Here is a 43,258-nt window from a genome sequence, read left to right as displayed (position 1 = left end):
AGCTTCACCTCGAACACATTATCGCCAACCCCATGCCACCGGGATAGGAAACGAAGAACGCCCGGGCTGAGCCGCTCCACGGCCTACCGGTCACCGCACCGCTCAGGCCTTGGCGGCCCTCCCGCGCTGTCGTTTCCTCCCGGGCGTGAACGCCCAGGGTTCCACGCCAGATCACGCTGAAGATCGCGGATCGCCGCCCTTTGTCGGTGGGCTCCGCTACATTTCCGGTTCGTTGATCAAGAGGCCTGGAGGTCAGAAGATCGTGAACGCGGATCCAACCGCGTGGGAGCGGCGCAGCGTCACCCTCGTGGTGCCGCCCGTCCAGCCGCGCAAGCTCGCGAAGGTGCCCTTCGTCGAGCTGGCCGACGGGCGGCTGCAGGGCGTCGTGTCGAGCGGGTCGGACATCGGGCGGGTGTACGTGTCCTTCATCGCCGCCGGAACCCACGGCTTCAGTTGCAGCACCAACAACAACCGGCCGTGCGGCGGCCTGCACAGCTCGCCCTGCAAGCACCTGCAGGCGCTGGCCGCCGAGGCCATCGTGCAGTACGGCGCCGGGCGGGTCGCCCGCTACCTGCGGGTCGACGGCGCCGACAGCGTCGAATCCGGTCACGACCTGATCGGCCGCCTGAACGGCGGGCCCGAGCAGGGGGCGGCGGCCGTGGTGTTCAGCCGGTTCCTTCGCCACCTGAGCTACCTGGAGCTGCCGGCCACCTCGGCGCCCCTCGCCGAGCTGCACTGGTTCCCCTCGACGGGGGCGGTGCGCTGATGCTCGACGTGCAACTGGGCGCACTGAACGCCGGCCCGCCGCCGGGCGTCGAGGAGGCCCTCGACCTGGTCGCGGCCTTCGACGACGCGCTCGCGGGCGGCCTGGGACGGCTCGGTGAGCAGGGCGCGCGGGCGGTCACCGGCCTGGCGGCCGCCGTGGCGGCGAGCCCGCTCGGCGACCGGGCCGTCGAGGCGGCGGAGAAGGTCGCCACCGGGTCCGTCGCGGGCGAGCACCTGACGATCCTGGCCGGGGCGCGCGCCGCGCTGCTCGGCGCGGTCGCCGACGCCCTGCTGGCCAGCCTCGACGACGCCCTCGGACGTTCCCGGACCCCGTGGCCGGAACCCACCGCCGGTGGAGCCGCCGCCGTGCCGGAGAACCTGCTCGCCGGGCCCCGGTCATGGCTGCACGAGCTGGCCATCACCGGCTGGCGCGGCGTCGGCCACGACCTCGTCGCCGCCTCCGACCAGGCCGTCGAGGCCATGCTCGCCGAGCCCGCGCTGCGCAGGCCCGCCGTGCTGCTCGACGGGCTGGCCGCCGAGCTGCGCGCCTCCAGCCCGGTGGCCACGATGGAGAAGCTGCCGGCCCGTCGCTGGGCCGACCTGTGGACCCGCGCCCTGATGCTCACCCAGCCGGGCCGGCTCGGCGCCGGCGACCCGGGCGTCCCGGTGTCCGGACGGCTGCTCATCCTCGGCGCCGACGTGCACGAGCACGCCACCGCCGTCCAGGTCCAGGTGCACGGCCTGCTGGAGCCGAAGGAGGGCGGCGAGCCCCGGCTGGTGCGCACCGCGATCTCCGCCGCCAAGGTCGACACCATCGTCGGCGCGGCCGTGTGGGGGGTGCTGGGCGACTACCCGGTGCTGCTCGGCGCGCTGGCCAGGCACCTTTCGCTCGACCTCACCGACATGCCGCTGCTGGCCGGTGGCGACCTGCTGTGGGACGAGGGCAAGGCGGTGGCCGGCGAGCTCGCCTCGCCGTTCGCGACCGCCCGCGTCCAGCTCGCCGGCGCCCTCGCGACCGCCGGGCCGCCGCTCGACCGGCACCCGGTGGCCATCGCCGAGCCCGTGCTCGTCGAGGGCTACAAGGTGGCCAAGGTCGACGGCGGCATCGAGTTGCGGCTCGACGGCCAGACCATCACGGTCGCCGCCGACCGGCTGCCCGGCTGCGGCCCGCTCACGCCCCAGCTGCTGGCCACCTCCACGGCCTGCCTCGGCCTGCTGCGCTGGGACGGCCGCTGGCTGCTGCAGCCGCTCGCCGTCCAGTCGACGGTCAAGCGTCAGCCGGTCGCCGCGCACAACGGCGACTGGGCGCTCGGCCCCACCGACCCCAAGGTGGTCAAGTCCCTGGCCAGGTCGGGCGACGCGGTGGCCGTACTCCGCGAACGAGCAGGACGGCTGCTGCGCAAATGACCGACACCCGCGCCGAGGAGAACCGGCGCCAAGTGCTGCTCTGGCGGTTGCTGGCCCGCGTGTTCGACACCGAGGAGCAGCCGGGGCTCGAAGCCGCCAGCGTGGCCGTCGTCGACGCGCTCGGGCTGCCACCCGCGCTGCTCGACCCGTCGGTGTCCGTCGACACCCTGGTGCAGCGCTTTCCCGAGCTGGCGGAGGAGTTCCGCGACCTGATGGCGCCCGGCGACGACGAGCGGCCGCGCGATCGGGCCCGCACCGCCGCCCTGGCCTCCAAGCTGCTGCTCAACCTGTTCGCCACCGCCACCGGCACCGGCGACGTCACCGCCACCCGGCTGGCCGCCTGGCAGCAGGACGCCGGCTGGTTCGAGCAGGCACTCGGCTGCGAGCCGGGCGGGCTGCGCGCCCAGCCAGGCCAGAACGGCCTCGGCGGCCTGCTCGCCGGGCTCGAAGGCGACCTGGTCAAGCGCATGCGGCTGCGCGAGGTGCTCGCCGACCCCGCGCTGTCGCGGCAGCTCACGCCCAGCATGTCGCTCATCGAGCAGTTGCTGCGCGACAAGGACAACCTGTCGGGCGTCGCGCTGGCCAACGCCAAGGCGCTGATCCGCCGCTACGTCGACGAGGTCGCCGAGGTGCTGCGCACCCAGGTGCAGCAGACCAGCGCCGGCACCGTCGACCGGTCGGTGCCGCCCAAGCGGGTCTTCCGCAACCTCGACATCGAACGCACGATCTGGAAGAACCTCACCAACTGGAGCCCCGAGGACGAGCGGCTCTACGTGGACCGGCTCTTCTACCGGCACACCGCCAAACGCACCGTCCCGGCCCGCATGATCGTGGTCGTCGACCAGTCGGGCTCGATGGTGGACGCGATGGTCAACTGCACCATCCTGGCCTCCATCTTCGCCGGACTGCCCAAGGTCGACGTGCACCTGATCGCCTACGACACCCGGGCGCTCGACCTGACGCCGTGGGTGCACGACCCGTTCGAGGTGCTGCTGCGCACCAAGCTCGGCGGCGGCACCAACGGCATGGTCGCGATGGGCCTGGCCCGCCCCAAGATCATGGACCCGCGCAACACCGCGCTGGTGTGGATCTCCGACTTCTACGACAACCAGGCGGTGCAGACCGAGTTCGAGTCGCTGCACCGCTCGGGCGTGAAGCTGATCCCCGTCGGGTCCGTCAACAGCTCAGGTCACCAGAGCGTGGACCCCTGGTTCAAGCAGAAGCTGAAGGACCTGGGCACGCCGGTGATCTCCGGCCACATCCGCAAGCTCGTGTCCGAGCTCAAGAACTTCCTCACCTAGGAGAATCCCCGCAATGACCGAGATGCTGCGTGCCCCCGCCGAGGTCAAGTACGCCGAAGAGCTCGACTGGCTGGAGTCGGTCGACGACGGCCCCAAGCCGTTCTCCTGGCGGCTCAGCCCCCGCATGGTCCGCCTGTTCGTGCTCGGCTCCGAGCGCTCCGACGGCCTGGACCGGGAGATCCCGCAGAAGTGGTTCGGCGACCGGAGCTTCGTCGAGCGCGCCATCGTCACGCTCGCCTCGGACCGGGGCCTGCTGCTGATCGGCGACCCCGGCACCGGCAAGAGCTGGCTCGCCGAGCTGCTCGCCGCCGCCATCTCCCGCAACTCCACCCTGGTCGTCCAGGGCACCGCGGGCACCACCGAGGACCACATCAAGTACTCGTGGAACGTCTCCATGGTGATCGCCAAGGGGCAGTCGCGCGACTCGATGATCCCCTCGCCCATCATGACGGCGATGGAACACGGCGTGATCGGCCGCTTCGAGGAGCTGACCCGCTCCACCAGCGACGTGCAGGACGCGCTCATCTCCATCCTGTCGGAGAAGTACGTGTCCATCCCCGAGCTCGACGACGACAACATCGTCTTCGCCCAGCCCGGGTTCTCCATCATCGCCACCGCCAACAGCCGCGACCGGGGCGTCAACGACCTGTCGTCGGCGCTCAAGCGGCGCTTCAACTTCGTCCGCATCCCCGTCGTGACGAACAAGAAGAGCGAGGCGGAGATCGTCCGATTCCGCACCGTCGAGCTGCTCCGCCGGCACAACATCGACCTGGAGCTGCCGCCCACGCTGCTCGACATCCTGCTGCGGAGCTTCGCCGACCTGCGCGCCGCCGCCGCGTCGGCCCAGAGCGACGACGGCCGGCTGGAGTCCGCGCTGTCCACGGCCGAGCAGATCGGCGTGCTGGAGGACGCGATCCTGCACAGCAACTTCTTCGGCGACCGCACCCTCAAGGCCGAGACGCTGGCCGGTTCGCTGGTCGGCTCGCTGGCCCGGCGCACCCCCGAGGATCTGGCCATCCTCAACAAGTACTGGCACGGGGTCGTCGAGCCGCGCAGCAAGAAGGAGGGCGGCGAGTGGCAGGGCTTCCTCGAAGGCGGTCGCCAGGCGATCGCCACGCTGTCATGAGCACCTTCGGCGCTCTCCGCCGGCAGTTGGACGACGCCGCCGAGACCTTCGCCGGCTCGCCCGGCGCCCTGTCCGAGATCCTCACGGGCATGGTCGACGACGTCGACCGGGCGCTGGGCGAGCGGCTGGAGATCTTCCCGGTTTGCCACCACTCGCCGGCCTCGGCCCTGGCCATGGCCAGGCGGCTGCGCGACAAGCAGCCGCAGGTCATCTACCTGGAGCTGTGCGAGGACCTGCGGCCGCTCCTCGACGAGCTGCGCACCTGCAGGCTGCCGGTGGCGCTGCAGGCGTTCGCCACCGAGCTCGACGGCTTTCCCGAGAGCTGGGGCCCGCTCAGCGTCGTCGCGCCCATCACCGAGGCGTCCGCCGAATACCAGGCCATCGCCTACGCGCTCGACACCCCCGGCGTCGAACTCGTGCTGGTGGACCGCTCCTCCGACCACGTCTTCCAGTGGCACCCGCGGGAGGAGCCCGGCCGGCCCGCCGAGGAGGCCGCCCTGCACGGTGACGCGGTCGGCGTCGAGATCGGCGACCTGCGGCCCCGCTTCGCCGAGCTCGAAGAGCATCTGCTGCACCACGGCAAGGTCCGCCACTGGTCCGAGTGGTGGGACCAGTACGTCGAACAGCCGCTCGCCGGAGCCGACTACGACACCTACCGCCAGGTCATGGTGCTGATCGGCGGCCTGTTCCGGCGGCTGCGCCCGCACGACGCCGCCAAGCTGGACCGCGACGAGGACCGCGAGCGCCACATGTGGACCCGCATGCGCGAGCACCTGGCCGCGACCGGCGCCGACCCCGAGCGCTGCCTGTACGTGTGCGGCGCCTTCCACGCGGCCAGCCGGGTCGAGGAGTTCGGCCTGGACGCGGCGCGCACGGACTTCGAGATCTCCCCGCGCACCGCCACCAACTGGTTGTACGGCCTCATCCCGTCCAGCCACTCGGCCATCGAGGCGCAGTTCGGGCTGGCCCCCGGGTCGGTGTCGATCGCCGCCGCCACGTACGACAAGGCCGTCAGCCGAGGCGGCGTCAAGCCGTACACACTCAAGGGGCAGCAGAAGGGCAGGCGGCCCGGCACGAAGCCGCCCGCCGCGCCGGTGGCGGTGGCCGACCAGCTGTCTGAGTTCCTGTCCAAACCGGCGCAGCGCGACCCGCTCGACGAGGCCGAGCTGCTCGGCTGGTGTGTCGACATCGTCCGGCTGGCCAGGCGCAACGGCTACCTGTCCAGCACCGCCGACGCCATCGCCGTGTACGAGACGTCCATCCTGCTCGCCGGGATGCGCGGCCGGGCCAGGCCGACGCTGTACGACTTCCAGGACGCGGCCGTCACCTGCATCGAGAAGGACACCGTGCCCGGCCGGCGGGACGTGCGGCGGCTGTGCGAGATCATGCTCGGCGGCGACCGGATCGGCGAGGTCGGCTACCAGTCGATGCCGCCGCTGGCCCAGGACGTGTTCGAGCGGCTCGCGCCACTCGGCTACGACATGACGAAACGGGCCGTGCACCGGGTGCTGCTCGACCTGAACGCCGACCCGGAGCTGGAGCCGTGCTCGCACCTGCTGTGGGTGCTGCGGCGGCTGATGCCCGAGCACGCCGTACGGCCCATCATGGGCAGCCGGCGGCTGGGCGAGCGGTCCGTCCAGGAGAGCTGGGACGTCGCGCTCGGCCACCACCAGCGGGCGCTCATCGAGCTCGGCTACGAGGGCGTCACCGTCGAGCAGGTGCTGGAGCAGCGGCTGCGGCGCAGCGTGTGGGAGCCGAAGGCGACCGCCGCCGACGCGCTCCAGGCGGTCGAGGAGGCCATCCTGTTCCTGGGCGGCCGGCGCTTCACCGACGAACTCGGGGCTCGGGCCGTTGAGCTGCTGGCCGCCGAGCGGAGCGTGGACGACGCGCCGGACGTGCTGCGGCGCGTCCGGCGGCTGCTGGCCCACTACCGGGCCACCGAGCCGGCGCTGCCCGAGTGGTGCGAACGCTTCGTCACCACCGGTTACGCACAGTACTGCACGCTGCTGCCCACCGCGTTCGTGGCCGAGGACGTCGGGGTGCGGCAGGTGGCGGCCATGCTCGGGTTCCTGGCGTCCATGGAGAGCCTGGCGCTGTCGCTCGGCTGCGACCGGGCGCAGCTCGAACTGGCCGTGCGGCAGTCGCATCCGGAGACACCGGGCAAGATCGCGCTGCTGTGGGCGGCGCGGTTCCAGCTCGGCGTGCTGACGATCGGCGAGCTGCGGGAGCGGTGCGCCGAGCTGCTGGCCAACCCGCTGGTGGTGCCGTCGTTCCCGCAGTATCTGAGCGGGTTCGTGCAGGCGCTGGAGGCGGCTCCGGTCCTGACGCCGTTCGTGGTGGAGGTGATCTCCGGGGCGTTCGCGCGGTTGCCGGACGAGGTGCTGCTGCCATGGCTGCCGACGCTCATCCAGACGCTGCGCGAGGAGGCGCCGGAGCTGGTCCCCGTGCTGATCAGGGAGGCCGGCCGCACCTTCCCGGCCACCCTGACGGCGGTGGACGCCTGGGTGCCGCCGTGGACGGCCCCGTCCGGGCCGGGCGGGGCCGAGGTCGCGACCGCCACGGGGGCCGGTGCCGCCGGTGGGCCGGTCACGGGGCTCCTCGCCGCCCACCCCGCCGCCGCGGACGCCCTGGCGGCGCTCCTCGGCTGCGAGGGCGGCTGGAAAACTCTCACCCCGGCCGGCAGCGCTCCCGGCCACGACGCGTCCGGCGGCTCGCCGGAGGTGGCCGCCCTGGTGGCGCGGCATCCCGCCACGGTGGACGCCGTGGCCGCGTTGCTGTGCGGAGGCGCCGCCGTCTGACCGCACGCCCGCTCCTGGGACGGCCCGCCCGGGAGCGGGCACCCCGCCGTGGTGTCCAGGCGTGGCCTGGCCGGCGGGTGTCCGGGTTGGAAGCGCCCCCGGAAGCCGCTGAATGATTTCAGGCTCGAGGACGGGTTGTGGGGAGAGAATGGTTGGAGATATTGTCGACAATCTCGTAGATAATCGCTGGCGATCTTAGGTCACCGCTGGGGCCGAGTCGTTCCATGGGACGATCCGGCGGTGTCGTCGCCCCCACCGGAAAAGGATCGGGTATGCCGACCAAGGGACCCCTGCTGGTCATCACCGCTCATCCAGGAGACTTCGTGTGGCGCGCCGGAGGGGCCATCGCGCTGGCGACCCAGAGCGGGCAGCGCGCGGTGATCGCGTGTCTCAGTTTCGGCGAGCGAGGTGAGTCCGCCGGCCTGTGGCGCAAGGGCCACACCTTGGACGAGGTCAAGGCCGTGCGGCGCGAGGAGGGCGAGAAGGCGGCCGCCGCGCTGGGCGCCGAGGTGGTCTTCTTCGACGCCGGTGACTACCCGTTGGTCGAGACGCCGGAGCTGACCCGGTCGCTGGTCGACTTGTACCGGAGCCTGCAGCCGACCGTCGTGCTGACGCACGCGCCGAGTGACCCGTACAACATCGACCATCCCGTCGCCGGTGAGATCGCCCGCAGGACGCGCATCCTCGCCCAGGCGGCGGGCGTGCCGGGAGACGGCGAGGTGATCGGCGCACCTCCGGTCTTCTGCTTCGAGCCGCACCAGCCGGAGGTGTGCGACTTCAAGCCGGACGTGCTGCTGGACATCACGCCGGTGTGGGAACGGAAGCTCGCGGCGATGCGCAGTCTCGGCGCGCAGGGCCACCTGGTGGAGTACTACACCGACCTGGGCCGCCGTCGCGGGGTGCAGGCCAAGCGCAACAGCGGGCCGAACCTGGGGCTGCCCGTGGACACGTTCGCCGAGGCCTACCAGCGGGTCTACCCGCAGGTCACCTCCGAGCTGGCCTAGGAGGGGCTTCGCATGGCAGGACATCATGTCGTACGGAACGTGAAGCGGCCCGCTCCCGAGGTGGTCCAGGGACTGCGCGACGCCGGGGTGGCCACGGTGCACGAGGCGGCGGGGCGTACGGGGCTGGTGGCCCCGGCTGTCAGGCCACGGCAGGACGGCGCGGTGATCGCGGGGCCCGCGATCACGGTGTCGAGCCATCCCGGCGACAACCTGATGATCCACGCGGCCGTGGAGATGTGCCAGGAGGGCGACGTGCTCGTGGTGACGACGACGTCTCCCTCCACCGACGGCATGTTCGGCGACCTGCTCGCCGCGTCGCTGCTCGCCAGGGGAGTGGTGGGACTCGTGACCGACGCCGGGGTGCGCGACATCGCCGCCCTGCGCGCGATGGGGTTCCCCGTCTGGGCGCGCGCCGTCTCGGCGCAGGGCACCGTCAAGGCCAGCCCCGGCTCCGTCAACGTGCCGGTGGTCTGCGGCGGCCGGCTGGTACGCCCTGGCGACGTCGTGGTCGCCGACGACGACGGGGTCATGTGCGTGCCCGCCCGATCGGCCGAGGACGTGCTGGAACGGTCACGGGCCCGGATCGCCGCCGAGGAGGACAAGCGGGCGGCGCTGAGCTCCGGAGTGCTCGGCCTCGACATGTACGGCCTGCGCGAGGTGCTCACCCGGCTGGGCGTCACCTACGTGGACGACCTGCCCGAGGAAGGCTCGTGAAGCCGCGCGTCGCCCCGCTCCGGCTCGATGAGGCCGGCTCCCCGGCGTCCCGGCGGCTTGGCGCCCGCGCGCGCGTCACCGGCTTCGACCTCGCGTGGACCAGGCGTCCGGCGTGAACACCGTCGAAGAGATCGAGGACGCGGGGATCCGGTGCGCGCTGATGCGCGGCGGCACCTCGAAGGGGGCCTACTTCCTGGCCGAGGACCTGCCCGCCGAGCCGGACCGGCGCGACGACCTGTTGCTGCGGCTGATGGGCTCGCCCGACGCCCGGCAGATCGACGGCATCGGCGGCGGCCACCCGCTGACGAGCAAGGTCGCGGTGGTGTCGCGCTCGGCGGACCCGGAGGCCGACGTCGACTACCTGTTCCTGCAGGTGCAGGTCACCGAGGCCGGTGTCTCGGCGCGGCAGACCTGCGGCAACATCCTGGCCGGCGTCGCGCCGTTCGCCATCGAGCGCGGACTGGTGCCGCCGGCCGGCGACACCACCCGGGTGCGCATCCGCATCGTCAACGGCGGCGGTGTGGCGACCGCCACCGTGGACACCCACGGCGGCCGGGTGAGGTACGCGGGCGGCACGCGCATCTCGGGGGTGCCGTTCCCGGCCGCGCCGGTGACCCTGGACTTCACCGGCACGGAGGGCGCCACCTGCGGCAGCCTGCTGCCCACCGGCTCGGTTCGCGACGAGATCGCCGGCGTGGAGACGACCTGCGTCGACAACGGCATGCCCGTGGTGCTGATCGCCGCCCGGGCGCTCGGCGTGACGGGGTACGAGTCTCCCGCCGAGTTGGAGGGCGACGAGACGCTCAAGGCGAAGGTCGAGGAGATCCGGCTGCGGGCCGGTGCGCTCATGGGGCTGGGCGACGTGCGCGCGACCACCGTGCCCAAGATGACCCTGGTGGCCGCGCCCCGCGACGGGGGCACGCTCTCGACCCGGACCTTCATCCCGCACCGGGTGCACACCTCCATCGGCGTCCTGGGCGCGATCTCCGTCGCCACCGCCGTCCTCATCGAGGGCTCGGTCGCCTCCGAGGTCGCCTCCGAGGTCGCCTCCGAGGTCGCCTCCGAGGTCGCCTCCGAGGTCGCCTCCGAGGGGGCCGCAGAGGTGACTCGCGAGGCGGCCGGCGGTGCCGGGAGCGAGGGCGGTGCGGCCGTGACCACGGCACCGGGAGGCACCCTGCGGATCGAGCATCCGACCGGTTTCTTCGACACCGCGATCGAGGTGTCGGGCAGCGGGGCGGACCTGCGCGTCCGCCGTTCGGGAGTGGTGCGGACCGCGCGCAAGCTCTTCGACGGCCGGGTCTGGCCGCGCGAGCGCTGAATCCCGGCCGTTCATCCGAAATGCGGTCCTGTAGTGCCGTCCTGGAGTGCCGTCCCAATGCCGTTCATCCGAAGTGCCGTTCACCTGAAGTTCTGAGAACCCAGGCGCCGCGAGCCATCTCGTCAGAGCGCCACCAGCAGACCAGCAGACCAGCAGACCAAGAGGAGATCCGATGCGGCCGGCAGCGTTCCGTGACATCGCCCATGTGGGCTCGGTCGAGCTTTTCACCTCGGTGCCGGAGGAGACGCGTGACTTCTTCGTCGACCTGATGGCGATGAAGGAGGTCCACCGGGAGGGCGACTCGATCTACGTGCACGCGTGGGACGACTACGAGCGCCACACCGTGAAGATCACCGGCCGGGACCGGGCCGGAGTGGGCCGGACGTTCCTGCGGGCGGCGAGTCCGGAGGCGCTGCGGCGCCGGGTCGCGGCCATCGAGGAGGCCGGGCTCGGCACGGGATGGAGTGAGGCGGAGTTCGGCCTCGGGCCCGCCTACCTCTTCGCCGACCCCGACGGCCACGAGATGGGCCTGTACTACGAGACGGAGAGGTACGTCGCGACCGAGGAGCATCGGCCGTCGCTGAAGAACCAGGCCTCGGCCTTCCCCGGCAGAGGGGCCAACGTCCGGCGCCTCGACCATGTGAACTTCCTCGCCTCGGACGTGCCGGCCGCCTCCGCCTTCATGTCCGGCACGCTGGGCGCCCGGGCCACCGAGCAGATCGTCACCGACGAGGGCGAGACGGCCGCCATCTGGTATTCGGTCTCCGACAAGTCCTACGACCTCGTCTACACCTCCGACTGGCTCGGCGCGCGGGGACGGCTGCACCATGTGGCGTTGGCGACCGACACCCGCGAGGACATCCTGCGGGCCGCCGACGTGTTCCTGGAGGCGGGCGTCCACATCGAGACCGGCCCCCACAAGCACGCCATCCAGCAGACGTTCTTCCTCTACGTCTGGGAGCCCGGCGGCAACCGCATCGAACTGTGCAACGCCGGCGCCCGGCTGATCCTGGCCCCCGACTGGGAGGTCATCACCTGGACGCAGGCGGAGCGCGCCAAGGGCCAGGCCTGGGGGCTGAAGACCATCGAGTCGTTCCACACGCACGGAACCCCGGTGATCGACTGACGCCCACGCGCCGCCCGCCCGCCCGCACCCCCGGCGGCACGCGGGCGGGGGGTGCGGGCGTGGAGATCATGGTGTCATTCTCGGCACCTATACTGTTGACACCTTCAGTCGCCGCCCAGCGGCGACCGACACGGGAGGGAAGGTCATGGGAGCGGGCGATCCCCAGGATCTGGTCGTGGTGAAGATTCGCCGCGCGGTGCTGGACGGGCACTTCGCCCCGGGGCAACGTCTCGTCGAATCCGAGCTGTGCGATCTCTACCAGGTCAGCCGGTCCACCGTGCGGCAGGCGCTGCGTGAGCTCGTCGCCGACGGCCTCATCGAGGTGCAGCGCAACAAGGGCGCGCGGGTCCGCACGATCTCGACCGCCGAAGCGGTGGAGATCACCGAGGTGCGGATGGTGCTTGAGGGCCTGCTGGCGGCGAAGGCGGCGGAGCGGGTCACGCCCGCGCAGGCCGAGAGGCTGCTCGGCATCAAGGACGCGATGCGCGAGCGGGTGGCGGCGCACGACCCGCTGGCCTACTCCGATCTCAACGCCTCGCTGCACGCCCTCATCCAGGAGATCGCCGGGCAGGTGACCGCCCGCACCATCCTGGTCCGGCTCCAGGCCCAGCTCGTCCGCCACCAGTTCCGGCTGTCGCTGCAGCCGGGGCGGTCCACCGTCTCCCTCGGCCAGCACGAGAAGATCGTCGACGCCATCGTCGCCCGCGACCCGGCCGGCGCGGAGGCCGCGATGCGTGCGCACCTGCGCGACGTGATCACCCAGATCTCGCAGTCCACGACGCCCCTCGCCGGGGCGGCGGTGCCGGTCACGTCCTGATCGATCGGGCCATCCCCGACGCGTCATCCCAGTCAGTGGCAGGCCACGGCGTTCGCGCCGTCGGCCGGCTCTGACGTGCCCGGATGCCCTCCCGAGTGTGGCGACAAGTTTGGCGCCTCTCTTGGTTCATAAATCGTTGACAATCGCGTACATAATCAATAGCGTCACCGACGAGCGGTGTCATCAGGTGAGGACAGCCATCGGCCGGCTGCCGTCTCGCGACTGCTCCGCGCGGACACCGAAAGGGCGCCGCCGTGCACATCCCGACGTCCGGCCTGCTCTCCGCTGAGGACCGGCAGCGCGACCGGCGTCCGTCCCGCGCCGCTAGGAGGGCGGAGGACGGCACGCCGACCCCCCGCCGGGCCTCGTCCGATCGAGCCCCGACGTCATCTCACCCCCCAGACCGAAGCCCTGGAGAAGCACCGTGACCACAATTCGCGCGGCTCTGGCCGCCGCCGCCGTTCTCCTGCTCGCCGCGTGCGGGAGCGGGCAGAGTCCTTCCTCCGACGCCGGTGACCCGGCCTCGGCCGGTGTCACCCCGGTGAAGGTCAGCGTCATCCCCATCATCGACGTCGCGCCGATCTACCTCGGCGACCAGCAGGGATTCTTCGCCGAGGAGGGGCTGAAGCTGGAGCTGGTGTCCGCCCAGGGCGGCGCCGCGATCGTCCCCGCGGTCGTCAGCGGTCAGGTGGACTTCGGGTTCAGCAACTTCACGTCGCTGATCATCGCCAGGTCCAAGGGCCTGCCCCTCAAGGTCGTCGCGCCCGGAGCCGCCTCGACGGGCGTCCAGGACAAGGACTTCGGCGGGGTGGTCGTCAAGGCCGGCAGCCCGCTGAAGTCGGCCAAGGACCTCGCCGGCAAGCGCGTCGCGGTCAACACGCTGAACAACATCAACGACACCACGGTCCGGGCCGCCATCCGGGCCGCCGGCGGCGACCCGAAGAACGTCAACTTCACCGAGCTGGCCTTCCCGGACATGCTCGCCGCCCTGGACAAGGGCAACGTCGACGCGGTCCAGGTCGTCGAGCCCTTCCTCGCGACCGCCAAGAAGAACGGTGACCGCGTCATCGCGTCCAACTACGTGGACACCGCCCCCGGCCTGACCATCGCCGGCTACTTCACCTCCGAGCAGACCGCCACCTCCAAGCCCGACCTGGTGAAGCGCTTCTCCGCCGCGATGCTGAAGTCGCTGAAGTACGCCACGGACAATCCGGACGCGGTGCGCAAGGTCCTGCTGACCTACACGAAGATCGACCCGGCGCTGACCGACTCGCTCACGCTCCCGACGTACCCGTCGGAGATCAACACCAAGTCGCTGGAGACCCTGTCGTCGCTCGCGGTGCAGGACGGTCTGATCGAGAGCGCTCCCGACCTCAGCGGGCTCCTTCCGTGACGGCGGCGGTGACGGCGGGCGCACCGCGACGGGGCCAGGGCGGACGCCGTCACCGCGCTCTGCCCGCCTGGCTCCTCGGTCTGATCGGCCTGGCCGGGCTGGTGGCCGTGGTGGAGCTGGCGCCGAGGGCCGGGCTGGTGGACGCGCGCTACCTGCCGCCGTTCAGCCAGATGGTCTCGGCGCTGGCGGAGCAGGCCGCGACGGCCGAGTTCTGGCAGGCGCTGCTGGAGACGCTGCGCGGCTGGGCGATCGGCCTGTCGATCGCCATGGTCGCGGGCGTGGCGCTGGGCATCCTGATCGGCGGCATCCCGCTGGTGCGGGCCGCGCTGAACTCCACGATCGAGTTCCTGCGCCCGATCCCGTCGGTGGCGCTGATCCCGCTGGCCGTGCTGCTGTTCGGCACGGACATGCGCTCGACGCTGCTGCTGGTGGTGTACGCCTCCTTCTGGCAGGTGCTGGTCCAGGTGCTGTACGGCGTGCGGGACGTGGATCCGGTCGCCCGGGAGACCGCGCGCTCCTATCGGTTCCGTCCGCTGACCCAGGTGCGCACCGTGATCTGGCCGACCGCGCTGCCGTACGTGATGACCGGGTTCCGGCTGGGCGCGGCGGTGGCGTTGATCCTGGAGATCACCGGCGAGCTGATCATCGGGTCGCCCGGGCTCGGCAAGCAGATCGCGGTGGCGCAGACCTCGGGCGCGGTGGCCTCGATGTACGCGCTGGTCATCGTGGTCGGTCTGATAGGTGTGGTCGTCAACGTGATCGCGCGCGCCACCGAGCGCCGGGCACTGCGTTGGCACCCTTCGATCCGTAGGGAAGTGTCCTCGTGAGCGCGATGGATGCGGGCCGGAAGATCCTGCTGCTGCTGGCCGTGCCGGTGCTGCTGATCGCGGCCTGGTGGGCGGCGACGGCGGGCAGCACGAACTTCTTCTGGCCGCCGCTGGCCCAGATCGCCGGCACGTTCGGCGAGACCTGGTTCACCGGGCGGTTCACCGCCGACGTGCTGCCCAGCCTGGCCCGGCTGCTGGTGGGTTACCTGGCGGCCGTGGTGCTGGGCGTGGGCCTGGGCACCGCGATCGGTTCGTCGCGCACGCTGCGCGGCCTGCTGGAGCCGGTGCTGGAGTTCTTCCGGGCGATCCCGTCGCCGGTGCTGGTGCCGATCCTCATGCTGTTCGCCGGCATCGGGAACGAGATGAAGGTGCTGGTGATCGTCTCCGGGTGCGTCTGGCCGGTGCTGCTGAACACGGTCGAGGGCGTGCGCGCGCTCGACGAGGTGCTGCGCGACACCGCCCGCTGTTACCGGCTGCGCCGCCGCTCGCGGCTCATCCACCTGGTGCTGCGTGGCGCCAGCCCGCAGATCGCGGCCGGCGCCCGGCAGGCGCTGTCCATCGGGATCATTCTGATGGTGATCAGCGAGATGTTCGCCGCGAGCAACGGCGTGGGCTTCACCATCATCCAGTTCCAGCGCAGCTTCGCGATCCCGCAGATGTGGACCGGGATCATCATGCTCGGCCTGATCGGCATCGTGCTGTCGCTGATCTTCCGGGTGGTGGAGGCCCGGCTGCTGAGCTGGTACACCGGACTGCGCATGTCACAGCGAGAGGGCTGAGATGACCACCACCCCCATCGGCGCCGCCGCGCGCCCGGAGACCGCCACCGCGATGCTGGACGTCCGCGGCCTGAAGAAGGTCTACGAGGGCCGGGGCCGCACCGTCGAGGCGGTCCGCGACCTGACGTTCACCGTCGGCTCCGGCGAGCTCGTCTGCATCGTCGGCCCCTCCGGCGCCGGCAAGACCACCCTGCTGCGGTGCATCGCCGGGCTGCTCGACTGCACCTCCGGCGAGGTGGTCCTGGAAGGCGAGAAGGTGACCGGCCCGCCCCCGGGCATGGCCGTGGTCTTCCAGGAGTACGGCCGCAGCCTGTTCCCCTGGATGACCGTGCGGCAGAACGTCGAGCTGCCGCTGAAGGAGAAGAAGGTTCCCAAGGCCGAACGCCGGCGGCTGGTCCAGGAGGCGCTGGAGGCCGTCGGGCTGTCCGAGGCCCAGGACGCGCACCCCTTCCAGCTGTCCGGAGGCATGCAGCAGCGGGTGGCCATCGCCCGCGCCGTCGCCTACGAGCCGCACCTGCTGCTCATGGACGAGCCGTTCGCCGCCGTCGACGCCCAGACCCGGGCCGATCTCGAGGACCTGGTCAGGTCCCTGTGGAAGCGCCTCGGCGTCACCGTGCTGTTCGTCACCCACGACATCGACGAGGCCGTCTACCTCGGCCGGCGCGTCATCGTCCTGTCCAGCTCGCCGACGGTCGTGCTCGAAGAGGTCACCGTCGACCTGCCGGACGAGCGTGACCAGCTCACCACCCGCTCGCTGCCACGCTTCGCCGAGCTGCGCGGGCACGTCTACGAGCTGGTCCAGCAGGCCAAGAGCGGCCACCGCCCGGCCTCCTGAGCGCGCCGCCCGCCGGGCGCCCGCCGCACCCGCGGGCGCGCGCCAGGGCTCATCGGCCGAAAGTACGCCTGGTCGGGTGGACGATCGGCCGGTTCGGATCGGGCCGTTCTCCTGATGAGCCGCGTCGCCTCGATCGCCATGATCGGGGCATGAGCGACGAGAGCATGACAGGACATCTCCCGTTCCCCCGGCCGCCGCGAAGCGACCGCCCGGCAGACGACCGGAACCGAGCGAGGGTCTCCCCGGCCGGTTCCTCCACGCGGGCGGGGTGGCTCGTGCCCGCCGCGCTGATCCTGCTCAGCGCCGTTCCCATGGTCGCGGGCGCCGTACGCCTCAACGAACTGGCCGGTGGTGCGGCGATCACGCCGGAGAACGCACGGTTCTTCGCGGCCCCCCTGCCCGTGGTGGCGCACATTCTGTGCGTCAGCCTCTACTGCGTTCTGGGGGCCTTCCAGTTCGCCGCGGGTTTCCGCCGGCGCAGGCCCGGCTGGCACCGTGCCGCCGGGCGGCTCCTGATCCCGAGCGGACTGGGCGCGGCGCTCACGGGGCTCTGGATGACCCTGTTCTATCTCAGCCCTCCCGGCGACGGTGATCTCCTCGCCGGCCTCCGGCTCGTGTTCGGCACGGCCATGGTCGTGGTCATCCTCCTCGGTCTCGCCGCGATCCGGCGGCGGGACATCGCCCGGCACCGCGCATGGATGATCCGCGGGTACGCGATCGGGCAGGGGGCGGGCACACAGGCGCTGACTCTTGCGCTGTGGTTCCTGATCGCCGGCCCCCCCGGAGAGCTTTCCAGGGCGCTGCTCGTGGGCGCCGGGTGGGTGATCAACCTCGTGGTGGCCGAGTGGGTCATCCGTAGGCGGCCACGCACATCGACTCATCCGAGGCTCCGTTCCACTCGGGACACCAGGTGGGGTCAGCCCATCGGCGAGGATCGCACCTTCTGATCGGCTCATGCTTCTCCTCCCTCTCCAGATCAGGCGTTCGTGATCCGATACCCCACGCCGGGCGTGGTGGTGATGGCCGGCGGCTCACCGAGTTTGCGGCGCAGCCGACCGATGGTGACCGTGACGGTGTTGGTCAGAGGGTTCGCGTACTCGTCCCACACCTGTTCGAGCAGGTCCTCGGCGCTGAGGAAGGCGGGGGCGGCGCGCATGAGCGCTTCGAGCAGGGCGAACTCCTTGACCGACAGGTCCAGGTGACGGCCGTCACGGGTGGCGGTGCGGCATGCGGCAGCGGCTCGGCATCGCGGCCGCGCTGCTCGGGGACCCGCCGGTGCTCATGCTGGACGAGCCGGTCAACGGCCTGGACCCCGAGGGCATCGTGTGGATGCGCGGTCTCCTGCGGTCGCTGGCCGGGGAGGGGCGGGCCCTGCTGGTGTCCAGCCATCTGATGAGCGAAGTGGAGGACACCGCCGACCATCTCGTGGTGGTGGGCAGGGGCCGCGTCATCGCCGACACCAGCGTGGCCGACCTCATCGCGGCCGCCTCCCGTGGCCGGGTCACCCTGCGCACGCCGGCGCGCTCCGCGGCGATGTCGGCGCTGGGTCAGGCCGGCGCCACGCCGGCCGTCACCGATCGCGACACTCTCGTCGTCTCCGGGCTGCCGGCCGAGCGGATCGTGGCCGTCCTCAACGCGAACGCGGTGCCGTTCTCCGAAGTGGCGGCGCATCGGGTGACGCTGGAGCAGGCCTACCTGGACCTCACCGGCGACGCGGTCGAATACCGGGGAGCGGCCCGATGAGCGCCATCGCACAGCGCTCCGAGCCGCGGACCGGGCGCGGGGACTTCGGGCGGCTGCTGCGCGCCGAGTGGACCAAGTTCAGGACGGTACGCGGCTGGGTGGTCACCATCACGGCGGCGGCGCTGGTCACCGTGTCGCTCGGGCTGCTGTCCGCGTCCGGTGAGCACTCCTCGTGCGGCGCCGGGCCGGTCGAGACCGCCTGCGCGCCGCCTCCTGTCGGGCCGGGCGGCGAAGCGGTGGACGACTCCTTCTTCTTCGTGCACCGGTCATTGGCCGGCGACGGCGGCATCACCGCCCGCCTCACCTCCCTGACCGGCGTGATCCGCAAGCCCGACGTCATCCCGGGGCAACGGAACACGGTCGCCGGGGTCGTGCCGTGGGCGAAGGCCGGAATCATGATCAAGGAAAGCACCAGGCGGGGCTCACCGTACGCGGCGGTCATGATGACCGGCGAGCACGGGGTGCGGATGCAGCACGACTTCACCCACGACGTGGCCGGCCGGCCGGGCGGCGTCTCCAGGCAGTCGGCGCGCTGGCTGCGGCTGACCCGCTCCGGTGACACCCTCACGGGATACGAGTCCGCCGACGGCGCGAACTGGACCCGCATCGGCACCTCATCCCTGGCCGGGCTCCCCGCGACCGTCCAGGTCGGGCTGTTCGCGGCCTCCCCGGGCGACCTGACGGTCACGCAAGGGGATCTCGGCGGGTCCACCGCGGCGGTCCGCTTCACCGAGGCCACCGGCGAGTTCGACCAGGTCAAGCTGGACGGCGAGGTGTCCGGTGCCTGGCGCGAGGACGACATCCGCGGCGGCCCTCTCAAACCTGACGGGTCGGTGCACCACCCGGGCCGTGCCGCCCGGTCCGGCGACACCTTCTCCGTCACCGGCGTCGGCGACATCGCGCCGGTCATCGAGGGCCCGTTCGCCGAACGCCCCCTCGGCGGCGCGCCGGCCGGGCTGATCCTGGTGATCGTGGTGGCGGTCCTGTTCATCACGGCCGAGTACCGGCACGGCCTGATCCGGGTCACCCTGCTGGCGGGCCCGTGCCGCGGCCGGACGCTGGCGGCCAAGGCCCTGGCGCTCGGCCTGGTCACCTTCGCCGCCGCCCTGCCCGCCGTCGCGATCACGTTCCTGGTCGGCGGGCGGATCCTGCGAGCCAACGGCAACGTCATCCTCCCGGTGCCGGTGCTCACCCAGGTGCGCGTCGTGGCCGGCATGGCGGCGGTCTTCGCACTGGTCGCCGTGCTCGCCCTCGCCCTCGGCGCGCTGCTGCGGCGCGGCGTCGCGGCGGTCATCACCGCCGTCGCGGTGATCGTGGTGCCGCTCGTCCTCGCGACCACCTCGATCCTGCCTGACAGCGCCGCGCGATGGCTGCTGCGCGTCACACCGGCGGCCGGCTTCGCCGTCCAGCAGAGCATCCCCGAGTACGCGCACGTGCTCAGCCACTACGCGCCCACCGCCGGCTTCTACCCACTGCCGCCGTGGGGCGGCCTCGCCGTGCTGGCCGGATATGCCGCGCTCGCCCTCGGCCTGGCCGTTTTCCGGCTCCGCCGGAGGGACGCATGAGCCGCCCGCACGTCCGCTGGAGTCGCGGGAGGGACGCATGAGACATCACCACCTGTACGACTGCCGGCGTCGCTGGAGGAGCGTATGAGAAAGCACCTGCATGCGGAGTGGACGAAACTCCGCACCCTGAGGGACACCGGCCGGCTGCTGCTCACGATCGTGGTGCTGACCGTCGCCGTGAGCGTCGCGGCCTCCGCCGTCGTGTCCTGTGCCCCGGACGGCTGCGGCTACGACCCCGCCAGGATCAGCCTCTTCGGGGTCCAGGTGAGCCAGGCGGCCGTCGCCGTCCTCGCCGTCCTGGCGATCAGCGGTGAATACGGCACCGGCATGATCCGCGTCACCCTGACGGCCATGCCGCACCGGATCGGTGTGCTGGCCGCCAAGGCGATCCTCGTGGCCGGGCTGACCCTGACCGCCGGGAGCGTCGCCGTGCTCGTCTCTCTGCCGGTCGCGCGGCGCGTCCTGCTCGACAACGGCTTCGCCGCCGAGACGCTCAATCTGACCAGCGGCCCCATGCTGCGCGCCGCCGTCGGCTCGGTGCTCTACCTGGTGCTGATCGCCCTGTTCAGCCTGGGGGTCGCCACCGCCGTACGGGACTCCGCGACCGCCATCGGGGTCGTGCTCGGTCTGCTCTACCTCTTTCCCGCCCTCCTCTTGGTGATCACCGACGAGGACTGGCAGCGGATCGTGTGGCAGATCTCCCCGACGAACGCCGGGCTCGCCGTCCAGGCCACCACCGACCTCGCCGGCCTGCCCCTCAGCCCCTGGGCGGGCCTGGGCGTGCCGGCGGCCTGGGCCGTCGCGGCGCTGCTGGGCGGCGGGCTGCTGCTACGGGTGCGCGACGCCTAGCACCGGGGTCCGGGCGGCAGCCCGGCTGGCGCCAGGGGATATCGCCTTCTTGACCAGGTCGTGGGGATCGCCTGACCCGGCTCGGACCTAGCCTTGGAGTGGAAGGGATAGGCCGATGATCATCAATATCGTGCTCGGGCTGATCGCCCTCCTCCTCATCTGGACGGCGCTCAGCGGCATCCGAATCGTCAACCAGGTCGAGCGCGGCGTGGTCTTCCGCCTCGGGCAGGCCCAGCGGAAGATCCGCCAGCCAGGTCTCAACCTGATCATTCCGGGTGTGGACCGGATGAAGAAGGTGAACGTACAGATCGTCACGATGCCGGTGCCCGTGCAGGAGGGCATCACCCGTGACAACGTCTCGGTCCAGGTCGACGCCGTCGCCTACTTCCGCGTGCAGGATCCGCTGCGCGCGGCCGTCCAGGTGCAGAACTACCTGTTCGCCGTGGAGCAGGTGGCGCAGACGTCGCTCCGGTCCATCATCGGCAAGAGCGAGCTGGACGACCTGCTGTCCAACCGCGAGGAGCTGAACAGGGGACTGGCGCTGATGATCGACAGCCCGGCGCTCGGCTGGGGCATCCACATCGACCGGGTGGAGATCAAGGACGTTCATCTGCCGGAGTCCATGAAGCGCTCGGTGGCCAGGCAGGCCGAGGCGGAGCGGGAACGGCGGGCCCGCGTGATCACCGCCGAGGGTGAGTTCCAGGCGTCCCGGAAGCTGGCCGACGCCTCGGCGATCATGTCCGAGACGCCGGGCGCGCTCCAGCTGCGGCTGCTGCAGACCGTGGTGGAGGTCGCGGCGGAGAAGTCGTCCACGCTGGTCATGCCGCTGCCGGTGGAGCTGCTGCGCTTCTTCGACCGCAGCGCGCGCACCGGCGAGCAGGGCGAAACCGCCGAACCCGCCGAACCCGCCGCCGCGCGGTCACCGGCGGGGGAGGCGCGAGAGCTCCCGGATCCGGCCACGCCCGAGCTGACACCCGCCGACGAGATCGTGCGCAGGACCTTCGCCTACCACGCGGGCGAGGAGACCGACCGGCGGTAGCCCGGCTCGCGGCGTGCCGCCCGTTGACACCGGCGGCCGGTGGATCGGCGCTCGTATGCCTGCCGGAGGTGTCAGCGGCCGGTGGACCGGCGCGTGCCTGCCGGTCGGTGGCGTCAGCGGCGCCGGTCGCCGCTGCGGCCGCGACCCTGGTCGCTGGTCAGCGTCTCCAGCAGCGGGCCGAGGCGATACTGCACCGGGGTCGTCAGGGCGATCTCGGTGGTCGAGCGGACGACGCCGCGGATGGTCAGGACCTCCTGGATCAGCGACTGGAGCTCGGCGTGGCTGCGGCAGGCGACCCGGGCCATCACGTCGCTGGTGCCGGTGGTGGTGCAGACCTCCAGCACGTGGCTGAGGCGGCCGAGCCCGTCGGTGACCTCCTGCAGCGCGCCCTGCGCGAGCTGCAGGTGCAGGAACGCGGTCACCGGCAGGCCGAGGCGTTCGAGATCGACGCGGGCGCTGAAGCCCGCCAGGATGCCCGACTCGGCGAGCCGCTGGTAGCGGGCCTGGACGGTGTTGCGGGCGACCCCCAGTTTGGCCGCCAGTTCGCTGGTGCCGGCGCGGGGGTCGTGGGACAGCGCGATCAGGAGCTCCGCGTCGAGCCGGTCGATGCTGGTCACCGTGATCACCTGTCGTCGGTTGCCGGGGCTATGGGCTGAGCAAGAAGCTCAAGATTATCGCAGAGTGTTGACAATCTGACCATCTGGGTCCGGATCAGCGGACATCGGCGTCAGCTCCGATGAACCCTCAAGCCGCCCCCGTCCCGCGACGGGGCGATGACGGACGTCGCCGACGACCACGCGGGCGGCCGGGCGGACGGGCCGGACCATCCCGGGATCGGGCCATAGACGGTGCCGCTATTCATGCCTATGATGCGCAAGAGATGCACCAAGGGATCGGCCTTGTTGTGAGGTCGCGCGTGCTCTCATCCGAACGGAGACCCCCATGCCAGATCGTGGAGCGATCGAGAACGTCCTCAACCGGTACTCCCTGGCGTACGACGAGAACGACATGGACGACATGGCCGACTGCTTCGCCGAGGACGCGGTCCTCACCATGAGCATCCAGGGCGGCTCCCTGATCGGCCCCTTCGAGGGACGCGCGGCCATCGTGAAGCTGATGGCGGACTCGCTCGCCTCGCAGAACGACCAGCGCCGTCACCTGGGCACCAACCTGATCGTGCGCGGCGGCGATGAGGACTCGGCCCAGGCCGTCTCGTACCTCACCCTCATCGCGATCCAGGACGACACCCTCAAGGTGCTCTCCACGGGGCGTTACGAGGACGAACTGGTCCGCCAGGACGGTACATGGCGCCTGAGCAAGCGGCACATCGCCCTCGACCTTCCGTACTGACAGAGCAGGACAGGTAGCGACATGAATCAGGGACTCATCCCCGCGAAGTGGGCCGCGCTGACCCCCGGCAGGCAGGCGGTCTACGACGCGCCCAACGACCGCCGGCTCTCCTGGCGCGAATTCGACGCCTTGGTGCGCAGGCTGGCCAACGGGCTCCGCGGCCTCGGCCTGCGGCCGGGGGACCGGGTCGCGATGTTGTCACGCAACTGCGCCGAATATCAGGCGCTCTACTACGCCGCCGGCCGTGCCGGGCTGGTGACCCAGCCGCTCAACTGGCGGTTGGCCGCCTCCGAGCTCGCGGCCATCGTGCGGGACGCGACCCCCCAGGTCGTGATCAGCGCTTCGGAGTGGTCGGACGTGATCGGTGAGCTGCAGCGGCAGGTCGACGTGCCACACTGGCTGGAGTTCGGCGACGACGGCGACGGCAGCCTCGACCGGCTGATCGGCTCGGCGTCGGACGACGAGCCGGAGTGGGCCTCCAAGATCGCCGACGACGACCCGTTCTTCATCCTCTACACGGGTGGGACGACGGGCAAGTCCAAGGGAGCGCTGCACACGCATCGCAGCGCCGCGGCCGGCATGCTCAACCAGACCGTCGCCGAGCGGATCGTTCCCTCGGACGTCTACATGCTGACCGGGCAGATGTACCACATCCCCATCGTCCTGGCGATGAACTACATGAAGCACGGCTGCCCGCTGGTCCTGGTGAACTTCGAGGCCAAGCAGGCCCTGGAGATCATCGAGGCGGAGCGCGTCTCGGCCTTCCTCGGCATCACCACGATGCTCAACTGGATGATGGCGGTCCCGGGCTTCAGCGGCTACGACATCTCCAGCCTGCGCAACATCCAGTACGGCGGCGGCCCCATGCCGTCCAGCATCGTGCGCCAGGCGCTGAACTCGTTCCCGTGCACCCTCATCCAGGGCTACGGCCAGACCGAGGGCACGACGATGTGCTTCCTGTCGCAGGAGGACCACGCCGCCGCCGTCGCGGGCGTCCACGAGGAGCGGCTGCGGTCCTGCGGACGCGAGGGCTTCGTGACCACCGTGCGCGTGGTGGACCCGCTCGGCAACGAGGTGCCCCGTGACGGCAGGACGCCGGGCCAGATCATCGTCCGGTCCGAGGCGAACATGGTCGGTTACTGGAACCAGCCCCAGCTGACCGCCCAGACGCTGCGGGACGGCTGGATGTGGACGGGCGACATCGCCACCTGGGACGAGGACCGCTACGTCTTCATCGTCGACCGGGCCAAGGACATGATCATCTCCGGTGGTGAGAACATCTTCAGTGTGCAGGTGGAAGAGGCCATCGCCCGTCACCCGGCCGTGCTCGAATGCGCCGTCATCGGGGTGCCGGACGAGGAGTGGGGCGAGTCGGTGAAGGCGGTGGTGGTGCTCAAGCCCGGCCAGCAGGCGACCGAGCACGACATCATCGAGGAGGCGCGCACGCACCTGGCCGGATACCAGAAGCCGCGTTCGGTGGACTTCGTCTCCGAGCTCCCCAAGGCGCCCACGGGCAAGATCCTCAAGCGCGATCTGCGTGCTCCGTACTGGGCGGACCAGGAAAGAAATGTCTGACAGCAGCCTCGGGACCCCGTCGCCGGAGCAGGTGAAGGCGCAGATCGGGCGGCGGTTCCCCGGCGGGACGTTCACCGTGGAGCCGTGGCGCGCCTGGCTGGTCGCGGACGTGGTCCTCGACGAGCCGGGCGACGAGGTGGCACACCCCCTCTTCGTCTGGCTCGCCGCGACCGGCGCCACCGGCCTGACCTGGGACGACCTGTTCGGCTGGTTCGGCGCCCGGGCGAGCGACGGGCCGATGTTCGGCGAGCACGAGACCACGGTGCACCGCCCGCTGAAAGTGGGCGGCGTCTACCAGGTCAGCGGCGAGATCACCTCGGCGGAGCGCAAGGTAGGACGCTCCGCCGGGCCGTTCGACGTGGTCGGCTACCAGCTGGAGCTGTACGACGAGGCCGACGGCGCGCACGTCGCCACCTGCTGGAACTCGATCGTCTTTCCCCGGAGGAGCTGATGGACGTCGTGGTGGGCGCCGAACTACCCGAGTGGCACGTGGCCTCGGTCAGCGCCGAGAAGATGAAGACGACGGCGGCGCTGCTGGCCGACCCCAACCCGATCCACTTCGACGCGGAGGCGGTCCGCGCGCTGGGCATGGGTGACCGGCCCGTCAACCAGGGGCCGCTCAACATGGGCTACGTCATGAACATGCTGGCGGCCTGGAGCGGCGGGCACGACCGGCTGCGCCGGCTCCGCGTCCGTTTCCTCGGCAACGTGTTCGCGGGTGACCAGCTGCGCGCCGGCGGCGTCGTGACCGCGGTCCGGGAGGAGAACGGCGACCGGCTGGCCGACTGCGAGGTCTTCCTCGCCGTCGTCGGCGGCGAACCGGTCCTGAAGGGGACGGCGACCGTCGCTCTGGCACCCGCTACCGAGGAGACACGTTGACACAACGGCCCGACCGGCTCACCTTCCAGCTCGCCTACGGCGACTGCGACGTCGTGGGCATCGCCTACTTCGGCATCTACTACCGCTGGATGGAGCGCGCCTACACCACGTGGCTGTACTCACAGGGCATCAGGAGCGGCGAGATGCAGGAGCAGCTGGGGATCCTCACCGTGGGCATCAGCTCCGGAGCCACCTACATCCAGGCGGTCAAGGTGTTCGACGAGCTGACCTGCCAGGTCGTCCTCGACCGGATCGGCGCCAGCTCGTACGTGGTCGGCTACGAGTTCACCCGGGACGACGAGCTGGTGACCCGGGGGCAGATGACGTACGCCTGCCGCGACCTCGACTGGAAGAAGGCCCCGGTCCCCGAGAAGCTGCGGGCCGTCCTGGAGTCGCTGCCCGCTCCCCGCTTCGACGTGCCGAAGGGCGGCTGACCGTGGCGGGCCGAAGACCACGCGTGACCGTGAACCTCTCCCGCCTGATCGACGCCCGGACGAGAGTCCGTCATCCCCCGGAAGCCGGCCTGGACGCGTGGCAGGCCGAGCTGCGCGACCTGCGGGACCGGGAGGCGATCCGGGACCTGGCGCTGCTCTACACCCGCGCGGTGGACGATCACGACATCGACGCGGTGGTCGGCATGTACACCGAGGACGGCGTCTTCGAACGTCGCGGCGTGAGCGCGGCCGGGCACGCGGCGGTCCGGGCGGCCTACGCGGAGGCGATGGGCCTCTACCGGCTGACCCTGCACACGCTCGACGCCCACGTCGTCGAGCTCACTCCCGGCCGGACGGCCGTGGGCTGGGCCGCCGGGCACGCGGAACTCGTGACCAGGAAGACCGCCGTCATGGCGGCCTACCGCTACGACGACGCCTACCGGTGCGCCGGCGACCGCTGGTTGTTCGCGCACCGGTCGATCACCTTCATGTACGCCGTGCCGATGGAGGAGATGAGCAGGGGCCTGACCGCGCCCGACCGGATGCGCTGGCCCGGAGCGCCGCCCGGACGAGCCGACTACCCCGAGTCACTGCCCACCTGGACGACCTACCGCGACTGAACCGGCGCCGGCCGCGGATCAAGCTGAGAGGACCGGTCGTGAGAGAGCTGCGCGGATCTGCGGCGCTGACCAGATGACACCGAGCCAGCGCGTGGAGAAGTACAAGCTGCGTGCCGAAGGTGTCACCGCGGACACCTGGGACCGGGAGGGCACCGAACATGTCACGTGAGATGCTGCGCTTCACCCTGACCGAGCCCGCCGCCGGGGTCCTTCTGATCACCATGGCCCGGCCGGAGAAGCTGAACGCCATGGACCAGACATGGTTCCACGAGCTGCGCGAGCTCATGGAGGGGCTGGGCCACGGCGACGGGGTGCGCGCGGCGGTGCTCACCGGCGCCGGACGGGCGTTCTCCGCCGGCGGGGACATCGACATGTTCCATGACCTCGACGGCCAGGTGAGCAAGGTGCGGCCGCACCTGCGGCTGGTCTACGACGCCTTCCACTCGGTCGAGCGGTGCGCCGTGCCCGTCGTCGCCGCGGTCAACGGGCTCGCCTTCGGCGGGGGCACGGAGTTGGCCCTGGCGTGTGACATCGTGCTGGCCGGATCTTCCGCGCGGTTCGCGTTCAAGGAACCCACCGTGGGGCTGACACCCGGCTACGGCGTCGTCCGCGGCCCCCAGGTGATGGGCAGGCACTGGACCCGCTATCTGGCGCTGACCGGCCGCGCCATCGACGCCGACCGGGCCCGGAGCGCTGGGCTGGTGCAGGAGGTGCACCCCGACGAGTCGTTGCTCGACCAGGCCGTCGCGCTGGCCGCGGAGATCGCCGGCAATCCGCCGCTCGCCGTTCAGGTCGGCAAGGCGTTCATCAACCGCGACACGGGAGCCGGGTTCAACGAGTCCGTGGAGGCCACGGCCCTGTTGTTCGGGACCGGCGAACACCACGACGCGGTGGCCGCGTTCCGGGCGGAACGCGGCCGCTGACCGGTCAGGGCTGCCCGCCGTCGACCGGCAGGATCGCCCCCGTCGTGTAGCTCGACGCGTCGCTGGCGAGGTAGAGGGCGGCGCCGACGATCTCGTTCGGCTCCCCGCCGCGCCTGAGGGCGAACCGCTGCGCGCGGGCGTCGAACGTCTCGCGGTCCCACGACTTGCTGACGTCGGTGAAGAACGTGCCGGCCATGATGGCGTTGCATCGCACGCGGGGCCCGAAGGTGTGCGCGAAGCCCGCGGTGAGCGCGTTGAGGCCGGCCTTGGCCGCCGCGTAGGGCAGCAGTTCGGGGCGCGGCCGGGTGGAGGCTGCGCTGCTGATGTTGATGATCGAGCCGCCGGAGCCGCTCGCCATCCGCGAGCCGACGAGCGCCGTCAGCCGGAACGCCCCCTTGAGGTTGACTCCGATGACCTTGTCGAACAGGTTCTCGGTGACCTCGGTGACGTCGTCGTACCGGGGCGACATGCCGGCGTTGTTGACCAGGACGTCGACGTGGCCGAACTCCTCGTACGCCGCCTCGACGAGGCCGTCCAGCTCGTCCCAGTGCCCGACGTGCACGGCGTAGGGCAGGGCGCGGCGGCCGGTGCTCTCGGATATCTCCCGCGCGTACGCGGCGCAGCTCGCGCCGTCGCGGCTGGCGATCACGACGTCCGCTCCCGCGGCGGCGAACCCGGCCACCATGGCGCGGCCCAGCCCTCTGCTGCCTCCGGTGACCAGGGCGACCTTGCCGGAGAGGTCGAACGAGGGGGTCTCGGGTCCCATGGGCGTGGCTCCTTCTGCGGGGGGCTGGGGGGTGCCCGACGTGGGCGTACGGGCTTTCAGCCTAGTCTATTTATCGCTATGGTTAGCATAAATAGCCCCTGCTGATCGAGTGAGTGATCCGATGAACGCTGCAGACCACGGCCTGTTCGAGCTTCCGGCGCGGTACCGATCCTTGCGCGACGAGGCGAGACGGCTGGCCGACTCGGTGGCCGATCGGGCCGCGGTCGCCGACGAGGCCGACCACGTCGACCCCGTGATGCGGAAGGCGCTGGCCGCCAGCGGCCTGGTGGAGACCGTGGTGGCGCGGGAGTTCGGCGGCCGTTTCGACCAGGTCGACTCCCTGGCGGTGACCGTGGTGCGCGAGGCCCTCGCCGGCGTGAGCGGGCACCTGGACTCGCTCTACGCGATGCAGGGCATCGGCGGCTACGCGCTGTGGGCGGCCGGAGACGACCAGCTGCGCGCGCGGTGGCTGCCCAGGATGGCGAAGTGTGAGGCGATCGGCGCCCTGGCGCTGACCGAACCCCGGGCGGGCTCCGACCTCAAGTCGATCAGCACGACGATCGTCCGCGACGGCGGCGAGCTCGTGGTCAACGGGCACAAGTCGTTCATCACCAACGCCGGCGACGCCGACTTCTACTGCGTGTTCGGCCGGGAGGGCGACGGCTACTCCATGGTGCTCGTCCCCGCCGACGCCCCGGGTGTCGTCGTCGACCATCCGCACCAGATCATCGCTCCGCACGTGCTCGGCGACGTGGTGCTCGACGACGTGCGGGTGCCGGCCGATCATCGGATCGGCGAGCCGGGCAAGGCGTTCACGATCGCGCTGGCCACGCTCGCCACGTTCCGGGTCTCCGTGGCCGGCGCGGCGGTCGGCCTCGCCCAGGCCGCGCTGGACGAGGCGGTGCGGCACACGACCGGCCGGGAGCAGTTCGGCGTGCCCCTGGCCAGGCTCGGCCCGGTCCCCAATGCGCTGGCCCTGTCCTGGGTGGAGATCGAGATGGCGCGCTCACTGACCTACCGCGCGGCGGCGGCCTCCGCCCGCGACCCGCTGGCCAACCTGCACCTGTCCTCCATGGCGAAGGTCGGTGCGACGGAGATCGCCGGCCGGGTGGCCGACCGCTGCGTCCAGGTCATGGGCAGGTTCGGGCTGGTCCGCGGCAGCGTGATCGAGCGGCTTTACCGCGAGGCCAGGCCGATGCGGGTCTACGAGGGGGCCACCGAGGTCGTGCTCGACTCCCTGGCCAAGCAGCTGGTCAAGCCGTACCTGCGAAAGGACGCCTGATGATCATCGATGCGCACTGCCACGTGTGGCCCGACCACATCGCGGCGAAGGTGCTGGCCGACCGCCCCGCCGGTCTCGACGCGGTGCACGACGGCACCCTCGACGGCCTGCGCCGGACGATGGACAACGCCGGGATCGACCTGGCCATGTGCCTGGGCGTGGCGACCGTGGCCCGAACCGTCGAACGCACCAACGAGTTCATCGGGTCCATCGACCGCTCCAGGTTCATCCCGTTCGGCACGGTGCACCCCGACCTGAGCGTCGAGGAGAACCTGGCGTCGCTGAGCCGCCACGGCATCGGCGGAGTGAAGCTGCACCCGCTCTTCCAGGAGGTGTCGCTCGCCGATCCGCGCGTGGTCGAACTGCTGGCGGGCCTGGCCGAGGCGGGGATCGTCGTCATCACGCACGCGGGCGCGGGCAGCGACGAGGCGTCCAACGAGCGGGGGGCGCCCCGCCACCTGCGTGCCCTGCTGGACGCCGTGCCCGGCCTGACGCTCATCGCCTGCCACTACGGCGGATACCACCGGCTGGACGAGGCCGAGGAACTGATCATCGGTTCGCGTGCCGTCCTGGAGACCTCCTGGCCGCCCCGCCTCGCCGACCTGGACCCCGACCGGCTCAGGGGCATCATCGCCGCCCACGGCGCCGGACGCATGGTGTACGGCTCCGACTGGCCCATGGCCGACCCCGCCGCGGAGATCGCGGCCATCCGGGCACTCGGTCTCGACCCCGAGGACGAGGCCGCGATCCTCGGCGGCACCCTCGCCGGCCTGCTCGGCATCGCGAAGGCCGGCTGAGCGTGGACGTGGTCGTCGTCGGCGCGTCCCTCGCGGGGGTCCGCACCGTCCAGGCGCTGCGCCGCAAAGGACTCGAAGGACGCGTCACCCTGGTGGGAAGCGAGCCTCACCTGCCCTACGACCGGCCTCCCCTGTCGAAGGCCTTCCTGCTCGGCGAGATCGACGACTCCTCCGTCGCCCTGCTCACCGCCGAGCAGGCCAAGGAACTGGAGGTCGAGCTGCGCCTGGGCGCGCCCGCGACGCGAGTCGACCGCGCCGGCCGGGCCGTCCAGCTGGAGGACGGCGGACGCCTGCCGTTCGACGTCCTGATCGCCGCCACGGGCGCCACGCCGCGGACCGTGCCGGACCGGCACCCGCCTCCCGGGGTGCACACGTTGCGCACCCTCGACGACGCCGTCGCCGTCCGGGACGCGCTCGCGGGCGGGCCCCGGGTGGCGGTCGTCGGCGGCGGCTTCATCGGAGCGGAGGTAGCCTGCGCCGCCAGGACTCTCGGGCTGGACGTGACCGTCGTCGACCCGGCGCCCACCCTGATGACCCGGGGGCTGGGACCGGTGCTCGGTGACGTGATGGCGGCGAGACACCGCTCCATGGGCGTCTCGCTGCGGACGGGCCGGAGCGTCTCGCGATGGCGCGGGAGCTCGCGGGTGGAGGCACTCCTCCTGGACGACGGGTCCGTCGTGGCGGCGGACCTGGTCGTGGTGGGCGTCGGCGCGAGCCCCGCCGTCGGCTGGCTCCACGGAAGCGGTCTGGACATCTCGGACGGCGTCGGTTGCGACGCCACGCTGCGCGCCACGGGAACGGACGACGTCTACGCGGTCGGCGACGTCGCCCGCTGGCACTCCACGAGATACGGGGGAGCCCTGCGGCTGGAGCACTGGACGAGCGCCGGAGAACAGGCCATGGCGGTGGCCGCCACGGTGACCGGGACGCCCACGGTGTTCGACTCGCTCCCTTACGTCTGGTCCGACCAGACGGGTGGCCGCCTTCAGATCTTCGGCCGCGTCCTGCCCGGCGACGAGGTCGTCTTCGTCTCGGGCGGCCCCGGCGAGGAGCGCTTCGCGGCGATCACGGGAGGTCAGGGCGCGCTGCACGCCGTGGTGGCGTTCAACGCCCTGCCCGACGCCATGCGCTACCGGAAGCTGCTCCTGCAGGGGGCCGAATGGGTCGCCGGTCGTGGAGTCGTCCAGTCGTAGTCCGTCAGCCCTGGACAAGCCGTCCCGGCTCCCTCTAGCGTGAGCCATGGTAATCATAGGCATGATTACCATGCATATTTCCAGGAGGATCGGATGCGTGGAATTCTGCTCGCCTCGTTAGGGCGAGGCATCCCCGTCACGCTGGCCATGGCCGGCCTGCTCGCCGTCACCGCCTGTGGCTCCGGCGGTGAAGCGGCAGTGAGCGCCGAAGGCGGACTGCCCGCGGAGATCAAGATCATGACGATCAAGGATCGGACGGGACCGGTGGCGTTCACCGGCCTGTCCACGATCAAGGGCATCGAGCTGGCGGTCGAACAGATCAACGCCGAGAAGTTCCTGGGGGAAACCAAGATCGTCCTTGAGTCCAAGGATCCGGCGGGCAAGGCGCAGACGGCGGCGAGCCAGATGACGGCCGCGATCCAGGACAAGAGCTATGCCGCCGTCTTCGGTCCGGTGGCGAGCGACCAGGCGGCGGCGACCTCGCCCCTGGCCGAGCGCGGGAAGATGCCCATCATCTACAGTCAGGCGGGCAGCGAGGGCGTGGTCATCGGCAAGTACACCTTCCGGGCCACCCCGCCGATGACGAGCTACTACCGCGTCATCGGGGACCACATCAAGTCCAAGAACGTCAAGACCCTCGGCGTCGTCTACAACACGACCCTGCCCACCCTCAAGGAGGTCGCCGAGAAGGTGCTGCCCGAGATGGGCGCCGAGCTCGGGTTCTCGGTCGTGTCGAGCGCCGCCGTGCAGATGACCACGCAGGACTTCGCCGCGCCGATCTCCAAGGTGGTCAAGGAGAAGCCGGACGCCATCGCGCTGCTGCTGGTCGGAGGGCAGAATCCCACGGCCATGCGGCAACTGCGGCAGGCCGGATTCGATGGGCTCGTGCTCGGCAACACCGCCGCCGGTGCCGGCAACCTCAAGCCCGCCGGTCAGGACGGCGCCGGAATGACGTGGCCGTCCGACTTCCACCCCGACCAGCCGGGTGAGTCGACCAAGAAGTTCGTCGACCTCTACCAGGCCAAGTTCAACGAGCGGCCGCTGAACTACGCGGCCGAGGGCTACGACTCGGCCTGGTGGCTGGCCCGGGCCGTCAAGCAGGCCGGAGGCGCCTCGCGTGACGACATCCAGCGCGGCCTGGACGTCGTAGCGGCCGAAGGGTTCGAGGGGGCGATGGGCAAGCTCGCCTTCGAGAACCGGGACATGCGGCTGACCGGTGTGATCGTCCAGTGGAACGGCACGGAAGAGGTGCTGGTCGGGAGCGACTCCTGAGCCCGGCGTCACCGGTGGACGGCGTCCGCCGGTGACGCGCCCAGCGCGGTGACGGCCCTCGGCGCCGACGGGGCTCACCCAGGAGCTGACCCGCTCCCCGAGGTCGTCACCGGCTCTGGACAAGGCGCCTGACGCCCTTTACTGTTCTGGAACCAACTATGAGAATGATGCTCATATATTGCCTCCCAGGGGGTCCGATGGGCCGACAACGCACCCCGAAACGGAGTGAGTCCCGATGCTCCAGGATCTGATCAACGCGCTCTCGCTCGGATCGATCTATCTGCTCTTCGCCCTCGGCATGAGCCTGGTTTGGGGCACCGTCGGCATCCTGAACTTCGCCCATGGCGCGATCTTCATGTTCGCGGCCTTCGTGTCCTCCGTCATCACCGACCAGGTGCGGCTGCCGCTGCCCGCGCTGATCGTGATCGGCGCGGCGGTGGGGGCGCTGCTCTCCGTGGCCGTCCAGCTGCTGGCGTTCCAGCCCATCATGCGAAGGGCCAAGGACCATCGCAGCGGTGAGATGCAGATCCTCATCGGCGGCATCGGCGTGGCGGCCATCCCGCTGGCCATCGCCGAGGAGGTGACCGGCAGCAACCCGTTCGGCTTCGCCGGCTCCAGCTACGTGACGTCCACCTTCTCGCTGCTGGGCGTCCGCGTCACCAGCACCCAGCTCATGGTCGTCGCCGCGGCACTGGTCATCGGCATCGGGGTCATCGTCTGGCTGCGCTTCTCGCGCTCCGGCCTCGCGCTGCGCTCGATCGGCGTCGACCCCGAGACGGCTTCCCTGATGGGCGTCAACCGGCGCGTGCTCAGCCTGAGCACCATGGCCGTCGCCGGCGGCCTCGCCGGACTGGCCGGCGTGCTGCTCACCTACAACCTCGGCGCGATCACGCCCGAAAGCGGAGACGTCCTGCTGATCAAGGCGTTCGCCGCCGTCATCCTCGGTGGCGTCGGAAGCATGGCCGGCGTGATCGTCGGCGCCTACGTGCTGGCCGTGGCCGAGACGATCGTGCTGACCCAAACCTCCGGCCTGTGGGTGGACGCGGTCTCCTTCGGCTTCATCTTCGCCGTACTCCTGTTCAAGAGCGAGGGACTCTTCGGCCGTAGAGAGGTGCGCCGGACATGATCGCCTGGTACGACACCAACATCATCCTGATCCAGTCCACCTTCGTCGGACTGCTCATGGCGCTGAGCCTGCAGGTGCCCATCCGCTTCGGCGTGTTCTCCTTCGCGGGGATCGGCTGTTACGGCATCGGCGCCTACGTCGCCGCCATCATGACCATCCGGTACGAGTGGCCGGCGGCGGCCGCCATCGGCGCGGGCATGCTGATCGCCGGAGTAGTGGGCTACCTGCTCGCTCTGACGGTTCGCCGGCTGGGCGGCCTCTACCTGGGCATGGCCACGATCGCGTTCGACCTCATCGTCGGCGTGCTCGCCGTCAACGGCGGCGACCTGACCGGGGGTCCGAGCGGGCTGTTCGGCGCGCTGGCCGACGTCACCACTCTCCACCTGGTGCTGATCTCGGCGGTGGTGATCGGGCTGCTCGCCTACAGCGAGCGGGGAGCCATCGGCCGCCGGGTGGAGGCGGTCAGGGAGGATCCCGAACTCGCCGCCTCGATGGGCATCGACGTGCGGCGGCATCGGCAGGCGGCGTTCGTGATCAGCGCGCTGCTCGGTGCCTGCGCCGGCGGGCTCAACGTGCTGCTGCGCACCACGATCGCCCCCACCGACATCGGCTTCTCCCTGGTGGTGCTGGCCCTGACGATGATCATCGTCGGCGGCTCGCGATCCTGGGCGGGCGCCCTGATCGGCGCGATGATCTTCACCTGGCTGCCGGGCTTCCTGGAGTTCTCCGGTCAATGGCAGAAGGTGATCTACGGCGTCATCGTCGCGCTCGCGGCGATCTGGGTGCCGGGAGGCCTGCTCGGGATGATGACCGACGCCTACCGATCCTGGCAACGCTCCCGGCGCGACGCCGGATCCGGAGACGGTGACCGGACCCCACTCGGGTCGCGAGCAGAGGGGACACCCGCTTGAGTGGCATTCAGGACCAGAGCACCCCGCTCCTTCAGGTGAAGGACGCCGCAGTGCACTTCGGCGGAGTCAAGGCGGTGGACGGCCTGTCGATCGACCTCACCGAGGGAAGCATCTTCGGCGTCCTCGGTCCCAACGGCTCCGGCAAGAGCACACTGCTGGCCGCGCTCACCCGGTTCGTCGACCTGACCGCGGGCTCGCTCCACCTGGACGGCGAGGAGTACCACCGGATACCCGCCGCGACGTTCGCCCGGCGTGGCGTGGCGCGCACCTTCCAGACCGTACGGCTGCTGCCCGGCCTGACCGTGGAGGAGAACGTCAGGCTGGGCGCCGACCGGATCCGGGGGAGGGGTATCCGAGAGCGGGGCAAAGGTGACGACGACGTGGCCGAGGCGATCGGGCGGACCGGTCTGCGCGGCCTGGAACGGCATCGGCCGGGCGAGCTCTCCTACGGGGCGCAGCGGCGGGTGGAGATCGCCCGCGCGATCGTCGCGAAGCCCAGGCTGCTGCTCCTCGACGAGCCCACGGCCGGCATGAACCAGTCGGAGCGGCAGGAGATCTCGGCCCTACTCCGCGAACTGCGAGAAGAGGGGCTGACCCAGGTGCTCGTGGAACACGACGTCCAGATGATGGTCGACACGTGCGACCACCTCTTCGCGATGAACTTCGGCAAGCTCATCGCGGACGGCGTCCCGGCCTCCGTCGTACGCGAGCCGGCGGTGCGTGAGGCGTACCTGGGGAAGCGGTGGAGCGAGCATGTTTGAGATCAGGGATCTGCACGTCAGCTACGGCAAGGTCACCGCGGTGCGGGGCGTGACCCTGACGGCCCGGCCGGGCACGGTCACCCTGGTCCTCGGCGCCAACGGCGCGGGCAAGACGACCACGCTCAGATCGGCCGCCGGGCTGCACAAGCCCGACTCGGGCGAAGTCGTGCTCGACGGCACGGCCATCACCGGCCGGCCCGCGCACTGGATCGTCAAGCGGGGGCTGGTGCTCGTCCCGGAGGGACGCCGCGTCTTCGCTCCGCTGACGGTGCTGGAGAACCTGCGGATGGGCGGCTACACCACCGCCCGCGGCGAGCTGGCGGGCATCCTCGACCGCGTCTTCGAGATGTTCCCGGTGCTCAGGGAGCGGCAGGACGGCCCGGCGGGGCTGCTGTCCGGCGGCGAGCAGCAGATGCTGGCCTTCGGGCGGGCGCTGATGGCCCAGCCGAAGATCATGATGCTGGACGAGCCGTCCATGGGGCTGGCGCCGACGATGGTCGAGACCGTCCTGGGCAGCATCCGCGCCATGGCCGACTCCGGGATCGGGGTCCTGATGGTGGAGCAGAACGCCGAGGCGGGGCTGGAGGTCGCGGACGACGTGGCCGTCGTGTCCCGGGGTGAGGTCGTCTTCAGCGGGACGGCCAAGGAGGCCGCTTCCCACTCGTTGGTGCTGCGGGCCTTCCTCGGTGATGCCGCCCTGGTCACCGAGAACTGACACCGGCCGCGTGGGACCGGGAGGCGCGGTGACGTCGCCGGGCGTCGCCCCGCGAGCCCGGCGAGCTCGGCGAGTAAAGGAGGAGAACCCCATGGGCAGGACGGGAATCGACGACCTTGAGGATCTGCGCCCCCTGCGGCTCGACGCCGATGCCCGGCGCGAGCTGCTGGCCGTTCAGACCGAGTGCACCTTCACCTTCACCACCCCCGACGGCTGGGCGGCCGGAGTGATCATGAGCTTCCTCTACGAGGAGGACCGCTTCTGGCTGACCGCCGTGCGCGACCGCGCGCACGCGAAGGCCGTCGGGATCGACCCCCGGGTGACCATTGTCGTCTCGAACGCGGGAACCTCCCTGCCCGGCCGCCGCATGCTGGCGGTCCGTGGGGTGGCTCTGACGAGTCACGACGAGGACACCAGGAGGTGGTTTCTGCCGCGGCTCGCGGCCAAGCTCGCGCCCGGGGATCCCGGCGAGATGGTGCGGCTGCTCGACAGCCCCGGGCGGGTGGTCCTGGAGGTGCGCCCGGTGCGGATCGCGGTCAGCCACGACTCCCGCAAGCTGCCCGGCGACGGCCGCGGCGGCTCGCCGCACGCGGCCCGTGACACGACGGGCAGGTAGCGGGCCCCGCCCATCGGGCTCGGGCGACGGACGCGGGGTCGGTCACCCGCGGGGCCGACCGGACGGACGCTATCGGGGGTCGGCGAACCGCGGCCTGCGCTTCTCGAGGAAGGCGGTGGCTCCCTCGATCATGTCCTCGCTGCCGATCGCCTGGACCAGCATGCCGATGCCCGAACTGAAGGAGTCACGCGCCGCGTTCCACCAGATGTTCGAGCTGATCTTGGCGATCTCCAGGTAGCGGGGGCTGAGGGCGGCGAGTTCGTCGCACCACGCCCGTACGGTGGCCTCGACCTGGTCGTCGTCCACCACCTCGTTGACCAGCCCCATGGCGAGGGCCTGCTCCGCGGAGTACCTGCGGCACAGGAACGACAGCTCCTTGGCGCGCTTCTCGCCGATCTGGACGCCCATGACGTTCGTCGCCCCGGTCACCGGCGCGCTGCCCACCCGCGGACCCGTCTGCCCGAACGTGGCCGAGCGTCCGGCGATCGCCAGGTCGCACGCCACGACCAGCTCGTTGCCGCCTCCGGCCGCCGGGCCGTTCACGGCCGCGATGACGGGTCTCGGACAGTTCCTGATCGCGTCGAACAGCCGTAGCGACGCGCTGTACAGCCGCCGCATGTCACCGCTCGTCGGCTGCCGGAGGCTTCCCAGAGCCCCGCCGGCGCAAAAGCCGCCGCCGTTTCCGGTCAGCACCACGGTCCGGTAGGAAGCGGTATCCTCAAGGATCTCGCTTATCTGTTGTGCCATCGCCTCGTCGTACGCATTCCTGCGTTCCGGCCTGTTCAAGCGAATCCAGAGCGTGGAGTCAACCACCTCTGTCAGGACACTCGTCACTGAAACAACCTTCCAGGAATGGCGGGGTCGTCGTGATGACAGTCGCTTCACCAGCGACGACATCGTGGGGAGGGCAGCTGTCATGACGCCCGCGCCCTGAGGCTCCGGCTCGCACCGCCTGTAAATCCATGCTAATGTTGCTCATAATCACAGGCCGAGTCAATGTTGCGTGCGTCACATATGCGGGCACCACAGTGGTTCTGTGGGGTGGCAAGATCTAAGTGGCAAACTCGACGTCGAAGGGCACAGCCATGGTGAACAACTCGCCGCGTCCGCAGAAAGCGGCGATGCTCATTGCCCAGCGCATCATCAATGACGCCATCAAGCAGGGGCTCGGCCCAGGAGACCTGCTATCCGCCGAGAAGTCGATGCTGGAGACCTACGGCACCGGCAGGGGCACCCTTCGTGAGGCGCTGCGACTGCTGGAGGTCCAGGGGGTCATTTCCCTGAAGCCGGGGCCCAAGGGAGGGCCCGTCCTGCAAACGCCGGACGCGTCGCATCTGTCCAGCACGGTCATCCTGCTGATGCAGCTGAAAGAAGCGCCATTCCGGAGCATTGTCGAAGTGCGCTCCGCCATGGAGCCCATGATCAGCCGCCTGGCCGCCGAACGCATATCCAACGAGTCACTGGACGAGCTGGGCGCCACGATTCAGCTCATGAGCGACGACCTGGACGACCAGGATACGTTCCTGGAAGCCAATAAGCGCTTTCACGACATCATCGCCTGGTCGTCGGGCAATCCATTGTTCGGATATCTGGTCGAGTCGTTGCTGGGCATCATGGACGGCACCGTCATAGGCATCGACTATCCGCCCATCCGGCGCAAGGCCATACTCAAGGCCCATGGGGAGATCTTCAAGGCGCTGACCTCGCGTGACCCCAAGCAGTCGGAGGAGCGCATGCGCGAGCACATCCAGGAGTACGTGACGTACGCGGAACGAAAGTTCCCCAATGTGCTGGGCCAGGTCATCCGCTGGGGTTCCATCAAGTAAAACCTTTTCTTTGGTGAGCGGCCGGCTCCTCGAGGTCGCTCCGTGTCCTTCCTTTGGTGTGACCTTTCTGACGTGACCGTTTCGGGGCCGGTGTTCGGTCGCCGCTGCGGTCACTCCACGGTGATGGCCCGTTCGGGGCAGCTCTGCTGCGCGAGGACGGCCGCGTCCTCGTGCTCGCGAGGAAGCTCGCCGCTGATGACGACGTGCGCCTGGCCGTCTTCCTCCCGTGGCTCGAAGATCTCCGGTGTCGTCATGTAGCAGACACCGTGACCTTGGCAAACGTTGAGATCAACGGACACCCGCATGCTTTCCTCCTTGACGCCCCGGCCGTGGTCGCCTGGGGCTCGATGTTGACACCGCTCGAATCTAGTATAACCATGAATATAGTATCGTCGAGGTCTCCTGAGAGGAAGGTGCATCGATGTCGTCCCCGGACCGGTGCCCTGTTGTTCACTTCGATCACCACTCCCCGGAGCATGCCGCGGATCCGGTCGGCGCCTATCGGAAACTGAGGGCGGAGCATCCCGTGGCCTGGACCGAAGCCCATGGGGGTTACTGGGTCCTGTCGGACTACGAGAGCGTCTTCGAGGCCGCGCGGGACGACTACACGTTCTCGTCCGCTCGCACGTCCTATGGCGGCGAGGGACTTTCGGTGACCATCCCCAAGACCCCGATGCACCTGCACATCCCCATCGAGATCGACCCGCCCGACTTCAGGAAATATCGGAAGCTGGTCAACCTGATCACGGCTCCGGCCGCCGTCGAGCGGATGCTGGACATGATCTCCCATTACACGACCTGGTTCATCGACCGGGTGATCGAGGCCGGCGAGGCCGACTTCGCGGAGATCATCGGGGTGCCCTCGATCGTGACGATCGACTGGCTCGGGCTCCCGGTCGAGGAGTGGTCACGTTACTCTTCGGCGCACCGGGCCACCCTGTCGGCCGTGGCGGACAGCCCGGAGTTCCGGCAGGCGGTCGAGGTGGACCTGCCCTACCTGTCCAAGCAGATGTGGGAGGTCATCGCCGAACGGCGCCTCAACCCGGCCGACGACGTGATCAGCTTCCTGGTCCAGCAGCAGGTCGACGACAGGCCGCTGACCGATGAGGAGGTCTTCGCCATTGTCGACCTGCTGATCTCCGGCGGCGTCGGCACGACCGCCTCGCTCGTCGGGCAGACTCTCGTGTGGCTCTACCAGAACCCGGACGTGCGCCTGCGCATCAAGGACGACCCCGGCCTTCTCGACCGGGCGATCGAGGAGTTCCTGCGCTACTTCTCGCCCACCCAGGCGCTGGCCCGCACCGTCACCAAGGACGTCGAGTTCCGGGGCTGCCCGATGCGGACCGGCGACCGCGTCCTGCTGGCCTGGGGGTCGGCCAACCGTGACGAGGCCGGGGGCTTCGAGAACCCCGACGCGCTGGACATCGACCGCTGGCCCAACCGGCACACCGCTTTCGGCGTCGGCCTGCACCGCTGCGCCGGTTCGCACCTCGGACGGGCCATGGCGCGCAGCCTGATCGGCCAGATCCTCGAGCGGATGCCCGACTACGAGATCGACCTCGACGGTCTCGTCCCCTACGCCCGGCAGGGTGTCAACATCGGGTTCCACAAGATCCCGGCCCGCTTCACCCCCGGACCGCGCCGGTTGCCGCGCGACGACCGGTCCGGGTGACGACAGGCCGTCGCGCGGACCGGTCAGGCCCGCTGGAGGAAGTCCGCGAACTCCACCGACTCCAGGTCGCGCAGCGGCGCCACGATCTCCCGGCCCACCTCGTCCAGGTAGGCCGTGGCGTCGGCCGCCGACATCCCCGGCCAGTGCGGCCGGACCAGCAGCTGTCCCATCGGCAGGCGGCGTGCCAGCTCGCGCACCTGCCGGCGGCACTCCTCGGCGTCGCCGAGGATCACATGGTCAGCGACGGTCGAGGCGAACCGCTCACGGACCTGCTCCTGGGTCAGCGCCTCCATGCCCCGGTCGGCGTACGCCTCGTACTTGCCCCGGGCGACCGCCTCGAAGCGCCGGAGCGCGTCGTCGCGATCGCCGCCGATCATGAGTTCGCGGCGTACCGGGAGCCGGCCGAGCGGCAGCCCGAGGGAGGCTCGCTCGGCGGCGAACACCCGTGCCAGCGCGTCGACCTCGTCCACGGTCTGCTGCGGTGTCACGGTCCACGCGTCCGTCAGCCGCGCGGCGCGGCGCACGCCGAGCTGCTTCTGCGCGCCCATCCAGATCGGCGGGCTCGGCTGCTGTAGCGGCCTGAGGTGCGTGGGCACGTCGTCGAGCTGCCAGAACTTCCCGGAGAACGACACCCGGTCCCGCGACCACAGCAGACGCATGATCGTGAGCAGCTCCTCCAGTCGCTGGTAGCGCTCCTTGAAGGGCACGCCCAGCCGTTCGTACTCGTGGGGCAGGTAGCCGGTGCCGACCGCCACCACGAGCTTGCCGCCGGTCAGGATGTCGAGGGTGGCGAGCTCCTCGGCCAGCATGACCGGGTGGTACAGCGGGCCGATGACGATGCTCGTGCCGAGCTTCACCCCGTCGTCGAGCTCCGCCGCCAGCCGCGACAGCAGCGGGATGGGCTGCATCCACCGGTAGCCGTCGTACAGGAAGTGCTGCCCGATCGTCAGGTAGGTGAAGCCGTTGCGCTGGGCGGCCTCCGCCGTACGGAGGAGGAGGTCGAGGTGCTCGCGTGCGGGCACCTCGACCCGCTCGTCACCCATCAGGATTCCGAATTCCATCTGTCAGCCGGCCTTTCCTCGCGCATCCGGTGGCGTGCTCGGTGGTGTGCTCATCGGCCACGCCACCGAGGTGCCCGCTTCTCCGTGAACGCCAGGGCTCCCTCGCGGGCGTCCTCGGAGGAACGCACCGGCTCGGACAGCTTGCGCTGCTCGTCGAACTCCGTGGCCGAGTCCCAATCGCGCGCGTTCGTGATGATCTGCTTCGTGGCGCGGACCGCCAGGGGGCCGTTGGCCGCGATCCGTTCCGCCAGTTCGAGCGCGGCGGCCAGCGCCTGGCCGGGCGGGACCAGCCGGTTGACGAGCCCGGCCGCGTCGGCGCGCCTGGCGTCGACCAGCTCGCCGGTCAGCGCCCACTCCATCGCGTGGTGGTAGGGGATCCGCCGGGACAGGCGCATCAGGCCGCCGCCCCCGGCCACCAGGCTCCGCCTGACCTCGGGCAGTCCGAACCTGGCGTCCTCCGCGGCCACCAGCAGGTCGCACGCCAGGGCGATCTCGAAGCCGCCCGCCAGCGCGTAGCCCTCGACGGCGGCGATGATCGGTTTGCGCGGAGGCGCCTCGACGATTCCGGCGAACCCGCGCACCGGCACCGAGGGGCGTTCCCCGGCGAGGAACGCCTTCAGATCCATCCCCGCGCAGAACGTGCCTCCGGCGCCGGTGATGACGCCGGCGAAGAGCGAGTCGTCCTCGTCCAGCAGCCGCATCGCGTCGGCGATCGCCTCGGCGGTCACGGTGTTGATCGCGTTGCGCGCCTCGGGGCGGTTGATCGTGACGACCAGAACGTTGCCGTGCCGTTCGGTCAGCACCTGCTGGTCGCTCATCGGGCCTGCATCCTGATCGCGCCGTCCAGCCGGATGGTCTCACCGTTCAGCATGGGGTTCTCCAGGATGTGCATGGCGAGTGCCGCGTACTCGTCCGGCGCTCCGAGGCGGGAGGGGTGCGGCACCGCCGCCGCGAGCTTGTCCAGCACCTCCCGCGGATGCCTGCTCAGGATGGGGGTGTCGAAGACGCCCGGGGCGATGGTGTTCACCCGGACGAGCTTCCGGGCGAGATCGCGGGCGGCGACCAGGGTCATCCCGACCACGCCGGCCTTGGCCGAGGCGTAGGGGATCTGGCCGATCTGCCCTTCCCAGGCGGCGACGGAGGCGGTCAGCACGCAGACGCCACGCTCCCCGCCGACCGGCTCGTTCGTCACCATCCGGGCCGCGGCCAGCCGGAGCGCGTTGAACGTGCCGACGAGATTGATCCTGACGATGGCCTCGTAGTCGTCCAGCGATCCAGGGCTGCCGTCGCGTTCCACCACCCGCACGGTGCCTCCGCGTCCGGCGCAGTGCACCAGGGTGCGCAGCGGATGCCGCTCCGCCGCCTGGTCGAAGGCCGCGGACAGAGCGCCGGGATCGGTCACGTCGGCCGGGGCGAAGACGGCCTGTCCGCCGAACTCCTTGGCGACCTCGGCGCCGCTGGAGGCCGGCAGGTCAACGATGACCACGAACACCCCGGCACGGGTGAGCCGGCGGACGGTCGCCAGGCCGAGACCGGAGGCGCCTCCGGTCACAACGGCCGAACTGTCGGTCAGGTCCATGACATCACCATCATTCCTTTCTGCGAAGTCAGCTTCCGCGGGGCCGCTGGGGGACGGCCGCCGCGAGGTCAGCCGGCGAGGATCTCGACGACGGTGGCGTTCGCCATGCCGCCTGCCTCACACATGGTCTGGAGACCGAGACGTCCCCCGGTCTGCTCGAGATGGTTGATCATCGTGGTCATCAGCCGGCAGCCGGAGGCGCCCAGCGGATGGCCCAGGGCGATGGCCCCGCCACGCGGATTGAGCCGGTTCTCGGCGATCGGGTGCTCGGCCCGCCAGGCCAGCGGCACGCTGGCGAACGCCTCGTTCACCTCGGCCGCGTCGATGTCGCCGATCGACAGCCCGGCCCGCGCGAGCACCTTGCCGGTCGCGGCGATCGGGCCGGTCAGCATGAGCAGGGGATCGTCGCCGCAGACGGCCGAGGCGAGCAGCCGGGCGCGGGGCCGCAGTCCGAGCTCCCTGGCGCGTTCCTCGCTCATGATCAGCAGAGCGCT

Annotated in this window: 45 protein-coding genes and 1 pseudogene; 37 read left to right on the top strand and 9 right to left on the bottom strand. The window is 70.7% G+C overall.

Annotated features, from left to right (window positions below):
- Positions 1-262: 262 nt before the first annotated feature.
- The 15 genes from IEY82_RS32660 (at position 263) to IEY82_RS32590 (ending at position 17,157) form a co-directional block, all read left to right on the top strand.
- The gene (locus IEY82_RS32660; protein WP_225263970.1) at positions 263-766 is read left to right on the top strand and encodes a hypothetical protein; all 504 of its coding nucleotides are present in this window, start codon (positions 263-265) and stop codon (positions 764-766) included.
- Entirely contained in the window at positions 766-2,172 is a 1,407-nt protein-coding gene (locus tag IEY82_RS32655; protein WP_189128118.1) for a hypothetical protein, read from the top strand. The genes IEY82_RS32660 and IEY82_RS32655 overlap by 1 nt, the downstream gene beginning before the upstream one ends.
- Positions 2,169-3,473, top strand: a complete 1,305-nt coding sequence (locus IEY82_RS32650) for a vWA domain-containing protein (protein WP_189128117.1) — start codon at positions 2,169-2,171, stop codon at positions 3,471-3,473. Before IEY82_RS32655 ends, IEY82_RS32650 begins: the two co-directional genes overlap by 4 nt.
- A 13-nt stretch (positions 3,474-3,486) precedes the next feature.
- A complete protein-coding gene (locus tag IEY82_RS32645; RefSeq protein ID WP_189128116.1) occupies positions 3,487-4,599 on the top strand; it encodes an ATP-binding protein in 1,113 nt (370 codons plus the stop codon).
- On the top strand, positions 4,596-7,397 hold the full coding sequence (locus IEY82_RS32640; RefSeq protein ID WP_189128115.1) for a DUF5682 family protein: 2,802 nt from the start codon (positions 4,596-4,598) through the stop codon (positions 7,395-7,397). Before IEY82_RS32645 ends, IEY82_RS32640 begins: the two co-directional genes overlap by 4 nt.
- 272 nt (positions 7,398-7,669) lie before the next feature.
- On the top strand, positions 7,670-8,401 hold the full coding sequence (locus IEY82_RS32635; protein WP_189128114.1) for a PIG-L deacetylase family protein: 732 nt from the start codon (positions 7,670-7,672) through the stop codon (positions 8,399-8,401).
- Between the two features lie 12 nt (positions 8,402-8,413).
- Entirely contained in the window at positions 8,414-9,115 is a 702-nt protein-coding gene (locus IEY82_RS32630; RefSeq protein ID WP_189128113.1) for a 4-carboxy-4-hydroxy-2-oxoadipate aldolase/oxaloacetate decarboxylase, read from the top strand.
- Positions 9,116-9,227: 112 nt separating this feature from the next.
- Positions 9,228-10,433, top strand: a complete 1,206-nt coding sequence (locus IEY82_RS32625; RefSeq protein ID WP_225263972.1) for a 4-oxalomesaconate tautomerase — start codon at positions 9,228-9,230, stop codon at positions 10,431-10,433.
- A 172-nt stretch (positions 10,434-10,605) separates the two neighbouring features.
- Positions 10,606-11,559: a VOC family protein gene (locus tag IEY82_RS32620; RefSeq protein ID WP_189128112.1), complete on the top strand. Its 954-nt coding sequence runs from the start codon at positions 10,606-10,608 to the stop codon at positions 11,557-11,559.
- A gap of 175 nt (positions 11,560-11,734) precedes the next feature.
- The gene (locus tag IEY82_RS32615) at positions 11,735-12,376 is read left to right on the top strand and encodes a GntR family transcriptional regulator (protein ID WP_229697756.1); all 642 of its coding nucleotides are present in this window, start codon (positions 11,735-11,737) and stop codon (positions 12,374-12,376) included.
- Between the two features lie 424 nt (positions 12,377-12,800).
- Positions 12,801-13,769 carry an ABC transporter substrate-binding protein gene (locus tag IEY82_RS32610; protein ID WP_189128110.1) on the top strand — a complete coding sequence of 323 codons (969 nt, stop codon included), beginning with the start codon at positions 12,801-12,803 and terminating at the stop codon, positions 13,767-13,769.
- The gene (locus tag IEY82_RS32605; RefSeq protein ID WP_225263974.1) at positions 13,766-14,596 is read left to right on the top strand and encodes an ABC transporter permease; all 831 of its coding nucleotides are present in this window, start codon (positions 13,766-13,768) and stop codon (positions 14,594-14,596) included. Before IEY82_RS32610 ends, IEY82_RS32605 begins: the two co-directional genes overlap by 4 nt.
- A gap of 5 nt (positions 14,597-14,601) precedes the next feature.
- Positions 14,602-15,375, top strand: coding sequence for an ABC transporter permease (locus tag IEY82_RS32600; RefSeq protein ID WP_189128128.1), 774 nt, complete (start codon positions 14,602-14,604; stop codon positions 15,373-15,375).
- Positions 15,376-15,427: 52 nt separating this feature from the next.
- The gene (locus IEY82_RS32595; protein WP_225264001.1) at positions 15,428-16,210 is read left to right on the top strand and encodes an ABC transporter ATP-binding protein; all 783 of its coding nucleotides are present in this window, start codon (positions 15,428-15,430) and stop codon (positions 16,208-16,210) included.
- 149 nt (positions 16,211-16,359) lie between these two features.
- Positions 16,360-17,157, top strand: coding sequence for a DUF2306 domain-containing protein (locus IEY82_RS32590; RefSeq protein WP_189128108.1), 798 nt, complete (start codon positions 16,360-16,362; stop codon positions 17,155-17,157).
- A 29-nt stretch (positions 17,158-17,186) separates the two neighbouring features.
- Here IEY82_RS32590 and IEY82_RS32585 read toward each other — a convergent pair whose 3' ends face one another.
- Complete coding sequence (locus IEY82_RS32585) at positions 17,187-17,408, bottom strand: winged helix-turn-helix domain-containing protein (protein ID WP_443686378.1); 222 nt, start codon at positions 17,406-17,408, stop codon at positions 17,187-17,189.
- A gap of 29 nt (positions 17,409-17,437) precedes the next feature.
- Between IEY82_RS32585 and IEY82_RS32580 the strand changes: the two genes are divergently transcribed.
- The 4 genes from IEY82_RS32580 to IEY82_RS32565 all read left to right on the top strand — a co-directional run bounded on the left by IEY82_RS32580 (position 17,438) and on the right by IEY82_RS32565 (position 21,406).
- Positions 17,438-17,953 carry a DUF8746 domain-containing protein gene (locus tag IEY82_RS32580; RefSeq protein WP_225263978.1) on the top strand — a complete coding sequence of 172 codons (516 nt, stop codon included), beginning with the start codon at positions 17,438-17,440 and terminating at the stop codon, positions 17,951-17,953.
- On the top strand, positions 17,950-19,518 hold the full coding sequence (locus tag IEY82_RS32575; protein ID WP_189128107.1) for a DUF1349 domain-containing protein: 1,569 nt from the start codon (positions 17,950-17,952) through the stop codon (positions 19,516-19,518). Before IEY82_RS32580 ends, IEY82_RS32575 begins: the two co-directional genes overlap by 4 nt.
- An 84-nt stretch (positions 19,519-19,602) precedes the next feature.
- Complete coding sequence (locus IEY82_RS32570; protein ID WP_189128106.1) at positions 19,603-20,367, top strand: ABC transporter permease; 765 nt, start codon at positions 19,603-19,605, stop codon at positions 20,365-20,367.
- 115 nt (positions 20,368-20,482) lie between these two features.
- The gene (locus IEY82_RS32565) at positions 20,483-21,406 is read left to right on the top strand and encodes an SPFH domain-containing protein (protein ID WP_189128105.1); all 924 of its coding nucleotides are present in this window, start codon (positions 20,483-20,485) and stop codon (positions 21,404-21,406) included.
- A gap of 113 nt (positions 21,407-21,519) precedes the next feature.
- Here the strand turns inward: IEY82_RS32565 and IEY82_RS32560 are convergent, their stop codons facing one another.
- On the bottom strand, positions 21,520-22,023 hold the full coding sequence (locus IEY82_RS32560; protein ID WP_189128104.1) for an Lrp/AsnC family transcriptional regulator: 504 nt from the start codon (positions 22,021-22,023) through the stop codon (positions 21,520-21,522).
- 325 nt (positions 22,024-22,348) lie between these two features.
- Between IEY82_RS32560 and IEY82_RS32555 the strand changes: the two genes are divergently transcribed.
- The 7 genes from IEY82_RS32555 to IEY82_RS32525 all read left to right on the top strand — a co-directional run bounded on the left by IEY82_RS32555 (position 22,349) and on the right by IEY82_RS32525 (position 27,187).
- A complete protein-coding gene (locus tag IEY82_RS32555) occupies positions 22,349-22,756 on the top strand; it encodes a nuclear transport factor 2 family protein (RefSeq protein WP_189128103.1) in 408 nt (135 codons plus the stop codon).
- A gap of 21 nt (positions 22,757-22,777) precedes the next feature.
- Positions 22,778-24,331: an AMP-binding protein gene (locus IEY82_RS32550; protein WP_189128102.1), complete on the top strand. Its 1,554-nt coding sequence runs from the start codon at positions 22,778-22,780 to the stop codon at positions 24,329-24,331.
- Positions 24,324-24,782, top strand: a complete 459-nt coding sequence (locus tag IEY82_RS32545) for a hotdog family protein (RefSeq protein ID WP_189128101.1) — start codon at positions 24,324-24,326, stop codon at positions 24,780-24,782. The genes IEY82_RS32550 and IEY82_RS32545 overlap by 8 nt, the downstream gene beginning before the upstream one ends.
- Positions 24,782-25,210: a MaoC family dehydratase gene (locus tag IEY82_RS32540; protein WP_189128100.1), complete on the top strand. Its 429-nt coding sequence runs from the start codon at positions 24,782-24,784 to the stop codon at positions 25,208-25,210. The genes IEY82_RS32545 and IEY82_RS32540 overlap by 1 nt, the downstream gene beginning before the upstream one ends.
- On the top strand, positions 25,207-25,644 hold the full coding sequence (locus IEY82_RS32535; protein ID WP_189128099.1) for an acyl-CoA thioesterase: 438 nt from the start codon (positions 25,207-25,209) through the stop codon (positions 25,642-25,644). Before IEY82_RS32540 ends, IEY82_RS32535 begins: the two co-directional genes overlap by 4 nt.
- A gap of 23 nt (positions 25,645-25,667) precedes the next feature.
- Positions 25,668-26,264 (top strand): nuclear transport factor 2 family protein, encoded by a 597-nt coding sequence (locus IEY82_RS32530; RefSeq protein ID WP_225263980.1) that lies wholly within the window; start codon positions 25,668-25,670, stop codon positions 26,262-26,264.
- 158 nt (positions 26,265-26,422) lie between these two features.
- On the top strand, positions 26,423-27,187 hold the full coding sequence (locus IEY82_RS32525; protein WP_189128098.1) for an enoyl-CoA hydratase/isomerase family protein: 765 nt from the start codon (positions 26,423-26,425) through the stop codon (positions 27,185-27,187).
- A 4-nt stretch (positions 27,188-27,191) separates the two neighbouring features.
- Here the strand turns inward: IEY82_RS32525 and IEY82_RS32520 are convergent, their stop codons facing one another.
- Positions 27,192-27,953: an SDR family NAD(P)-dependent oxidoreductase gene (locus IEY82_RS32520; protein ID WP_189128097.1), complete on the bottom strand. Its 762-nt coding sequence runs from the start codon at positions 27,951-27,953 to the stop codon at positions 27,192-27,194.
- A 121-nt stretch (positions 27,954-28,074) separates the two neighbouring features.
- On the opposite strand from IEY82_RS32520, the gene IEY82_RS32515 reads away from it, so the two are divergent.
- The 9 genes from IEY82_RS32515 (at position 28,075) to IEY82_RS32475 (ending at position 36,626) form a co-directional block, all read left to right on the top strand.
- Complete coding sequence (locus tag IEY82_RS32515; RefSeq protein ID WP_189128096.1) at positions 28,075-29,235, top strand: acyl-CoA dehydrogenase family protein; 1,161 nt, start codon at positions 28,075-28,077, stop codon at positions 29,233-29,235.
- Positions 29,235-30,032, top strand: coding sequence for an amidohydrolase family protein (locus IEY82_RS32510; RefSeq protein WP_189128095.1), 798 nt, complete (start codon positions 29,235-29,237; stop codon positions 30,030-30,032). The genes IEY82_RS32515 and IEY82_RS32510 overlap by 1 nt, the downstream gene beginning before the upstream one ends.
- Before the next feature lie 2 nt (positions 30,033-30,034).
- Positions 30,035-31,225 (top strand): NAD(P)/FAD-dependent oxidoreductase, encoded by a 1,191-nt coding sequence (locus IEY82_RS32505; RefSeq protein ID WP_189128094.1) that lies wholly within the window; start codon positions 30,035-30,037, stop codon positions 31,223-31,225.
- A 93-nt stretch (positions 31,226-31,318) separates the two neighbouring features.
- Positions 31,319-32,497, top strand: a complete 1,179-nt coding sequence (locus tag IEY82_RS32500; protein ID WP_189128093.1) for an ABC transporter substrate-binding protein — start codon at positions 31,319-31,321, stop codon at positions 32,495-32,497.
- A gap of 235 nt (positions 32,498-32,732) precedes the next feature.
- A complete protein-coding gene (locus tag IEY82_RS32495; protein WP_189128092.1) occupies positions 32,733-33,623 on the top strand; it encodes a branched-chain amino acid ABC transporter permease in 891 nt (296 codons plus the stop codon).
- Positions 33,620-34,534, top strand: a complete 915-nt coding sequence (locus IEY82_RS32490) for a branched-chain amino acid ABC transporter permease (protein WP_189128091.1) — start codon at positions 33,620-33,622, stop codon at positions 34,532-34,534. The genes IEY82_RS32495 and IEY82_RS32490 overlap by 4 nt, the downstream gene beginning before the upstream one ends.
- Positions 34,531-35,295 carry an ABC transporter ATP-binding protein gene (locus IEY82_RS32485; RefSeq protein WP_189128090.1) on the top strand — a complete coding sequence of 255 codons (765 nt, stop codon included), beginning with the start codon at positions 34,531-34,533 and terminating at the stop codon, positions 35,293-35,295. Before IEY82_RS32490 ends, IEY82_RS32485 begins: the two co-directional genes overlap by 4 nt.
- The gene (locus IEY82_RS32480; RefSeq protein ID WP_189128089.1) at positions 35,288-36,010 is read left to right on the top strand and encodes an ABC transporter ATP-binding protein; all 723 of its coding nucleotides are present in this window, start codon (positions 35,288-35,290) and stop codon (positions 36,008-36,010) included. Before IEY82_RS32485 ends, IEY82_RS32480 begins: the two co-directional genes overlap by 8 nt.
- A 91-nt stretch (positions 36,011-36,101) precedes the next feature.
- The gene (locus IEY82_RS32475; RefSeq protein ID WP_189128088.1) at positions 36,102-36,626 is read left to right on the top strand and encodes a pyridoxamine 5'-phosphate oxidase family protein; all 525 of its coding nucleotides are present in this window, start codon (positions 36,102-36,104) and stop codon (positions 36,624-36,626) included.
- A gap of 69 nt (positions 36,627-36,695) precedes the next feature.
- Here IEY82_RS32475 and IEY82_RS32470 read toward each other — a convergent pair whose 3' ends face one another.
- Positions 36,696-37,523, bottom strand: coding sequence for an enoyl-CoA hydratase/isomerase family protein (locus IEY82_RS32470; RefSeq protein WP_189128126.1), 828 nt, complete (start codon positions 37,521-37,523; stop codon positions 36,696-36,698).
- Between the two features lie 188 nt (positions 37,524-37,711).
- Here IEY82_RS32470 and IEY82_RS32465 point away from each other — a divergent pair, with 188 nt between their 5' ends.
- Positions 37,712-38,452 carry a FadR/GntR family transcriptional regulator gene (locus tag IEY82_RS32465; protein ID WP_225263982.1) on the top strand — a complete coding sequence of 247 codons (741 nt, stop codon included), beginning with the start codon at positions 37,712-37,714 and terminating at the stop codon, positions 38,450-38,452.
- Positions 38,453-38,562: 110 nt separating this feature from the next.
- Here the strand turns inward: IEY82_RS32465 and IEY82_RS32460 are convergent, their stop codons facing one another.
- A complete protein-coding gene (locus IEY82_RS32460; protein WP_189128087.1) occupies positions 38,563-38,757 on the bottom strand; it encodes a ferredoxin in 195 nt (64 codons plus the stop codon).
- 221 nt (positions 38,758-38,978) lie between these two features.
- Here IEY82_RS32460 and IEY82_RS32455 point away from each other — a divergent pair, with 221 nt between their 5' ends.
- Positions 38,979-40,124, top strand: coding sequence for a cytochrome P450 (locus IEY82_RS32455; RefSeq protein WP_225263984.1), 1,146 nt, complete (start codon positions 38,979-38,981; stop codon positions 40,122-40,124).
- Between the two features lie 23 nt (positions 40,125-40,147).
- Here the strand turns inward: IEY82_RS32455 and IEY82_RS32450 are convergent, their stop codons facing one another.
- The 4 genes and pseudogenes from IEY82_RS32450 to IEY82_RS32435 form a co-directional block, all read right to left on the bottom strand.
- Positions 40,148-41,185: an LLM class flavin-dependent oxidoreductase gene (locus tag IEY82_RS32450; protein ID WP_189128085.1), complete on the bottom strand. Its 1,038-nt coding sequence runs from the start codon at positions 41,183-41,185 to the stop codon at positions 40,148-40,150.
- 50 nt (positions 41,186-41,235) lie between these two features.
- The gene (locus tag IEY82_RS32445) at positions 41,236-42,003 is read right to left on the bottom strand and encodes a crotonase/enoyl-CoA hydratase family protein (protein WP_189128084.1); all 768 of its coding nucleotides are present in this window, start codon (positions 42,001-42,003) and stop codon (positions 41,236-41,238) included.
- Positions 42,000-42,764, bottom strand: coding sequence for an SDR family NAD(P)-dependent oxidoreductase (locus IEY82_RS32440; RefSeq protein ID WP_189128083.1), 765 nt, complete (start codon positions 42,762-42,764; stop codon positions 42,000-42,002). Before IEY82_RS32440 ends, IEY82_RS32445 begins: the two co-directional genes overlap by 4 nt.
- Positions 42,765-42,832: 68 nt before the next feature.
- Positions 42,833-43,258, bottom strand: a pseudogene (locus IEY82_RS32435) (steroid 3-ketoacyl-CoA thiolase); the annotation flags it as partial.

It is taken from the genome of Nonomuraea cavernae (genome assembly GCF_014646355.1).
GTDB lineage: Bacteria > Actinomycetota > Actinomycetes > Streptosporangiales > Streptosporangiaceae > Nonomuraea > Nonomuraea cavernae.
The sequence above is the reverse complement of the archived record's forward strand: the minus strand, read 5'-3'. Positions and strand labels throughout refer to the sequence as shown.

What these genes read in the sequence shown, in the direction of transcription:
- IEY82_RS32655 (WP_189128118.1), top strand. Translation starts at nt 766, where the DNA reads ATGCTCGACGTGCAACTGGGCGCACTGAACGCCGGCCCGCCGCCGGGC.
- IEY82_RS32650 (WP_189128117.1), top strand. Translation starts at nt 2,169, where the DNA reads ATGACCGACACCCGCGCCGAGGAGAACCGGCGCCAAGTGCTGCTCTGG.
- IEY82_RS32645 (WP_189128116.1), top strand. Translation starts at nt 3,487, where the DNA reads ATGACCGAGATGCTGCGTGCCCCCGCCGAGGTCAAGTACGCCGAAGAG.
- IEY82_RS32640 (WP_189128115.1), top strand. Translation starts at nt 4,596, where the DNA reads ATGAGCACCTTCGGCGCTCTCCGCCGGCAGTTGGACGACGCCGCCGAG.
- IEY82_RS32635 (WP_189128114.1), top strand. Translation starts at nt 7,670, where the DNA reads ATGCCGACCAAGGGACCCCTGCTGGTCATCACCGCTCATCCAGGAGAC.
- IEY82_RS32630 (WP_189128113.1), top strand. Translation starts at nt 8,414, where the DNA reads ATGGCAGGACATCATGTCGTACGGAACGTGAAGCGGCCCGCTCCCGAG.
- IEY82_RS32620 (WP_189128112.1), top strand. Translation starts at nt 10,606, where the DNA reads ATGCGGCCGGCAGCGTTCCGTGACATCGCCCATGTGGGCTCGGTCGAG.
- IEY82_RS32600 (WP_189128128.1), top strand. Translation starts at nt 14,602, where the DNA reads ATGGATGCGGGCCGGAAGATCCTGCTGCTGCTGGCCGTGCCGGTGCTG.
- IEY82_RS32595 (WP_225264001.1), top strand. Translation starts at nt 15,428, where the DNA reads ATGCTGGACGTCCGCGGCCTGAAGAAGGTCTACGAGGGCCGGGGCCGC.
- IEY82_RS32590 (WP_189128108.1), top strand. Translation starts at nt 16,360, where the DNA reads ATGAGCGACGAGAGCATGACAGGACATCTCCCGTTCCCCCGGCCGCCG.
- IEY82_RS32580 (WP_225263978.1), top strand. Translation starts at nt 17,438, where the DNA reads ATGCGGCAGCGGCTCGGCATCGCGGCCGCGCTGCTCGGGGACCCGCCG.
- IEY82_RS32575 (WP_189128107.1), top strand. Translation starts at nt 17,950, where the DNA reads ATGAGCGCCATCGCACAGCGCTCCGAGCCGCGGACCGGGCGCGGGGAC.
- IEY82_RS32570 (WP_189128106.1), top strand. Translation starts at nt 19,603, where the DNA reads ATGAGAAAGCACCTGCATGCGGAGTGGACGAAACTCCGCACCCTGAGG.
- IEY82_RS32565 (WP_189128105.1), top strand. Translation starts at nt 20,483, where the DNA reads ATGATCATCAATATCGTGCTCGGGCTGATCGCCCTCCTCCTCATCTGG.
- IEY82_RS32555 (WP_189128103.1), top strand. Translation starts at nt 22,349, where the DNA reads ATGCCAGATCGTGGAGCGATCGAGAACGTCCTCAACCGGTACTCCCTG.
- IEY82_RS32550 (WP_189128102.1), top strand. Translation starts at nt 22,778, where the DNA reads ATGAATCAGGGACTCATCCCCGCGAAGTGGGCCGCGCTGACCCCCGGC.
- IEY82_RS32545 (WP_189128101.1), top strand. Translation starts at nt 24,324, where the DNA reads ATGTCTGACAGCAGCCTCGGGACCCCGTCGCCGGAGCAGGTGAAGGCG.
- IEY82_RS32540 (WP_189128100.1), top strand. Translation starts at nt 24,782, where the DNA reads ATGGACGTCGTGGTGGGCGCCGAACTACCCGAGTGGCACGTGGCCTCG.
- IEY82_RS32525 (WP_189128098.1), top strand. Translation starts at nt 26,423, where the DNA reads ATGTCACGTGAGATGCTGCGCTTCACCCTGACCGAGCCCGCCGCCGGG.
- IEY82_RS32520 (WP_189128097.1), bottom strand. Translation starts at nt 27,953, where the DNA reads ATGGGACCCGAGACCCCCTCGTTCGACCTCTCCGGCAAGGTCGCCCTG.
- IEY82_RS32515 (WP_189128096.1), top strand. Translation starts at nt 28,075, where the DNA reads ATGAACGCTGCAGACCACGGCCTGTTCGAGCTTCCGGCGCGGTACCGA.
- IEY82_RS32510 (WP_189128095.1), top strand. Translation starts at nt 29,235, where the DNA reads ATGATCATCGATGCGCACTGCCACGTGTGGCCCGACCACATCGCGGCG.
- IEY82_RS32500 (WP_189128093.1), top strand. Translation starts at nt 31,319, where the DNA reads ATGCGTGGAATTCTGCTCGCCTCGTTAGGGCGAGGCATCCCCGTCACG.
- IEY82_RS32495 (WP_189128092.1), top strand. Translation starts at nt 32,733, where the DNA reads ATGCTCCAGGATCTGATCAACGCGCTCTCGCTCGGATCGATCTATCTG.
- IEY82_RS32490 (WP_189128091.1), top strand. Translation starts at nt 33,620, where the DNA reads ATGATCGCCTGGTACGACACCAACATCATCCTGATCCAGTCCACCTTC.
- IEY82_RS32480 (WP_189128089.1), top strand. Translation starts at nt 35,288, where the DNA reads ATGTTTGAGATCAGGGATCTGCACGTCAGCTACGGCAAGGTCACCGCG.
- IEY82_RS32475 (WP_189128088.1), top strand. Translation starts at nt 36,102, where the DNA reads ATGGGCAGGACGGGAATCGACGACCTTGAGGATCTGCGCCCCCTGCGG.
- IEY82_RS32470 (WP_189128126.1), bottom strand. Translation starts at nt 37,523, where the DNA reads ATGTCGTCGCTGGTGAAGCGACTGTCATCACGACGACCCCGCCATTCC.
- IEY82_RS32465 (WP_225263982.1), top strand. Translation starts at nt 37,712, where the DNA reads ATGGTGAACAACTCGCCGCGTCCGCAGAAAGCGGCGATGCTCATTGCC.
- IEY82_RS32460 (WP_189128087.1), bottom strand. Translation starts at nt 38,757, where the DNA reads ATGCGGGTGTCCGTTGATCTCAACGTTTGCCAAGGTCACGGTGTCTGC.
- IEY82_RS32450 (WP_189128085.1), bottom strand. Translation starts at nt 41,185, where the DNA reads ATGGAATTCGGAATCCTGATGGGTGACGAGCGGGTCGAGGTGCCCGCA.
- IEY82_RS32445 (WP_189128084.1), bottom strand. Translation starts at nt 42,003, where the DNA reads ATGAGCGACCAGCAGGTGCTGACCGAACGGCACGGCAACGTTCTGGTC.
- IEY82_RS32440 (WP_189128083.1), bottom strand. Translation starts at nt 42,764, where the DNA reads ATGGACCTGACCGACAGTTCGGCCGTTGTGACCGGAGGCGCCTCCGGT.